Here is a 57,671-nt window from a genome sequence, read left to right as displayed (position 1 = left end):
TTAACGGCGCCGTACCAGAGGAAGCCGAACACCGAGAGCAGCCCCATCATCACGACGGTGGTCGGGGTCGAGATTTTCTCATTAACCCCGAACATGAGCGTGAGCAGGATGAAGGTGAGCATGTCGATGCCCACCCCGATCACCGACGACACCATGCCGCCCATGAGGCCGGTTACGGCAAAAAGGCCGATCTGCACACCGCGCCTGAGCCGGATGTGCTCGGCAGGCTTGTTGTTCACAATCCAGCGGTTGTAGATCAGGAAAAACCCGAATACCCCGGCCACCAGCGAGAAAAAGAGTTTAGGGTAGGGGTTGGGTAAAACGAGAAATGCATCACCCAAAATTAAACCAACCACCCCGCCCGCAAGCCCGAAGCCGATTACGTGCCACAGCACCGGTATTTTGCGCAGATAAATCACCAGGCCGGCCATGGTCATGCCGAACGACTGAATCATGAAGCTGAAGATTTTGGCGTCGTGCGGGGCTACCCCGAAGGCTTTGGTGAAAACGGGAAAGGCAACGGCCCCGCCGCCCTCTGCGGTTGCGCCGGCAATGAAGGAGCCGAACACCATGGTGAGGGTGAGCGGCCAGGTGTCCGCAAACATGGCCCACCAGCCAAGCCGGAACATGGCAAGTACCCAGACCAGCAGAATGACCGCAGCCATGCCCCAGTAGAGGGCAAGTTTTTGTGCGGGCAGCGGCGATGCAGGCGGTGCTGACATGCAGTACGTTTCGTTGTGGGATTGGGCGTTATTGCAGTATGAACTGAGGGATTAACCGACAATCCGTCAGCATCGTTTTAGGCCCGGTGAATCGTTTCGGGTGAACAGGGCCGGCCTCCGGCAAAAGGGGCGTTCCGGCCCGGGGTTTGGGGTGTGCCGGAAACACATCCCCCCTTTAAAAAAAGCCACCCGAAACAACTCCGGATGGCTTTGAGAATGATGCGGCTTAAACCTCAGCCGGCTGACTGCTGCGCGCGTTCGAGTTCGCGGCCGGCAGCAAAGAGCAGGTCTTCGCGGAAGTGCGGGGCCATCAGCTGCACGCCAACGGGAAGGCCGTCGGCGGGGTGCAGGCCTGCGGGCATGCTCATGGCCGGGATGCCGGCGAGGTTTGCAGAAATGGTGTAGATATCGCTGAGGTACATCTGCAGCGGGTCGTCGGTTTTTTCGCCTATGCCGAAAGCCGTTGTGGGCGAGGTGGGCGAAAGAATGACATCGCATGAGCGGAAGGCGTCGAGGAAATCCTGCTGAATGAGGCGGCGGATGCGCTGCGCCTTGCCGTAGTAGGCGTCGTAGTAGCCCGCGCTGAGCACGTAGGTGCCAAGCATGATGCGGCGTTTGACCTCCGGACCGAAGCCTTCGGTGCGGCTTTGCTTGTAGAGCCGGATGAGGGCGCTATCCACAGTGGCCGTATTTCCGCCGTTTTTCTGAAGCTGTTTATTCTCAGCGGCGAGCTCTTCGAGCATTTTGCCGCGGTCGGCACGGTGGCCGTAGCGGATGCCGTCGAAGCGCGCGAGGTTGCTCGAGGCTTCGGCAGTGGCAAGTATGTAGTAGGTGGCCACGGCGTAGGGCGTGTGCGGCAGGCTTATCGGCACCGGCACAGCGCCGGCTGCTTTGAGGGCTTCAACCTGCTGCATCACCAGATTTTTGACCTCCGGATCGAGGCCTTCGCCGAAATATTCTTCGGGCAGCCCCACGCGGATACCCGCCGGCAGTGTTTCGCTGAGGGCGGCGTAATCGGGCACCGGCTGCCGCGATGAGGTCGCATCTTTCGGGTCGTGACCGGCAAGCACGCTGAGCAGCAGCGCAGCGTCTTCGACGCTTTGCGTGAGCGGTCCGATGCAATCGAAGGAAGAGGCGTAAGCGATGAGTCCGTAGCGCGAGATGCGTCCATAGGTGGGTTTGAGGCCCACTACGCCGCAGAGGGATGCCGGCTGACGAACCGAGCCGCCGGTATCGGAGCCGAGTGCGGCATGGCACAAGCCCGCTGCAACAGCTGCGGCGCTGCCGCCCGAGGAGCCGCCCGGCACTTTAGAGCGATCGGCCGGGTTCCGGGTGATGCCAAAGGCCGAGTTCTCGGTAGATGACCCCATTGCGAACTCGTCCATATTCAGGCGGCCGATGAGAATGGCGTCTTCGGCGCGAAGGCGCTCTACAGCCGTTGAATCGTAAACACTCTCGAAATTGGCCAGCATTTTGGAGCCGGACGTGCAGATCCGGCCCTTCTCCACAATGGCTTCCTTAATACCGATAACGGCACCGGCAAGGCGCCCTGCCGTGCCTTCACGCTGCTTTTGGTCAACTTCCCGGGCCTGCTCAAGCGCCTGCGCTGCGGCAACGCTCGTAAAGGCATTCAGCCCGGGGTTTTCGCGCTCAATGAGGTCGAGCTGCCGGCTCACATGTGCTTCAGCAGAGTGATCACCCTTGCTGATGAGCCGCTGTGTGTGCCGGATATCAGTTGGCTGCAAAATAGATGAATTGGGTTTTCACCGCTGCTTAAAGGCTGAGTAGTGCTCCTGATTCAGCCGGCAGGCAGCTTAGTTACCGGTTGAAGTTTTTTCTTTCTGATCGGTGCTGCTGTTGTTGCTGCGGCTATCGCCTTCGCGTGAGCCCTGCTCGATTTCACTCTTGATTTCGTTGGATGCTTTGCGGAACTCATTAATACCCTGACCAAGGCCGCGGGCGAGTTCCGGTATTTTCTTGGCTCCGAAAAGAAGTAAAATGACCATTACAATAACGGCAATTTCAAGTCCGCCAAATGAACCCATGTGTTGTCTCCAAAAAATGTGTGATGGTGGTTTTGAAACAAAGCTTGTTTCAGTCCGGCAATATACGAACTATTGCAATCGGATAACATTTCCAATTAGGGCGCTGTCTGAAACCCTGCTGAAACCACAAGCAGAAAGGCAGGCTTATAAAAATACAGTGCTGCACAGCCCTGAAGGCTTATTTATTCATCTGAATATTTGTGCTGAAATTACTAAAAATGCTTTATATTCGACCGAAATCAAAACCTATGTAACCCGGTCTCTGATCAGCTGATGAATATGAGATCGTTCGTCCTGAAGGCTGCTATCTATCATCGGCAAAGCTTGAAGTTCGCAATCGGCAAAAGACATGGGAACAAGGTTCGTTTTCAGAACCTCAAAAAGCCAAAACCCTGCAAAAACAACACTTTATTTAAAATCATAATTTTATTAAGATTTGCTGTAATCCAATACTTTCAAACGAAAAACCCCGTTTCGGGACTTCAGTACAGCTTACTCTTTTTTTTAACCATATCCCTTTTCACAAACAGCCAATATTAAAACCCTATGATCTGGACAGTTGAATTAGCCGCGACTCTGGAAGAAGCTCCCTGGCCCGCTACCCGCGAAGAGCTTATCGAGTGGGGAGAGCGCAACGGATGTCCGCAGCAGGTTATCGACAACCTGTATGAACTCGACGAAGAAGATGACACCCCTTACGAAAGTATCGAAGAAATCTGGCCTGATTACATCATGAAAGAAGATTTTTTCCATGGTGAAGAAGACGACGGCTTCGATTACGACGACGTCTGATTTCCGGCAGCCTGCTAAAGGCGCTTTAAGCCATTAGCAGGCTGCAATTTAAGACCTTCAAAAACGGCTGTACGGAAACGTGCAGCCGTTTTTGTTTTCGGGAAACAGGCCTTTGCAAACAAAATCTTTGCTGTAGTTTCCCGTATATTTGTACGTCTTACACCTTAATGCTGATAAAATTTCACACTTTTGACTTCCGCCCGTTTCTTGCTGTCTGTATCCGATTGGGTAAATTGGGTTAATAGGGTAAACCCTTCGGGCCTTTTCCGCCTTGTGCTTTTATTTCTGCTTCTTTTTGCCCCATCTGTACACGCCAACGCAGCCAAAATTACACAGGTACAGCCGGATAACAGAAGTGAGCCCGAAGGGCTTGTAAGGTCAGTTCAGTTTAACGGCAACGATGCCATCAGTAATGGTGTGCTTCAGACCGTTGTGCGGACCCGCACCAACCGTGAGATATTCAGCATTCCGGGGGCCACACTCTGGCTTGGCCTCAACCGCATCAGCTCGCGGCTGGGAGAAGCTCCGCGCATGATTAACAGTGCAACCATCGCGCAGGATGTTGAACGGCTCCGCATCTTTTACAACAACAACGGCTACCTCGAAGCAACCATTGAATCAGAAATCCGCGAACTTCGGCGCAATCGCTGGCAGGTAATTTTCAGGATAGATGAGGGCGAGCCCTCTGTGATGCGTACCGTGAGCTTTTCCGGAATCCCGGAGTTTGAAGACGAGCGTACTCTGGAGCGGTTTTTGTCGCGCAGTCAGCTCATTCGCTTCAGCGAGCCGGTTAACGACAGTACTTTTGTTTCAAACCGGATTTACTCTGTTGATCTGATCAGCGAGGAGCGTAACCGCATTCTCAGCATGCTGCACAACAACGGATATGCCTCCGCAAACCGGGATTCCATTGTTGTTCAGGTGAGGCGGGAGCGTGAGGACCCGCTTAATCTGGATCTCGCCTTCCGGGTAAAGCCCGGCTCTGTTTTTTACTTTGGGGATGTGCGTATCAACCTGTCGGCACCACAGTCAACGGCCGGCAACTTTGTATCGGATACGCTCAGCGGGCCGCCGGTAACCTTCGAGCCCTGGCAGATGATCATCAACATTGAACCCGACACCCGCACCCGTTCGCGGCTGATGCAGCAGCGGGTACTTTTCACCCCCGGCGAGCGGTTCAACAACCAGCTGTATATGTCAACCGTGAATCAGTTTCAGACGCTGGGGATGCTCAGCCTGCGGCAGTTCAGCCTCAGTGAAGGCGGCGGGCTGCCCGATTACAGCAGCGAGTTTCTACCCGTTTATTTCGATCTGGAAACCCTGCCCCGGCATCAGCTTCGGGCTGATTTTTTTGGGATGCAGCGTATCGGGCTGGGCCTGGGCGCCGGGCTTCAGTACAGCAACAACAACATTTTCGGCTCTGCAGAGCGCTTCGAGCTTGGGCTCAACACAAGCTACGAGTTTATCGAGGGTAATCAGGAGAACCCGCGTAGTATTGAAACCTTCGTAAATTATAGCTTCCCCCGCTTTGCTTTCCCCTTTGCCGGTTTCAACAACGATACCCGCTTCCTAAACCCCCGCACCCGCTTTCAGCTCAGTTACGGGCAAATCCGGCAGATCAATTTTACCGTTGATGACAATGTGCGCTTCAGTATGCGCTTTCAGGCCAACCACGATCAGACTACAACCAGCTTTTTCGATCTGCTGGAGTTGGAATGGTTCGATGCCAACATCACCCCGGCATTCCGGGAAGTACTCGAAGAAACCACGACCGACCCGCTGTTTCTGCAGCTCATCCTGGAAGACTACCGACCTCAGATCAATTCCCTCACGCGATATACCTTTCGCAACGCGGCCACTCACCCCATCCGGCGCGACCGCGGGTTCTTTCTTGAAACAAGTGTCGAAATCGGGGGCAACCTGCCTCGGCTGCTTGAGGAAACCTTCTTTGAACGCCCTGATTCCCTGCGCGGCACCTTCCCTTCCTTCAGCGGCAGCGGGCGCGACCTCAGCTACAGTCAGTTTGTGAAGGGCTCTCTCGATTACAGGCAATATTACCCCATAGGAAACAACTCCGTTTTTGCCTGGCGCGGCTTTGTGGGGCTTGCCTATCCTTACGGCCTGAGCAGAACCATCCCCCTTAACCGGCGTTTCTTTGCCGGCGGCTCCAACGATATCCGCGGCTGGAACCCGCTCACACTCGGGCCCGGTACCAACGACCGGAACCTGAACCCCATCAACGGGGGCGATATCAAGCTGGCCGGTTATCTTGAGTACAGAAATACCTTTTCCCGAAACTTCCTCAGTACGAACTGGATTTTTGCCGCCTTCACCGATTTCGGAAACGTCTGGACCGGCCCAAGAAACGAAATTGACGAAGGCAAATTCAGCCTGAACACTTTCTGGCGCGAAATAGCCGTAGGTTCCGGAATCGGTCTGCGCCTCGACTGGGAATTCGTGGTTTTCCGCGTTGATTTTGCTTACCGGGTAACCGATCTCGGCAACGAGCCGGGCACCTCATTGCTGGACCGCCGCAATATTCACTTTGGCATCGGGCACTCCTTCTGAGCAGCTCCCTGCGAACCGCTTCACTTACTCCTAAAACCCGCTTACTCAACATCATTGGCTATGCTCAAAAAAAACGGATTCCTCAAAACCATGCGCAATCAGGCCAATATTGTGTTTAATTCGGCCTTTCTCAAAAACCTCTCCCACACGGAAACCTACGAGTTTCTGCAGCTATGCCACCGCCGTGTGTATGCCGACGGGGAAATGATTTACCACATTAAAGATCCCGGAAACGGCTTTTATATTATTGAAAGCGGCTCCGTTGAGCTTTTTGTGGAAAATGAGAAGGGAACTCAAATCGGAAGCTCTTTCCGGCTCACAAGCCCTGACACCTTCGGCAATCTGAGCCTGGCGCACGATATGCGCCGTATGAGCTCGGCGAGGGCAGCGGGTGAAACCGTTGTACTGGGCTTTTTTAATCCTGATTTCAGAGCACTTGAGAAAAGGCACCCGCAAATTGCCATTAAACTTCTGTCTGAGATTAACCGGGTGATGGCACAGCAGCTCGAATCAACCATGCTGGAGCTGGCCAATCATATAGGGGAATTTCAGTCGCTGTATTTTCAGGCTGAAACATTTTATGCCCAAAACAGCGATTCGCCAATAATCTGAGCGGATTCGAAATCATTTTCATCACACACTGAACTCACCAATTTAAGCGAACACATGGCTGTCAAAAAAGGGCACACTGCTGAACTCACCATTGAATCTGCTGCTTTTGAAGGGAAAGGATTTGGCCGGCTGGAAGACCGCGCCTGCTTTGTTAAAAATACCGCACCCGGCGACCATGTGAAGGTGCGCATCATCAAAAAACGGAAATCTTTTTTTGAAGGTCAGCTGATCGAAGTTCTCAAAGAGGGACCGGACCGGGTACAACCGGTGTGCCGGCACGCATCAGTATGCGGAGGCTGTACCTGGCAGCATGTTAGCTATGCCGAGCAGCTGCGCTTCAAACGGCAGCACGTGGAGGATCACCTGCACCGCATCGGCGGGCTCAGGGATGTGATTCCGCTACCCGTGCTTGCCGCGCCGCAACAGCTGCACTACCGCAATAAAATGGAGTACAGCTTCGGCGACCGGCGCTGGCTCACGCGGGAGGAAATCGACAGCGGCATCACCTTCACCGACAAAGATGTGGCCGCAGGCATGCACGCACCCGGCCGCTTCGACCGCATTCTGAACCTGGAAGAGTGCCATCTTCAGGTTCCCGTTTCTTTCGAAATTATGGATTTTGTGAGAAGCTACGCCCTCAAACACGACATCAGCTCCTACAACCCCGTAAAAAAACAGGGTTTTATCCGGCATGTAATGGTTCGCAACGGTCATCATACCGGCGATCTGATGGTCAACCTCGTAACCTTCGCCGACCGTGGCGATATCGTGAAGCCCCTTGCCGAAGCCCTGCTTGCACGCTTTCCGCAAATCACAACCATCGTTAACAATGTGAACGACACCCCTTCACCAAGTTCTGAGGGGCGTTTTGAGAACGTACTGTTCGGGCCCGGATACATCACCGAAAAACTTGGGGCCAACCTCTTCCGGATCGATGCCAACACTTTTTTCCAGACCAACACCCTGCAGGCCGGGCAGCTCTATGAAACCGCCCGGCAATTTGCGGACCTTCGCCCCGACGACCTGCTCTTCGACCTCTACTGCGGCGTCGGCTCCCTAACCCTGTACACCGCCGATGCGGTGAAGCAGGCCGTAGGCATCGAGCTGAGCCCCGTTTCGGTGGAAAATGCCCGGAAAAATGCCGCAGCCAATAACGTTGTAAACTGCGCCTTTGAAACCGGCGATATGAAAGATGTCTTCACCGGAAAATTCATTCAGAAATATGGCAGGCCTGATGTGATTATCACCGATCCGCCGCGGGCGGGTATGCATCCCGATGTGGTAAAAACCCTGTGCGAACTCGCCGTTGACCGCCTCATTTATGTGAGCTGCAACAGCGCAACCATGGCGCGCGACCTGGCAGAACTCAGCCGGGTGTACACTATCGACCGGGTACAACCGGTTGATATGTTCCCGCAGACGTATCATATAGAAACCGTTGCAAGACTCACACGCAGGTTTCAGGCCTGAAATGAGATCAAACAATTAGGCACAAATAGCTTATTTTTGACCTTATACCATACGCATACGCAAGCCTCAGCACATTAAGCCAGCTAAGCACAAACCTGGCGGCTTGATACCCTTACAGGCAGCAGCACAAACCCTGTATTTCAAATCTGCGTTTTATAAAGCTCAACGAAGAAAAACCTTACCATTGAGGATTCAATTTCAGCTATGAAGAAAAACATTGGCGTTATCGGTGCCGGAATCGGGGGATTAAGCACTGCGGCCCGGCTTGCAGCACAGGGGCATAAGGTGAAGCTTTGGGAGCGCACTGAAAGTGCCGGCGGCAAAATGAATCAGATTATAAAAAACGGCTACCGCTTTGATACCGGGCCGAGCCTGCTCACCATGCTTTTCGTAATAGAAAAACTGTTTAAAGACTGCGGGCGCAACGTGAATGATTACCTCAGTTTTGAGCCCATAAACCCGCTATGCCGCTATAACTGGACCGATGGCACCGTGTTCGACTGTTCGGCCAACCTTCAGCAGACCCTGGGGCAAATTGCGGCCTTTGCACCCGAAGACTGCGAAGAATACGTCAAGTTTCTGGGTTACGCCGCCGACCTGTACCAGAAAACAGCGGATACCTTCATCATGAACCCGCTGCAAACCATCAAAGACCTGAAAAATCTGAAAAAATCAGATGTCTTCAAGATTGATGCCTTCCCAACCGTAAGCACGCGTGTTGACCGCTGTTTTAAATCTGAATATCTGCGGCAGGTGTTCAAGCGGTTTGCGACCTACAACGGATCTTCACCCTATCTTGCACCGGCTACCATCAACGTAATCGCCTATGTGGAGCTTTGCCTGGGCGCGTATTATGTGAAGGGCGGCCTCTATAAAATAGCTGAAGCGCTCGAAAGGCTCTGCCTTGAGCTGGGTGTGGAAATCACCTACAATGCGGATATAACCCGCATCACTACTAAAGAAAAAACGGTGTCCGGGCTTGAACTTGCCGACGGCAGTACCCACAAAGCAGATGCTGTTTTCTCTAACTCAGACGCTACCTTCACCTATGCCAAGCTGCTCGATGCAGATGTAATAAAATCAAAGAAGCGCAGCAGGTTTACGGATATCGAACCTTCCTGTTCCGGCTTTGTGATGCTGCTCGGTGTCAGAAAAACCTTCCCGCAGCTCAAACATCACAACATTTTCTTCGGACGGGATTATGAAAAAGAGTTTGCGGAAATCTTCCAGCGGAAAGTGCTTCCTGAAGATCCGACCATCTACATTGCCAACACCTCTTACAGCGATGCCGGGCATGCCCCTGAGGGTTGTTCGAACCTGTTCATCCTTATCAACGCACCCTACCTCACCGACAAAGTAGTATGGACCGAAGAGCTTTCGCGGGATTACGGCGACCTCATCATAAAAAAACTGGAAAAATTCGGGCTGGAAAACCTGCAGGAGTTCATTGAGGTTCGGGAACACATCAGTCCGCAGGAATTTTATGACCGCTACCGCTCAAACCGGGGCAGTATTTACGGTACTTCATCGAACCATCAGTTCTCGGCCTTCATGCGGCCCAGGAACAAATCGCCTTACCTCGACGGGCTGTATCTTGTTGGCGGCTCAACGCACCCCGGGGGCGGCATACCGCTGGCGATGCTCTCGGCCGATCATGCGGTTACGATTTTCAACCGAAATCAAAAGCCCTAAACCGCAGCAGAGCTGCTTTCTAACGGCGGCTCAACCGCGGCGGCTCAGCATTTTGAAATCCTCACCCGTAGGCTGCTGATACACGCGAAGACCAAATTCGGGAAGTATCGAAAGCAGATGATCAAAAATATCGGCCTGAATTGCTTCGTATTCTGCCCAGGCAGTGGTGTTGGTAAACACATAGATCTGCAGCGGCAGGCCATGCCCGGTTGGTTCAAGTTGCCTCACAAGCATCAGCAGGTCTTTTTTTGAGCGGGGATGCCGCTTAAGATACTCGATAACATACGCGCGGAAAGTTCCCACATTTGTAAGCCAGCGCGCGTTGGTGAGCACAGAAGGATTATCGCCCAGGTGCTTTTCGTTGTAGGCCATAATTTCTTCCATCTTCCCTTCGATATAGCTGCCCAAAAGATGGGTCTTGCGCAGCTGCTGAATTTCTTTGTAGTTCAAAAAGCGAATGCTGGAAAGGTCAATGTGAAGGGAGCGCATGATGCGCCGGCCGCCGGCTTCGCTCATACCGCGCCAGTTTCTGAAGCTGTGGTCCAGAAATTTGTGTGTCGGAATTACCGTGAAGGTTTTGTCGAAGTTCTGCACCCTAACGGTATTCAGGGAGATATCAACCACATCGCCGTCGGCACCGAAATTGGGCATTTCAATCCAGTCGCCAATGCGGATCAGATCGTTGTTGGTAAGCTGAACACTTGCCACCAGCGAGAGCAGCGTATCCCGGAATACGAGCAATAAAATGGCCATAATGGCACCAATTCCGCTCAAAAAGTACCAGGGCGACTGATCCGACAGGCTGGCGATAATAAAAATGAGGGCAAATATATACACAATCAGCTTACCCAGCTGAATGTAGGATTTGATGGGCCGCTGATCTGCTTTGGGCATCATGCGGTAAATGGCATGCACCGAGCTGAGCAGGGCATCGATTACACGGGCTGCAACCAAAATCATGAGAGATGCAGTGAGGCGGGTCACAAAGCCTTCAAAGGCCTCATTGAGGCCCGGCACAAAATCGATACCAAGGTACAGAAAGATGAGGGGTACCATCATCAGCGCCCGCTGCGGCAGCTTTGCCTTGATGATTTCAGCGTACCATTCGCTGGCTGTATTTTCGTCCAGCTTGTGAAGCAGCCGGATAACCCACACCCGTATGATGATATGAACCGTTGTTGAAAGCGTAAGCAGTATGGTGAAGGCCGTAATCGTTTCACCTTCAACAGAAGTAAGCCAGCCATGAATGGCCTGGAGGATATCAGTAAGCATGTCGTTTGTTTAGAAGATGGTCTCGTCTGCCTGTTTGAGCAGTTCGAGAATCTGAAAGGCTGTAGTGTCCCAGTTTAACTTTTCGGTTACGCGCCTGCGCCCGTTCTTACCTAATGCGATGCGGGTTTCGGGTGCAGTTATCATCCGCTCAATGGCTGCTGCCAGGGCAGCGGGGTCCTGCTCAGGCACAATCAGCCCGGTATGGCCGTCTTCAACGGCATCGGGTACACCGCCGGAATTACTGCCGATTACCGCAAGCCCGCAGGCACCGGCCTCAAGATACACAATGCCAAAGCCTTCCACATCAGGCAGAATGGTTTTAGGCACCATCACAAAAAGATCGCAGGCACTGTACAGTTCGGGCAATTCATCAAACGGAACGGTTCCGGCAAACTGTACCACATCACCCAGACCGGCATCCCGGCTGTGCCGCTCCAGCTCCTCCCGGGATTCCCCCTTGCCTACCACCACATACCGCAGCTGCGGGTATTTCGGATACAACTGCTTCAGGGCATCGATTGTGGTATCTATGCCTTTTCGGGGCACAATACGGGTGGTGGTGATGAGCACAAAATCGTTATGAGAAAGCCCGTAGCGTTTTCTGGTCTGCATCCGGTTTTCTGCATCTTCTGAAGGCCTGAAGTGCGAAGGATCGGCTCCGTTCGGCATAATCTGCCGCAGCTCCGCAGGGACCCTGTACTGATCCAGAATTCCGTCGGTATAGCGGCTCACAGGCAGCCACAGATCCGGCAGCCGCAAATATTCGGCCCGCACGCGCCTGAACCAGCCCAGCAACGGCTGCGGAACGCCCGGCTCACGAAACAGCTCCCGTGCATGCGCCGCGCAAACAATACGCCCCATATACCCCAATTTCCTGGCTTTTTTAGACGCAGCGAGGGTCGTCCACTGGGTGTGAAAAATGATATCCGGATTAACCGTTTCAAGCAGCCAGGCCACATCCCGCTTCATCTTCCAGCCGAGCCAGGCACTCTGGCACTTAATACGAACCACCTCATAAGGCAGGGCATCATCCACACGCTCACACCCCTTCTGATGCGGTGTAACCACCGTGAGCTTATCAAACTGCTTCACAAAGCGAAGGCAAAGCTCTGTACTGTAGCTGTTAATGCCGCCAAACTGAGGCGGAAAATCTTGTGTAATAAATAAAAGCCGGCTTTCAGAAAGCCGCTTTCTGCCTTTGGTTTTGCCGCCGTGCATACATGCAGTTTATGGTCAACAGTTTGGATTTTCAGCTCCGGCCAAAGTTACGCATATTATCGCGGCTGTACCTTATGCTTTGTTACAAAGCCCTGTTTAATACCTTAATATCCATTCGGGCTATTTTGGGGCTGGGTTTTGTTTCCTGATTGCATGCTTTTATTCACCCGCACCAAACCGCTGCGGCTGTCCATACCGGACGGGTAAAGCCAAAGGGTGCATGCAGTGCGGCACTTGCAGCCACACCTCAGCAAGCAATCACAGATTCACCCGTAAACCGCCTCACAAAAACACCCCAAACCATACATGTCTCACCTTCCGCTTGTAAGCTGTCTTATGGTAACAGCCAACCGCAAAGCGCTGGCTGCACGGTCGGTGCGCTGTTTTGAGCAGCAAACCTACCCCAACAGGGAGCTCGTTGTAATCGACGACGGTGAGGAAGACTACTCGGGGCTTTTCACCAACCTGCCGCCCTCCCAAATTCGCTACATCCGGGATGTGCCCAAAGCCCAGGTACTCGGGCGGCTGCGGAACACAGCCCTCAACGCCGCCCGCGGCGAATACCTCACCCAGTGGGACGACGACGACTGGTACCACCCCGACCGCATCCGAATACAAGCCGGGTACCTTCAGCAGGGCTACGATGCCTGCTGCCTCGGCCAAACCCTGATGCACCTCAGCGACCCGCAGTACCGAAACCTGCCCTACCTCGGCAGCCTGCCCCACGGCGTACCCGGCAGCATCATGCACCGGCGCGATTCCGCTATCCGCTACCCCGAATTCGAAAAAGCAGAAGACACCGTGTATCTCGATTCGTGGATGGAGCGGCGCTACGCCAAACTACCCGACGAATTTTCCTGCCTGTTCATCCGCTGCTTCCACGGCAGCAACACCTGGGAGCGCGAGCACTTCCTGCGGCGCGTACGCAACAGCTTCCCAAAAGCCGTTCGCTACTACTGGTACGCCTGGATTATCCGCGACCTCTCCAAACACCCGGCCTTCCGGCTCACTTCCGGCTGCCGGGATGCCTTCGTACAATACCGCACCCTCTCAGAAGAACTTGGCCTCTTCTGAGCCGTACTCATGCAGCGGCTTATCAGTCAGCAAAATGCCGTCTTCATCCGCATACAAAAACGCTCCCGGCCTGAAAGCAACGCCTGCAAAATCCAGCCTCTGCTGCCGGCTGCCCTCACCCCTCTTCACACTTTTAAACGGATGCGTACCCAAAGCACGCACCCCCACCTTCATGGCATTAATATCAGCCGAGTCGCGGATGCACCCGTAAATCACCACGCCCTCCCAGCCGTTTTCGAGTGCAAGTGCCGCAAGCTGATCGCCCATCAGCGCCACCCTTCGGGAGCCACCGCCATCAACCACAAGCACCTTCCCGCTACCCGGCTGTTCAAGCTCGCGCTTCACCAGCACATTATCCTCAAAAACCTTCACAGTAACCACTTCCCCGCAAAAGCGTGTTTTCAGCCCGAAACTCCGGAATACATCATCAGCAACCTGAACACCTTCCCGGTGCACATCACTGAGGTCAGCGGTCTTAAAATCAACAAAACGCATAGCAGCTAAATTAAAAGTTAAAAAAAAGAATCATGCCAGGGCGCACATCACCCTGCACCACAAAAATAGCAAAGCCACAGCTGCCCTGAAATTATTCATCGCTGTCCCGGCACTTTTTGGGGGTATCGGGGGATGTGCTCACGGGCAGCTCAAAAGGCAGTACACCTGCCGCAGCGCCGTAGCTGCACAGCGCTTCGTTGGGGGCTGCTGTGCTCCGCATGAAGCTACCGGCGGAAGAATATCCGCCTCCGAAGCCTAAACATACAGCCTTGTTTCGGAAACGGGAAGCCGCTGCACGTCGTCGGTGCACCCTTCTTTTTTAAGATTGGCCGGCTGAATCAGGCTTTAAACAGTTTAAACCCAACTTGTGCTGTTTGTCAAAAAACGGCTATTCTGGCTATATTTCGGCATATTTAATGCCTGTGAGCATATCTCAAAAACACTTTAATAATCCTACTGCGCATGACTGTTAAGCAATCTATTGATGCCGCTCAGGTTCACGACGTTTTAGGCCGCCGCATACTGGCTGACGGCTTTGACATGGTTCTTGATCTCGAAAACAGCAAAGGTCCATATCTGTACTGCTCAAAATATGAGCGCAACTACCTGGATTTTTTCACCTTTTTTGCATCCAACCCGCTCGGGATGAATCACCCGATGATGAGTGATCCCGACTTTCTGAACAAAATCACCCGTGTTGCGGTCAACAACCCGTCGAACTCTGATGTGTACACCCGCGAAATGGCTGAGTTTGTAGATACCTTCGATCGTGTGGGTATTCCTTCATACCTTCCGCATGCGTTTTTCGTTGCCGGCGGCGCTCTCGCTGTAGAGAACGCCCTGAAAGTTGCCTTCGACTGGAAGGTTCAGAAAAACCATCAGAAAGGCTACCGCCACGAAAAAGGGCACAAAGTACTGCACTTCGAACAGGCTTTTCACGGGCGTACCGGCTACACCATGTCGCTGACAAACACCGAGCCTAACAAAGTTGCGCGCTTCCCGAAATTCGACTGGCCACGCATCCACAATCCGAAAATGATTTTCCCGATCACTGAGGAAAACACCATGAAAGTGGCAGAAGCTGAAAAGATGGCTCTTGCACAAGCCGAGCGCTGGTTCGAAATTCACAAAGATGACATCGCGGCTATCATTCTGGAGCCGATTCAGGGAGAAGGCGGCGACAATCAGTTCCGCCCGGAATTCCATCAGGCGCTGCGCGACCTGGCTGACCGCCACGAAGCCCTGCTAATCTACGACGAAGTGCAGACCGGCGTTGGCCTCACCGGCAAATTCTGGTGCCACGAACACTACGTGAAGCCCGATATCATCGCCTTTGGCAAGAAAGCACAGGTTTGCGGCATTCTCGCCGGCGAGCGGGTTGATGAAGTGAAGACCAATGTGTTCAAAGTATCTTCCCGCATCAACTCCACCTGGGGCGGAAACCTGGTCGATATGGTGCGTTTCCAACGCTACCTCGAAGTTATTGAAGCCGAAAACCTGGTAGATAACGCAGCCAAAGTTGGCGCCTATCTGCTCGAAAAACTGCACGCATTCACCGCCGAGCACACCTATGTAACCAACGCCCGCGGTAAAGGTCTCATGTGTGCCTTCGACTTCCCCGATCATCACTCCCGCGCGGCCTTCACCAGTGAATGCCACAAAAACGGCCTGCTGATCCTGCAATGCGGCACACACTCCGTACGCTTCCGCCCGCCGCTCACGGTCACAACCGCCCACATTGATGAGGGCATGGAAATCATCACCCGCTCATACAAAGAAGCCGTATCACGCTGCCCGGTCGTTCATATGCGCAACGTGAAAGCCGGTAACGGCAAAGCCTGATTTTCTCATGAGCGGAGGGTTATCACTCCTCGTTGTACCGGGAAATACCCGAACAAAAAAAACCGGTCATTCGACCGGTTTTTTTGTTTTAAGAGGTGTAGCTTTTTTTTCGACGCTTTGCGCGTGCTCTCTTGAATAATTTCTGTAACGGAACACCATCACACCATCTGATGACTATCCGGCTGAATCACAATTTCGTTGAGTACTGAACTGCCCGGCTGCGAGCAGGCGTAATAAACTGCCTTGGCTACTTCACCGGCGGAAAGCATTTTATCGCGCTGTACGCGCATATCGATGAGGTCGCTATCCCAGAAACCGGTATCGATCCCGCCCAGATACATCAGGGTAAATCTTACGTTAGAACGGCGGTGTTCATCAACCAGAGCTTTGGTCATACCGGTTACGGCAAACTTGCTGGCCGAGTACACAGAGGAGCCCTTCATCACCGCTTTACCCAGAATACCGGGGAACATCACTACCTTACCACTTTTGGCCGTTGCCATGTGCCTGAGCACCGACTGAGTTACAAGGAAGGTGCCGTACACATTCACATCGAATACTTCTTTGGCCTTGCGCGGATCAACATCAAGCAGCAGCTGTATGATGCCCATGCCGAAGGCATTGATGAGAATATCAATTTTGCCAAATTCTTTGATTACGTCATCAGTCATCTTAAAAACGGAGGTTGAATCGGTTACATCCACGTCGGTTACGTAGGCATCTCCCCCGCCGTTATTGATTTCAAGGGCAACTTCTTCAGCTTTGGTTCGGTTGCGTGCCGCAAGAATAATCTTTGCTCCGGCCTTGGCAAACAGTTTAGCAGTTGAAGCGCCAACACCGCCGGATCCGCCCACAATCAATACTATCAGGTCTTTCATAAAAAGGATTTATTTGTGATGTTTAGTTCTGCCGGCATAACAGAAGCGACCTCTCAAATGTTCCGACCAAACACAGATTGACAGGTTGCAGACCTGCTTTAAGAGCTGCAAATCAGCTTCCTGTGAACGGGCAGAGTCATTCCGCCGGTTACACGATCATGAAAAACACAATTGAATTTACCGAAGGCGACATTTCCCGCATCATTGAAATGGCCTGGGAAGACCGCACCCCGTTTGAAGCCATTGAGTTTCAGTTCGGGCTCAAAGAAAATGAAGTCCGGGCCCTCATGCGCAGCCACATGAAGCCGTCGAGTTTCAAAATGTGGCGAAAGCGGGTAGGCGGCCGCAGCACCAAACACCGTAAACTAAGGCCTGAAAGCGTAAACCGGTTTAAAGCACCAGGCCAAAAGTAGGCCGAACACAACATCTCCTCAGGTCTTTTTTGGCCCTGCCGCGTTATTCGAAACTATCTACAACAAAGCCGCCCGACCCGCAACAGTGTGCTGGCCGGGCGGCTTTGTTTTATATTCGGGTGATGTTTTTCCGGCCGTGATTCAGATTTTTGGCCTGATCAACCATTTTCACTCATGTCCCCAGGGTGCTGGCGGGGCGTCAACAGCTTGAGTGAGGTCGAAATCAACTCTCCATGACCATTCACCGCCTCGGTGTGTGCCGTACACATAGCGCACACCCGGCTCAATTATGATGCGCCACCCGCGGTAAATACCGGTTTCTTCGGTACGCTCATGAGAGATAAACTCCATCTGATTCGGATCGGCAGCACCGTGTGTTGGACCGCCGTACATGGTAAATGAATCATCGCTGCCGTCGGGCTTGCGGTGATCGTGCCGCAGGTCGATGCCTTCTTCCGTGCGGGTGAATATCCAGGTGCGGGAGCGGTCCCATTCGCCGTCGAGCTTCTCAATATGAAACGGTACGCGAATTACATCTTCCTCGCACTCCCTGAAATGCACCAGAAGCAGCTCGCGGCCGTCCAGCATGGTATCACCTTCGGGTTCAAGGGTAAGACTGCCGGCATAGGCGTTTCCGCACTCAGCCCGCAGGTTATCCATAAACAAATCGTAGGCTGAAACAACTTCGGCTTCGGCCGGCTCTGATTCAGAACCGCAGGCAGTTAGCAGAGCTGTTGCAAGCAGAGCAGCAGCGATAAGGCTGGAAAAAGATAGTTTGAACATTTTTATATAAATTGGTGAAATGATTTGGGTTAGTATCCGCAAGTGTTACTTATCTAAGAAGTTTATAATAAGGGAATCAAAACCAAAATTCAGAGGATTTTCCCAATCAAAAAAACGGCCTGACTTACTTGCGTAAATCAGGCCGTGTGTTTCAATTTGGTAGTAAACAGCTGCCGGTTTTACTGTTTATCCTCTTTCGCAGACCCTTCGGCATCTGCGGCGGCTCGCTCACTGTTTCCTTTTCCATTTGCTAACTGAGCATCAGAAGCTGAGTCAGCTTTCACAGAGGCTTCGCTTTCATCCGTTGTGGTTCCACTTAATTCATCTGAAGCTGCAGGGGCCGGCTCAGATTTTACCGCATCGGCATGAGCATCTGTCTTTGCGGTTTCATCAGCGCCATTTACCTTGGGTTTTTTATCAGCCGTGCTGAACAAATCTTTATACTTGAGGGGGTAGTTTCCGGAAGGCCGGTCACCGAGCATTTCAACAAGATCTTTTGCTCCGAGAATTTCTTTTTCAAGAAGGGTTTCGGCCATGTGGGTGAGCATTTCGCGGTGTTCACGAAGCATGTTTATGGTTCGCTGATAGCATTCCGCAATTATACGGGAAACTTCATTATCGATTAGCTGAGCAGTCGATTCACTGTATCTCTTGTTGAAACCGAACATCCCTCCTTCGTTCTGAGAATCGTAGTAGGAGATATTACCGATTTTATTACTCATCCCGTAAACAGTAACCATAGAGAGGGCCATCTTTGTAACGCGCTCAAGGTCGTTTTGCGCACCGGTCGAGATGCGGCCGAACTCAATTTCCTCGGCAGCACGGCCCGCAAGCAATGCACAAATCCGGTCGTTAAGCTCCTCTGTCGTCATAAGAAAGCGATCTTCCGTGGGGGTTTGCAGCGTGTACCCTAAAGCCGCAAGTCCGCGCGGCACAATGGAAACTTTAAGAACGGGGTCGGTATGCTCCAGATACCAGCCAATAATAGCATGGCCCGCTTCATGATACGCAACAATGCGGCGCTCACGCGGGCTGATGATCTTGTTTTTCTTTTCCAGACCAGCAACAACGCGCTCGATGGCATCCTGAAAATCAACCATTTCAACCTGATCCTTGTTACGGCGGGCGGCAAGCAGGGCTGCTTCGTTACACATGTTGGCCAGCTCGGCACCAGCAAAGCCCGGTGTTTGAGAAGCCAGCATATTAGGATCGATATCGGTGCCGACTTTTATTTTTTTAAGGTGAACTTTCAGAACTGCTTCTCGGCCTTTAAGGTCGGGCCGGTCGATCAGAATCTGACGGTCGAAACGCCCCGGGCGAAGCAGCGCCGAATCGAGAATGTCGGCCCGGTTTGTAGCAGCCATTATGATGACGCCCTTTTCGGTATTGAAGCCATCCATCTCTGAAAGCAGCTGATTGAGGGTGTTTTCACGCTCATCGTTGGAGGCAGCCATGGCATTTTTACCACGGCTGCGACCGATAGCATCAATTTCATCAATAAAAATAATACAAGGTGCTTTTTCTTTTGCCTGCTTGAAAAGATCACGCACACGGGCGGCACCAACCCCCACGAACATTTCCACGAAATCTGAACCGCTGAGGCTGAAAAACGGAACATCAGCTTCGCCGGCAGTTGCTTTTGCCATAAGGGTTTTACCTGTACCCGGAGGGCCTACAAGCAGCACGCCCTTTGGAATATTACCTCCAAGAGTTGAAAATTTCTCCGGATTACGCAGAAATTCCACCACTTCTTCTACTTCTTCTTTAGCCTCTTCAAGGCCGGCTACATCTTTAAAAGTAACTTTATTCTCACTTTGTTTATCGTAAAGTGCCGCCTTATTCTTGCCGATATTCAGCACCTGCTGACCGGGGTTCATCCGTTTGAAAATGAAAATCCAGAAAATAATAATGAGTGCGATGGGAATGAGCCAGATAAACAAACTTCCGAACCAGTTTTCATCAATCCTTGCATCATAGGCTACATTGTGTTCATCAAGCAACGCCCTGATTTCACGGATTTCATCACCCTGTATGATCGTTGCTGTAAACTTGTTACCCGTTTCCTGAGCTGAAGATGCCCATCGCTGATTGCTTTCTTCAGGCTGACGGCCAACATGCCCGGCATCGACAGCTGACTGCCGGTAAAGCCCCTCGATTTTGACCCCGTTCACAATCGTGACCTTTTCTACCCAGCCTTGCTGAACATGGTTTAGAAACTCACTGTAGTCAATTCGGGAGGAAGAATCCTGAGAAAAAGCAAAAATCTGGATAATGATAAGACCTACCAGAATTGCTACATAGATCCAAATCGGAAACCTTGGGGTTTTCGGCTTTTTATCGTCTGCCTGTTTTGGTGTTTTTGAGTTTTGATCTGCCATTCTTTGGATTGAATAAAAAAATAATTTGTCGCTTAAATAAAGCGGGATATATACAAAATCGGGTGTTTTTTGTTGGCTCACCAAACGGTCTTGAGCGGGGTTTGATGTACAGCCTTTAAATATAGGAAATACCTGTACCAAATTCTTTTTAACAGCGCTCTGCCAACGCCCCTGTTTCATGAATAGTGCATTTGAGCAAAAAACATAAAGCATCCATACTGAACAGTTCCGTTTTGGTCTGCATTCCTTAGGCAAGCGGTCAGCTTAGTGTCATCAGGTGGCCTTCAGCGGTTTGCATTTTGATGCCGTGTTCTTTAGGCTCAACCTTTCCGATAACCACGAAATCCCTGAAACGGTCTGCAAAAGTTTTGACCTGACTCTCCGGTAGGGTGAATAAAAGCTCAAAATCCTCCCCACCGTATAAAACAAAGGTATCGATATCCTTCTCGAGTTCATCGGCTGTGTTTCTGGTTTCAGGATGGACAGGCAGCGCTGCCTCAAAAATTTTACAGCCGCATTTCGAACTTTCCATCATTTCAAGCAGGGTACTCACCAGGCTTTTTGAGATATCCGACATCGACGAGGGAACAATCTCAGAAGCTCTGAATGATTCTATACAATCGAAGCGTGCTTCAGGAACCAGCTGTTTCCGAACCACATATTCAAACGGGCTCAGATCGGGTTCAAAAACGGTTTGTTCAGCGGTTTCGAAATGTCTTTTTTCACGCAGCAAAATCATAAGGCCGCAGCTTGCAGCACCCAGATCACCGGTAACACAGATGGCATCACCAGGCCTTGCACCCGAACGGTAAACCGGCACCCCGGCAGTTCCGTACACAGTAACCGCTACTGAGCAGGTATGATGCGATGCACCGAAATCACCGCCGGCCAACCGCACATTGTATGTACTGCAAGCGTGAGCAACGCCCTGATAGAAAAGGGTGAGCATCTCAACTGAAATCTTATTGGTTAGAGATAAGTTCAGGAAAATGAACTCTGGTTTGCCGTTCATCGCAAAAATATCAGAAACTGCCATCGATATCACTTTAAAACCGAGATGGTTCCAGGGTGTGTATGTAAGATCGAAATCCACCCCTTCTGAGTAAATTTCAGAACTGATAAGCGGATGCCCGCCTGATTTGGTATCAAGTACGGCGGCATCATCACCAATGCCAAAAACAAGGCCTTCACCATGCCTGCCGAACTCAGCGGCAATTTTTTCGATCAGACCTTTTCGACCGAGCTTTTCTATAGGGGTAAATGAAGCGGCAGTATTACTCATTAAGCGGTAACTGAAATAATTAATTGTGCAAGAAAGCTATATAACGCAAAAGGCTGCTCAGGTAATGAGCAGCCTTTCACGGAAAAGCAAGTTGAGAAAAAGCTGATAGTGCTGTAAAACCTACATCTCCACAGCGCCTTCAGCCCTTCTGGTAGAATAGTTAATACGAAGCGCATCAGCAAACCTAAGCTGCTGCTTAATATCGCTCACGATTCCCATTTCAGACTCGTAATCGACCCGCAGCGAAACAATAAGGCGGGGCTCATCGGTTCTGCGCTGACGCATCACGTTTTGTATTGCGGTGAGGTCATTTGGATCCACAAGGGCATCATCAACCTGGATTCTTGTGTCGCCGTACTGGCCTCCGGGAAGAATTAGCGGCCCTACGTAAATATAACTGACAAGACGCTTCTCTTCGATTCGTTCAATGTTTTCTGCACGGGTGAGATCCTGACGTACGAGAAGTTCTACTTCGCGAAGTACAGTAACAACCATGAAGAAAATCAGGAGGATGAAGATAATATCCGGCATGGATGTAGTAGGAATCTCCTGACTTGTACTTGCTTGCTTCTTTTTAAAATGTGACATAGTACTTTATAAGTTTAGAGATTAACTACCCGGATCGGGTTCAGCCAGCGAAATGTTCATCGGAAACTCACGCCGAACAGGGTTGGGCTCACCTTCTACCGTACGATAATGAGCGTAATCGCGAAAACCTCTCGATCTTGCTTCCTGATCCCAGATAATGCGGTAAGCACCACGAACTTCATCAAGCATTTCAATGTAGCGTTCGTACTCGGTCTGCCGGTCTGTTTTGATGGATACAACAGCCTGCTGAGGAGAGTCAGAAAGGTTAGGATCAACACCACGGTTAGTAACGAAACGGATAACCCTTTCCTGAACATCGCGGAGGTTAGCACGCTCTTCATTGATAAGAATACCACCCTGAGCGTTCATCAGAATTTTAAGCATATTCCGCTCCCGTACTTCTGGTGGCGGCTGCTCCGGATCCGGAGGCGGCGGTAAAACCAGACCAATACCGGTATCCACATCGATAGTTGTAACTACGAGGAAGAACACCAGCAAAAGAAAGGCAATATCGGCAAGGGAAGAAGATGGGATTTCAGCTCCTTCTCTGCCTCTTTTCTTTTTAAACATAGGAGGGGTCCTTCTGGATTAAAAGTTGGAAATCAGACTGCGGGAACCTGAAACAAGAATACCCAAAAACATCAGCGCTATCATTGCAAGCAGCGTGTTGATTGCTGCAATTCCTACAAAACCGGTAACAAGGTAGGCTATCGCAAAAATGATTACCGGTATGAAGAAAAATACAATAGCTGAGAGCTTATGCTTTTGTGAAAAAATGTTCTTAAGGCCAAAAACGGTGATTCCAAGAATAGAAATACCGAGCAGACCGATTGTAAAAATGAGTGCAATTTGAGAAAATGCTTCCATAAGTCAGTTGTTGGATAAAGTGGAAAGAAGCTTACGCCATTTGACAAATTAGATTTTTAAGGAAGAAGCCGGGGTGTCGGCCCGGCTTCTTTACGCTTAAAAATTCTTTTTATCCGTTGGTTGAATCACCACCGCTAACGGATTTGCCTTTCTCCATGGCAGAAATTGAATCAATCAGTACAATTGAGCTTTCTTCCATTTCAACAACCAAACGGTCGATTTTGGATACACAATAGTTGTATCCTACCTGAAGGATAATTGCACCAATCAGACCGGCAAGTGTTGTAAGAAGAGCGGTTTTGATACCACCGGCTACAATACTCGGGGAGATATCACCAGCGCTTTCGATAGCATCGAAGGCTTCAACCATACCAATAACTGTACCGGTAAATCCGATCATAGGTGCGAGTGCGATAAACAGCGACAACCAAACGAGACCTCTTTCAAGGAAGCTCATCTCGATAGAGCCATAAGAAATGATAGCTTTCTCGGCGGCTTCAAAACCTTCGTCGGCACGTAGCAAACCCGCATTAAATACGGAAGCAACCGGCCCTCTTGTACTTGCACAAAGTTCCTGAGCTGCAGGGATTCCGCCACTGTCAAGAGCTTCCTTTACATCCAGAATGAATTGTCTGGTATTAATGTCAGCACGGTTAAGGGTAACGAGTCTTTCAAGGAAAATAGCCAAACCAAGGATTACACAGATGAGTACGGGCCACATAAAAAGCCCCCCCTCATTGAAATACCTAACTAACTGGCTGAAAGCGCCCTCTGATTGCAGATCAGCGGAAACCTGCATGAGGATAACACTAAAGGAGAAGGTCATATTACAAAACTCCGGTTTATTCTAAGTTGATTATTAAGCGTTGAGTTGGCGAAATTATAGATTATTTATGCTTAAATGTCAAAGCTACATTCCAAAATAATGCACACATTGAGACTTAGCACGTTTAAAATAGGGCTAACGCTGTAGTTTATCAACCGGCAACACTGCTAAATCACCACATAACAGTTATTTCTTGGCAGCTTTCGGAATTACCCCGTTTAGACGGGCTTATTTCCTTGAATAACGTTTTGCTTTTTCAGCTGTTTAATCACTGCGGCTATGGCCGGCATGTTTTTTTGTATTCTCAGAATACGGCGCTCACGCTCACCCTCAGCGTCTGTATAGCCTGTTGCTGCTGCACAGTTCGCCCGTTATAACTTATATTCGCCCTTAAATACTGATTTATCCGGTAGGTGCCCTTCACCGACCATTGCCAGGTAGATCCCGTTCCCGCACCATCTGTTAATTCGAAACTTCCGAGACTGCTTGTTTGCCCTCTGAGGGTGTTCGAACGCCATTCTGCGCGTGCTGTGGTTTGCAGCGATGAACCGGCAAACCAACGCAAATCGGTATAAGCGCGGTTCTGAAAAAGGCGAACAGGTTCTGCCGGCAGCAAATCCTGCTTTCGCCCGAAGCCGTACCCCCCTGTTGCCTGCAGCGAGCGACTGAAGGTGTACCTCAAAAAAGGAGCCGCTTCCACACCTCTGATCTGATACGCACGGCTGCTGAACCGCTCGCTTTTTAAATCTCTTTTTTCATACCTAAATTCTGATCCGAGTTGTACAGCACGGGATACCCGGTATGAAGCATCTGTCGAAAATGTTCGGTTTAAAGTGGTTTCAAGCCCTCCGGTTCGCCTGTTTTTGGTATCGACGCCTGTAAAGCGCAGACGCAGATCAACAGCTCTGTTCCGGCGAAAAAGTTGTAGCTCCTGCTGCCAAAGCAGGCGCCCTTCCACCGTGTTTTTGTCATCAAGAAAAGAACCGAGCTGCAGCAGCAGGATCTCTGCTGTACCACTGCCTTCGTTTTGCTCCCTTATTTCAATCAGCGTGTTTAGAGCAAGCTCTTCCCACCAGCTTCCCGGCAGCAGTGCACCCGGTTCAATTCTGGTTCGCAGGCGGGTATTGACGCTCACCACAGGAATGAGCTCATCACCGGGTATAAATAATCTCAGGAAGGTACCTTCATCCGGGTTTACGGCCGGAAAGAACTCGTCAATCTGCCGCACTCCGTCTCCGTTGAGATCAACCCAAACATAGTTTCCAAGTTCAGGCCCAACCTCTATATAGGTTTCCTGAAGCAAGGGCCTGCTCTCCGTTCCGCCCTCATACTGCCATTGCAGCTGAAACCAGGGTTCAGCAGTGCGGTAATCAGCTCCTGCATTAAACAGTACTGCACTTGCGATAAATCCGGCGGTTTCAAGCTCCGGGTTATCGGCCTGTACCCGCCGTTGGTACAAAAGACCTGCACTCAGCTGTAGCCGGTTAACGGGATCGTACTGTGTTCGTATTTGCCCGGTAAAGGTTTGTGATTCAGCGGCGAAACTGCCCTGCCTGCCTTCTTCATCGGCACGATAACCGGCTGAAATATCGGTACTCAGACCGTTTCCCCAAACCGATTGTAATCCTGGGGTGATTTCGGCAAAACGAAACGAACCCGCAAGCAGTGAATCTGAGCTTGCTGAACGTTGTGTGCGAAGCTCAGCCTCACTTTCAAGGCGTGGGGTGAGGGTAGTGCCGCCGGAACTTACTGTATAGCTGAAACGTCCGCTCTGCCGTAGCCAGCTGCTTCTGATGTCATCCTTGCCATATGATGAGCGTACCGCATCAGCCCGCTGCATCCAGTTTAATCCGCCGGGTTCCGCAAGGTTAAGCCGAAGAAATCCGCGGGTACTGTTCACGTCGCTGCGCTCAAGGTTGCCAAGGCCGGCAGTTAGCGAGGAAAAGCCGGTGAAATCAACTGATATTTCGCTTTCAGCAAGCTTCTCACCGGTTTCAGTACCTGTCGGAATATTCCAGATGCGGTCGAATTCCGCCTCTCTCGTGCGGTCAAAAAAGACGAATTGTTGTGGTGTGTTCCGGTACCGAACGGTTCCTTTCACACGCCCAATGCGGGTTTGTGTCGGCAGGAAATCTATCCCCGCCTGCCAGGCAGCAGCCTGCGTACGAGTGTCATCAGCTGCGAAGCGATTTACGTCAAGCTCGCTAAAAGCCGTTTCGCCGTACAATTCAACTGATTCCGATAGGCCAAACCGGCTTCGAAGAGCCAGCATACGCTGCTGCTGCGGTGCAGGAATCCGCCTGAACGGCTCATAAGAACCGAGGCCGGGGCCAGCCCATTCGTAAACGATACCGTTCAGATTAGTGCCCGTTCGCCGGTAAGAACCGAGCCCGTCTCCCACTCTGCTAAAACGGACCCGCCACACACCCGCAGGATCGCCCGGTGCGGCCCTGAAGACCGTATAAGTGATGCCTGCCTGAACCGTATCAACTCTTGCGTAGGGGATGAAATCGGGGTTTAGCCGAAACCCGACGGAATCAGCACCCGATATAACTGCATTTTCTACATTCCTCCCCGCCTGTTCCAAAATTCGGATTTCCTCATCCGTTAAACCAAATTCGGCATTCAGTTCCCGGCTGTCTGATTCCTGAATGAAGGTTGCACCAACCGAAAGCCTGCCCCCATACAGCTGTTTGAATTCACTTTCAGCGGTGAGCAAAGTCCGGTTATATTCTTGCGTTACGTACTGAAAATCAACAACAAGACGGTGGTTTCCCGAAATTATCCGGCGCCGTGTGAATTCTATTTCACCCAAACCGTAGTCGATGATGTAGTCGTTTTCTTCTCCTCTGCTGAGCAGCTCACCGTTAAGATATACCCGCTCAGTTCCGGCGAGTACGATAATGAACTGTTCTCCCTGCGAACCGGTGAGGCGGTACGGCCCCTGAACCCCTTCTCTACCGGAAAAGCTCATGGTTCTGAAACGCCCTCTTACCACCGATGCACTCGCCTGCCAATCACCCCAATCGCCGGCAGAGACGCGGGTTTCCAGCCCCTGCAGCCGGCGTTCAATCTGAGCAAACGCACTGTTGCGCAGGCTTACATCTACATCACCCAGCTGCACTGAAGCCCGCTCATGCTGCAGGCGGATGAGCACCTGATCAAACTCCCGAAGGTTCTGCGTGCTTCCGTCGGGCTGAATTGGCGTACTTTGATCAGTGAGGATGGCGGTAAGCTCAAGATCGTCGGTAATATTACCGCTGAACTCAAATTGCAGCCCGCTTTCAAGAGATGCATCCTGATTGGTTCCTACGGTAATGCCCCGGGTGATGCTTCCGCTTCGGTTGAGCCGGCCCGGACCGAATAGATCAGGCTGCGTTTCACGTCTGCCGGATACCAGTAAACCAGATATGTCCTGGTTTTCCAGGCCGTTTGCTGAATCAGTATGGGTGTCTGATTCAGCAAGCGGCCTGAGCATTCTTCTGAAATAGCTCATTCTCAGTGAGACCGGCAATCTGCTGTAGGAAATCGATATTTTTGCCGATAATTCATTGTTCTGTAAAAAATATTCGGATATTTCGATTTCACCGCTTGTTGGTATAAACCGCCATGTGGTTGTATCAGCAGGGGTGCCGTCAGCGCTGAGCAGGGTAACGCTTTCGGGCAGAACCCAGCTGTCAAGAAAGAAAGTAAGCGGAATGGCATCGCGTTCAACCAACACTTCACGAACCAAAACCGGGAGCTTCTGTGGTGTTACGCCTTGTGTTTGTGCCGTAACCGTTTCCACTACCCCTGCCCCAAAAAACATAGTTCCAATGATCAACAAACCGGTAAACAAGCCGTGCAAGCCTGAGAGGCAACGACGAATCCGGCTGTATGTATGTGCTGAAGGTTTCAAACAGAACCCGGCGGCTGATGAATGGGCAAAAAGAGGACTGGATGACTCAAAATAAAAAAAGGATACAAGCACGTGGCCTGTATCCTTTAAAAAAACGATAAAACAGCTGTTTGTTGCGCCTTAATCTTCCTTAACAACCCAAAACTTAAGGGTAGCCTTAACTTCGGTGTGAAGGTCGATTGTAGCGGTAAACTCACCGAGGTTTTTAACATCAGAATCGATGGTAATTTTACGGCGGTCAATATTGAAGCCTTTCTCTGTGAGCGCATCGCCAAGCATTTGGTTGGTAACCGTACCGAAGATTTTTCCGTCTTCGCCGGCGGTAACCGAAATGGTGAGGGAGGTTTCAGCAATCTGACGTGCAACCTCTTCAGCCTGAACTTTGGTAGCGTCGGCTTTACGGGCTTTTTGACGAGCTTCTTCCTGTACAGAGCGTATAGCGCCCGGAGTTGCAAGAACAGCGTAGCCCTGAGGAACGAGATAGTTGCGACCGTAACCATCCTTAACCGTTACAATCTCACCGGCTGCTCCTAATTTTTCTACATCTTGTTTCAGAATCAGTTTCATGATACGAAAGTTAAACGGTTCGGATTATCGGAGATTTTCAGCTACGAACGGCATCAGTGCCATTTGGCGTGCACGTTTGATGGCACGGGAGAGCTGCCGCTGGAATTTGGCACTTGTGCCGGTAACACGGCGGGGCAGAATTTTACCCTGATCGTTAACAAAACGCTCGAGCAGTGCTATATCTTTGTAATCGATATATTCGATACCGGACTTGGTAAACTTGCACTCTTTGGTGCGAAGGTTTCCTTTTTTGGGGTGTTGCGGATTTTTAAGCATGAATCCTGTATGGTTTATGATGAATAATATGAGGCTTAGTCGTCAGAACCGCCTTCGGTTTCGTCTTCAACTTCCGGAAACACTTCCGGAACGGCGCCTTTTTTCTGAAGCTCTCTGTGCCGCTTCATTTTATTATCGTACTTAATCGTGATAAAACGTATGATGTTATCATCAATGCGCTCCATCCGTTCAAGCTTCTCAATAAACTCACCGGGACCGGTGAAATACAGGTTTACATAGTATCCGCTGCGCTTACCGTCGATTTCGTAGGCGAGGCGCTGAATACCCCATTCGTTTACTTCTTCAATCTCGCAGCCGTTTTCCTTAAGCATGTTCACATACTTGGCAACGGTAGCCTTAATGTCTTCGTCGTCAATAACCGCATTTACGACAAAGAGGTGCTCATAATAATTTGTTTTCATGATTACCTTCGGGTGTTTATAAAAAAACAGCCACAGGACTTTCCTGTGGCAGGCAGATTTACAATATACGCACTTATGGCTTTAATTTCCATAAGTGCGTATCAATTAATTAAAAATCAGGGGGCTGTTGCTGTGAGCATGCTGTCTGAAAAGTATCCGTAAATCATCTCGGTAACACCGCCGGGAACAACCCCGAAATACAGGGTAAGCAATGCAAGAAACACCAGAGAAAAAGAATATACTTTCTTGGGTTCAATGAGTGAAACACTTTCTTTACCTTCACGGAAGTACAGATAAACCATCACCCGCAGATAATAGTAGGCACTTGCGGCACTCGCGAGAACCCCGACAACTACGAGGGATACCAGCCCTGCTTCAATACCGGCTGAAAAAACAAGGTATTTGGCATTAAATCCGGCAGAAATCGGGATACCAGCCAGTGAAAACAGGAAGATACTCAGCAGCACTCCCATTATAGGCCGCTGATAACCAAGGCCGGCATAACTTTCCACATTATTGAAGTGCACATCGTGATTTTTCTCGTAGTAAGCCACAACTCCGAAAGCGCCCACATTCATAAATGTGTAGGCAAGCAGGTAGAAAAGAACCGCACTGTAGCCGGCAACACTTCCTGCAGCAAGCCCGACAAACAAGTAGCCAACGTGTGCAATACTTGAATAGGCCAGCATACGCTTCACATTATCCTGAACCATTGCTACTGCATTACCGAGAATCATCGTTAGCAATGCAATGATGCTGAATGTTGCTGTAAGTTCAGTTGCAATAAACGGCATTGCACGATCGAGGATCAGAACAAGCGCAACGAATGAGGCTGTTTTTCCGGCCGTTGACATATACGCAGTAATGGTTGTTGGCGAGCCGGTGTAAACATCGGGTGTCCACATGTGAAAGGGCACTGCCGAAACTTTGAACATAAATGCTACAAGCAGTAAGGATACCCCGCCCCAGTAGATAAGGCCCCCATCGGTGTAAGCACCAATTTCAGGCAAAGAAGTAGAACCTGTTGCTCCGTAAAGCAGGGTGATGCCATACAGGAAGAAACCTGTAGAAAAGGCACCCATTACAAAATATTTCAGGGCTGATTCCACGCCAAGACGCTTATCCCGGATTATACCCGCAAGTGCGTACAAACACACAGACATTGTTTCCAGACCCACAAAAACGGTGACCAGATCATTTGCAGTTGCCAGCACAATCATCCCGAAAGTACAGAACATCAACAGCGGATACACTTGAGGGAAGTTATGCTTCACCCCTATGAGGTAATCATGCGTAAGAATAACCGTAAAAAAGGTTCCAAAAACGACAATAAAAGTTCCAAAAGCAGCTGTTCCGCCGGCACCGGCCATATCGCTGAAAATAAGCTCTGGTGCCTGCATCAGCAGATCCCAGGAGGCAACACCCAGGGCAATTCCCAGGAAAACCATTGTTGTGGTATAAATGGTTCTTGAGCGGGCTTTGTACCCGTCAAGCATCATTACTGTTAGCCCCCCGATTGCTACTATGGTAGCGGGAAGAAAGAGTAGTAAATCGTTAATGATTTCCATTAATTCTTACATTTCGAGATTATCGATACGTTTGGCAAGTTCCAGATCTTTCCGGGTAACCTGACCGTCGGCATCGTGTGTTGTAAGCCTGATTTCCACGTTGTTGTACACATTGTAGATCTCAGGATGATGGCCAAGGTCTTCGGCTTCAAAACTAATGCGCACAATAAATGAGACTGCGTCACGAAAGCTGGCAAACTGATAGCTTACAGTGATGGCATTATCTTCAAATTCCCAACCTTCAAGTTCTTCGAGGGCTTCATTGATTTCTTTTTCGGTAAGTGCGGTAGTACTCATGGGTTGGTTTTCTCCTGATTAAATTCTGCGTAATTCGGGGTTATATCATAAAGCCGTTGTGCCCATGCCGGCATATCAGCCGCATGTGAGGCTTCCATGATGGCGGCGCGTTTTTGTTCGGCCTGCTCAAGCAGTACGTTTACCTGATGCTCAGAGTACTGCGTGAAGTGAGTTGGGCGAATGCCTATCCAGATGATGAAAAACATCACAGGTATGAGCAATCCTATTTCACGGGCGTTAAGATCAACCAGCTTTTTGTTTTCTTCTTTCAGCACAGGGCCAAACATTACCCTGCGGAACATCCAAAGCATGTAGATGGCCGCGAGAATAACTCCTGTTGTTGCTACAATTGCAAACCAGATACTGCCGATTGATTCAGAGTTGAAGGCTCCCATCAGAATCAGAAACTCCCCGACAAAACCGTTGAGTCCCGGCAGTCCGATGCTGGCAAAAGTAGCAAGCATGAACATAACTGCGAATACGGGCATAATACTGGTAATACCCCCAAAATCTTCAATCTGACGCGAGTGGCGTCGGTCATAAATCATTCCTACAATCAGGAATAACGCGCCCGTTGAAAGGCCGTGGTTAATCATTTGTATGATGGCGCCTTGTACACCAATGGTATTGAGGGCAAATAGCCCCAGCACCACAAAGCCCAGGTGACTTACAGAGGAATAAGCTACGAGCTTTTTCACATCCTTCTGAACCATCGCTACAAATGCCCCATAAACAATACCAATTACGGCAAGGAATGCAATTGCGGGTGCAAACTCCAGCATAGCATTGGGGAAAAGCGGCAGACAAAAACGGATGAGTCCGTAGGTTCCCATTTTTAGCATAATGGCTGCAAGAACGACCGAACCTGCTGTGGGTGCCTCGGTGTGTGCATAAGGCAGCCATGTGTGGAACGGAAACAGCGGCACCTTAATGAAGAATGCCAGTGCGAAAGCAAGGAACAGCCAGGTTTGCTCAACCAAACCAATCTGATATTCCATGCCTGAGAGCACACGCCAGTCGGTAATAAAAATGCCGTCGTTGATGGCATTGCCGGCATGGTACCCGACGTAAACCAGAGCAACAAGCATAATCAGCGAGCCGACCAATGTGTACAGAAAGAATTTGATGGTTGCATGAATCCGGCCTTTCCCTCCCCAAATACCAATAAGGAAATACATGGGGATCAGGGTCAGCTCAAAAAACACGTAGAAAACGACCAGGTCGAGTGCGGCAAACACACCAAGTGAACCGGTTTGCAAAATAAGCAGCATGGCAAAAAAACCAGGTACGTGCTTTTTCACGGAGGTCCATGATGAGAGTACCACAATCGGACCGAAGAAAGTGGTTAACATAAAGAGCAGCAGGCTCAGCCCGTCAAGACCAACTATATATTTGATGTCCAGCCCGAAAACCAGGTTTCCGGATTCAGTTACATATTGAGCAGCATCAGAAGCTGCAACATCAAAATTAAAAATTAGCGGCAGGGAAATTGCAAAGGTAAGTGTGGTGAAGACAAGAGCGATCCATTTCACCAACTCATCACTTTTCGCAAACAGGATGGCGAGCACACCCAGCAGCGGTAAATAGATAGTTAAATTTAATAGAGTTTCCATGAGTAAGCGGCTTCCTAAAAGATTAACAATCCGATAATGAGTATTACCCCTACCACAAATGCGATGGCGTAGGTGTTAATTACACCTGTTTGAACGAAGCGCAGAAGACTGCCGAAGAACTGTACTATACTGCCAATCGCATTTACAAAACCGTCCAGGATTTTGACATCAAATACAGCAAGTACCCGATCAGCAAGCCTGTTACCCGGGCGGATAATCATTGCTTCGTAAGCCTCATCGAATTTGTATTTATCTTCCCATGTGGCGTAAAGGGAGCCGAAACGCTCACGGATGGCCGCATCAGTAGCCTCTCCCTTATCGTTATCATACATCCTGTAAGCTAAAATAGTGGCGCCAACGGCTACAACAATGGCTATTGCTACCAGCGTCCATTTTACGCCGTAGGGCAGTATAATGGCCGCCCTCACCGTAACACCGCTCAGCCATGCGTAAAGCCAGTTCACAGTTGCATCTGTACTTGTGAACGTAGTGACGAAAAATTCAGGTACACCCATAAAACCGCCAACCAAAGCAAGTGCCGCAAGAATCCATAGCGGAGCTGTCATGCTTGCAGGGCTTTCATGCAGGTATTTGGCTGCATTTTCTGCTCCCTTAAATTTGCCGGGAAGTTTGAAGGTGCCGTGGAAGGTCGTAAGTGTAAGCCGGAACATATAGAATGCGGTAAGAAAAGCAGTCAGTACTGCAAGGCCCCAAAGAGCATAATATACAGCACCAAATTCGCCCAAACCGGCATTAAAGAGATAGGCAAGAATCTCATCTTTAGAGAAAAAGCCTGAAAAAACCGGGATACCTGCAATCGCAAATGTTGAGATCAAAAAGGTTTTATAGGTTGAAGGCATATATTCTTTAAGACCGCCCATATTGCGCATATCCTGCGGGTCGAAATGTACGTGCTTGCCTTCATGTTCGAGCTCGTGTTCAACGTGGTGCATTGCGTGAATAACAGAACCGGAACCGAGGAACAAGCAGGCCTTGAAGAAGGCGTGAGTTACAACGTGGAACATGGCTGCCACAAAACCGCCGGAACCAAGGGCAAGAAACATAAACCCGAGCTGCGAGACTGTTGAGTATGCCAGTACCTTTTTAATATCATACTGCGTGAGTGCAATGGTTGCAGCAACAATAGCGGTAAGACCACCGATAACAGCTACAAGCAGCATAGCTTCAGGGGAAGTCATATAAAGGCCTGAGAACCGGGTAATAAGATATATACCTGATGTAACCATCGTAGCGGCATGGATAAGAGCGGAAACCGGCGTCGGCCCTGCCATAGCGTCAGGCAGCCATACAAACAGCGGAATCTGTGCGCTCTTACCGGTAGCACCTATAAACATCAGCACAGCTACCCAGAAAGCGATATCCCCGTTGAAAAGGTGCAGATTACTGAAAATCACATCAAAATCGAGGCTGCCAACCGTTCTGAAAACCAGGAACATGGCTACCAGAAAGGCGAAGTCACCCACACGGTTGTAGATAAATGCTTTGTTGGCTGCCGTCGCTTTTTCCATATCCTTGTACCAGAAGCCGATCAGCAGGTAGGAACATACGCCTACGCCTTCCCAGCCAAGGAAAAGCAGCAGCAGGTTATTTGCCATAACAAGGTTTAGCATGGCAAAGATGAACAGGTTCAGGTAGGCAAAGAATTTATAAAAACCTTCATCGGTCTTCATGTAACCCATCGAATAGATGTGTATGAGCGTACCTACCCCCGTAACAACAAGTGCCATTAGTATGGAAAGCTGATCCACACGATAGGCAATATCAGAAGTGAAGCTGCCGGCTTCAATCCAGGTAAAAAGCCGAACCACAACTGGTTCAGAACCGGCATTCATTTCGAGGAATATCTGGAAGGCAATGAGAAACGGCACAAAAACCGCAAATGTGGCCAGCCAGCCAATTACGCTTTTCTGTTTTCGGTATCCCTCAGAGCTTAGTCCCAGCAATCCGTTAATCAGAAAGCCGATTAGCGGGATTACTACAATTAGCCAGACAAATTCAGCCATTGGATTAATTAAATAAGTGGTTGTCTGTAATTATATGCTGTATAAAAGATGTTTTTGATGCCCGTATTCTTTTGTTCGCATAAAACCGCCGCTTTCAACGCAGCTTAAAATTTTAGCACTAACCAGAATGAAAAGGCACAAAAAACTCCGCATGTAAGCCATTTGGCTACCAGCGGAGCAAATTGATTTTACTGATATCAGCTGTGATGTTGTTGCGGTAAATGGCAATTACAATAGCCAGGCCTACACATGCTTCAGCTGCAGCCACACAAAGGACAAAGAACACCAGAATCATCCCGTGAACATCGCCCATTGAAGCGCTAAAGGCTACCAGTGAGATATTTACGGCACTAAGCATCAGCTCAACACACATGAATACCACAATGGCGTTTTTACGGATTAGTACGCCTAAAACCCCGATTACAAATAATACGGCGCTAACGCCGAGATACAGTTCCAGACCTATCATTCGATTTCGTCCTCAACGTTAACATTTTTTTGAGCCAGCAGCATAGCACCTACAACAGCAGCTGTGAGCAGTATAGCCGTCGCTTCAAAGGGAAGCAGAAATGTTGTGAACATTTCATCACCGATAGCTTCAACCGTTCCGATAGCCATCAGCTCCTGCTGCGAGAAATCAGGCAATGCACCTGTGAAGTTACCCACAATATAAAGCAGCTGCGCCAGAACAATTACGGTTACCAGTACGGCGAAAATCTGTTTAAAATCGACCTTTGTGACTATCTGTTCATCCTCGTCCATGTTCAGAACCATGATAACAAAGAGAAACAACACCATAATAGCTCCGGCATATACCAGGATCTGAATTACGGCCAAAAACTGCGCGTTCAGCGACAAATAGAAACCTGACACAGATAACATGTGAAGAATCAGAAATAAAGCGCTGTTTACGGTGTTTTTGCTTAGAACCATTGCGAGGGCAGTACCCAGTGCAAATGTGGCAACAAATACAAAAAAGAAGGTTTCCATGTATGAATGTATTCCGTGAATTTTCGAGCGTAAAGGTACCCAAATTTCATTCGGGCTTCAACTCAATTCTTGTTATTGTCGTTTGTACGCCAATATCCTACCTTTTGACTGACCACCGGTTTCTCATTAAAATCAATCATATACTTGTTTTTTAATGGTTTCGGGAAATCAGCGGTGTAACGGTCAGCGGGCAAATATCTCAACAGCTTCCCCCTGAACATCAACTTTACTGATAGTCTCCAAAAATAAAAAAAAGCTTCTCAATAATCACCCCTAATTCGATTCTAAAGAAAACTATGTCCGAAAAAACAGCACAAATTCAGGAGTTAAATAAGCGGATCGCTCAAAGCAGTGCTTTTATTGAAGCTATCCGAAATGAAATGGCAAAAGTTGTTGTCGGGCAGCAGTATATGATAGATCGTTTACTGATCGGGCTGTTGTGTAACGGGCATGTTTTACTCGAAGGTGTGCCGGGGCTGGCCAAAACATTAACGGTGTCTTCGCTTGCAAAAGTAATCGACACCCGCTTTCAGCGCATTCAGTTTACGCCGGATCTGCTGCCGGCTGATCTTGTCGGGACCCTCATCTATAATCAGAAGCTCGGTGACTTCACCGTAAAGAAAGGTCCCGTTTTTGCCAACATTATTCTTGCTGATGAAATCAACCGCTCACCTGCCAAGGTACAAAGCGCACTGCTTGAGTGTATGCAGGAACGCCAGGTTACCATTGGTGAAGAAACGTTTAAGCTTGAAGAACCCTTCCTGGTTCTCGCTACGCAAAACCCTGTGGAACAAGAGGGTACCTACCCGCTTCCTGAAGCCCAAATTGACCGTTTTATGATGAAGCTCAAAGTAGGCTACCCTTCTGAACAGGAGGAAATGCAGATTATGCGCCGCATGTCTGGTATTCAGAAACCTTCTGAACTCCAAAAAGTAATTAGTGCCGAAAAAATTCTGGAAGCCCGCCAAACAGTAAACGACATTTATATTGATGAAAAAGTAGAGCAATATATCATCAATCTTATTTTTGCTACACGCAAGCCGGTGAAGTACGGTGTGCGTGAACTTGAACACATGATTAATTTCGGGGCTTCACCACGCGCATCAATAAACCTGAACCAGGCTTCTAAAGCGCATGCATTTTTAGAACACAGAGGCTATGTTACCCCGGATGATGTCCGTTCGGTTGTTTTGGATGTAATGCGACACAGAATAATTTTAAGTTATGAAGCAGAAGCTGAAGACTTAACTACAGAAGATGTGATCGATAAACTGTTAAACAAAATACAGGTTCCCTAAGGTATTCTTTATAATTAAATATTGGATTTTTTTTTGAATTCATTTATTTTAGAGATGTTTCCTTGGACTTAAATTAATAATACACTATGAAAATCAAAGTTATTCCGCGTTCTAACATTCGTACCAGTAAGAAAAGCTCCTCTAAATTCAGACCACTAATTGAGGCACTTGAAAGTCTTCAGCCAGGCGGTGATGCTATTGAGGTAACGTACGGCAATGATAAAGAGCTAAATTCCATGAGGAATGTTGTGTACACCTTTAACCGTGAAAACGGACAAAAGGTTAAAAGCGGAAAGGATGCTGTGAACAGCAAAATCTTTTTCTTCAAAGACAAATAATGCTTTTTGAAGATAAAGAAGCTCACACAGACAGCTAATCTGTTTTAATACCAGCGCTATCTTCAATTTTGTTTATACAAAAAAGGCCATCACTGATGGCCTTTTTTGTATAACAACGGTTTAATTATGCCTGTATGATTAGCTCATTTCAAGCATACGATCCAGCGACCGTTTCGCCTTAATTCGTATTTCTTCATCAAGCTCAATCTGATACTTATCTTCCCGAAGGCAGATCAGCGTATCTTCAAGAGTGATTTCATTCATATGCGGACAGCGTACACTGCATAAACCCAGCATTTCTTTATCAGGATTCTCTGCCTGTATGTTATCACTCATGCTGCATTCCGTTAGCAACAGAAACCTTTTTGCTTTCGATGCTGAAACGAAATCGACCATCGCAGTTGTAGACCCACTGTAATCCGAAGCTTCAACGACTTCCGGCGGGCACTCCGGGTGTGCCATTACAACGGTATCCGGAAACTGCCGCCGCACTGACTCGATATCAGCAACTGTAAATTGCTCATGCACTTCACATTTGCCATCCCAAACAATCATACTGTCTTTTCCGGCATTTCCGGAAAACGCATCCGAAGGCATGATTACCTTCTTACCCGTTTCTCGGGCAACATTCTTTGCCAGAAACTCATCAGGAAGGCAGATTACGACATCTGAATTAAGCTGATTCACTATATGAACAGCGTTCGCTGAGGTGCAGCAAATATCGGTTTCGGCCTTCACATCTGCATAAGTATTGATGTAGGTAACAACCGGTACGCCGGGGTATTTGGCCTTCAGACGGCGCACATCATCCGCTGTGATGCTCGATGCGAGAGAACAGCCTGCAACCCTGGCAGGCAGCAATACCATGCGGTTCGGATTCAGAATCTTCGCTGTTTCCGCCATAAAACGGACACCACAGAAAACGATACGATCTGCCTGCGATTCGGCAGCAATCCGGCTCAGCCCCAGGGAATCCCCCACATAGTCGGGGATACTGTGGTAGAGTGCGGCTTCCATATAATTGTGACCCAGAATTACCGCATTTTTCTCTTTCTTGATACGGTTTATTTCAAAGGCTATTTCTGCTTTAGCGTACAGCTCCGCTTCGGGAACCATATCACGCAGGCGTTCTTTCATTAACCGATAGGTTTCCTGAACGCTCCCTGCATGTTGTATTGATGTCATAAAGTTTCGTTTGCTGCATTTTGCCCCGAATTTTCAGAGCATATTTTATAAATAGGGGTGTATAATCAAATCATGACCAATATAAAACCGGAAATGATACATTTACCGGCTTGGGTACCGGCTCTGGATCAAAGACTGCAAATAAACATTTTAACTTGTTTCTAAGTCAGAGCTGTAGTCTGTAATGTCTGACAAGAAGATATTTCTGAAATGTGTGCTTTGCAAAAAAAGAGGAACGCCTTACGGGTTCCTCTTTTTTTCAACAAATCAGCAAAAGAATGCTGTTAACAGGATGATTCAGAATTAGTTCTGATCGCCTTTGTCATCAAGCTGCCTTTTCAGATCAGCCAGACCCGACATCTCACCCAGGGTGAGTGCACCGGTTGGCTGTTCGCCGGCTTCTTTTTTCTTCTGCATTTTCTTGAGTTCTTTCTCCGCATCACGGCGGGTTGACTCTTTTTCGCTAAGTGTGATGTTGCGGCTTTGCTCGTCAAACTCAACAATAGCCAGCTTCACTTCGGTATCAGGCTTGAAGTTGTTGCGCATTTCCTGTGGCTCGTCAACTTCACGTTGTGGCAGGAAACCCTCAAGTCTGTTGGGCAGCCGCACAAAAGCACCTTTGTCGGTAAGGCGTGTTACAACACCATCAACTTCCGAACCAAGCTGATACTCGCTGGCAAAGTTAACCCATGGGTTTTCCATGATTTGCTTATGACCGAGAGAGATACGGCGGTTGTCGAAATCAACGGCGAGAATACTTACCTCAATTTCTTCACCTTTGCTTACAACTTCGCTTGGGTGATTCACCTTATCGGTCCAGCTCAGGTCTGAAATGTGAACGAGACCATCGATGCCCGGCTCAAGCTCAACAAACACACCAAAGTTAGTGAGGTTGCGAACAACGCCCTTGTGACGTGAGCTGATCGGGTAACGCTGGGTAATCTCTTTCCACGGATCGTTTTCAAGCTGCTTAACGCCGAGAGAAACTTTGCGCTCGTCAACATTAATGTTGAGAATCACGCACTCAATAACCTGATTTTTCTCGACCAGTTGAGACGGATGCTTAATGTGCTGTGTCCATGACATTTCCGAAATGTGAACCAGACCTTCAACACCTTTTTCGAGCTCGATAAAGGCACCGTAATCAGCGATAGAAACAACTTTACCCTGTACTTTTGTACCTTCGGGATATTTTTTGTTGATCTCTTCCCATGGGTGCGGCTGAAGCTGCTTGAGACCAAGAGAAATACGCTTGCGTTCTTCGTCAAACTCAAGAACAACTACATTCAGGCGCTGATCCAGCTTACAGATTTCAGAAGGATGCTCTACGCGGCCCCAGCTGAGATCAGTGATGTGAAGCAGACCATCTACGCCGCCAAGGTCGATAAATACACCGAAATCGGTGATATTTTTAACGATACCTTCAAGGATCTGACCAGCCTGCATGCTGGAAAGTATTTCCTGACGCTGATCTTCGAGATCAGTTTCTACAAGAGCGCGGTGAGATACAACAACGTTTTCGCTGCTCATGTTAAGCTTAACTACGAGGAATTCCATATTGCGGCCTACGTACGCGTCGAAATCACGTACCGGGCGCACATCAATCTGGGAGCCGGGGAGGAAAGCGTCAATTCCAAACACATCTACTACCATACCGCCTTTAATGCGGCGCTTGATGTGGCCTTCAACAACTTCCTGACTGCCGTGTACCTGCTCAATTTTTTGCCATACACGCAGGGTATTTGCCTTACGGCGGGAAAGCACAAGCTGACCTTCGCGGTCTTCCACCCGATCGAGGAATACTTCGATCTCGTCGCCGGGCTTAACATCTTCAATATTCTTAAATTCGTTTACCGGAACAATACCTTCGGATTTAAAACCAATATCTACGATTACATACTTATCATCGATAGATACGATCCGTCCGGATACGATTTCTTTTTCTGTGATGGAAGTAAGCGTACCTTCGTACATACTCACCATCTTGTTGTAATCTTCATCAGAATAATCTTCTGATGCCTCTTCAAGCTCGTCAAGAGTGTAAACTTTAGTACTGCGCTCCCCTTTGAAGGTTTTAATTTCGCGGGCTGCTTTCACAACAGGCTCTTCACCGGCAGGTTCAGACTGTACTGCTGTTTCTTCAGCAACTACGGTCTCAGGTGCAGCTGTATTCTCAGAAGACTGCTCCCCGGCCTGATTTTCGGTTGTATTTTCAGTTTCTTCCTGAGTTTTGTTGGTTAACTCATCCGACATGTATGGTTATTCCTATAATTTGAAAACCGCAGGTCGCTTTGATCAGCTTTCGCCGATACTGACCCGGGATTAGGGTTTATTGTTTTTTATGATGATATCTCCCGAAAGCACCTTACATCATGAATCGATATTCGGTTTTGGGATGGCCTTAAATATACTGTTTTTCCGGAAAAGATTTAAGGTTGATTCCTAAAGGCTTTTTGGCTTTGTTATGCTTTGTCATTTTGGGCGTTATCGCACCCTACATTTAGTCAACCGTATATAGCAGTATATCAATATACGGGCTTCTGCATACGGGCTTCTGCCTGACTTAGCCAGTTAGCTTTTCATTGATAAGGCCGCTTATAAAAGAAACTTGTTCATCAAAATCCATAGCAGTTGTATCTATCTCCACAGAGCCCTCGGGTCGGGTGAGCGGAGCAATATCCCGGCCTGAGTCCTGCGCATCCCGGTCTGCGAGGTTGCGGCTTATTTCTTCCAGGGAAACTTCCATCCCCTTGCTTTTGAGTTCCTCGTAACGACGTTTTGCGCGCTCACCCAGATCGGCAACCATATAAAACTTTAACGCTGCATCAGGAAATACAACCGAGCCAAGATCCCTGCCATCGGCAATAAAATGATGCTCCTGCACAATACGGCGCATTTCTTCATTAACCTTATCCCTAACAGGCCCCATTGCAGCTACCGCGCTGACATTTGAGGATATAATTGGCTGACGTATTTCATCTCCAACCTTTTCACCGTTAAGCAGAGGCTCTGTTCCGGTTCCTTTTTCATTTACGCTTAGCGTTACCTTATGTACCCCTGCCACATCCAGAAAATAATCCTTATCCATGCCGCCCATCACATACAAAAGGGTCCATGTACGGTACAAGGCCCCTGAATCGAGATAATTCCAACCTATTCGTTCCGCTACTTTTTTTGCTGTCGAGCTCTTACCCGAGCCGGCGGGCCCGTCAATAGTTACTATCATAAAATGCTGTTATTTTCATTGATTAGCCTGTAGTTTCAGTATCAACTACACAGTTTATAATGGTGGCACATGCTGCTGGATGCCCTTTTTGCACAAGCAGGTAACTGATTTACTGCATTTCAGTGCATCGCTCAAATATATTGATATACAACCTAAAAAACTTTATTTTACCTGACTGATTCATTCAGAGACCTTACTGCTTCTTTTTATTCTGTGCATTGAACGCACGTCTGCTTTGTAAGTACCCTGATGTTTCGCCGTCTTTACTTCTACTGAATTAAACTCTTCAATACATACACATGCCACAGCATAAGTCTTCTATCAAGCGCGTCCGTCAGGATAAGAAAAAACGAATTCACAACCGTGCGCTCCGCTCCAAAATGCGTACCCTCTACAAAAAAGTATTTCTTACTGAAGATCCTGCGGAAGCTGAAGTTGCTCTCAAGCAGGCAGTTGCCTACCTCGACCGCATGGCCGTTAAAGGTATTGTGCACCGCAACAATGCCGCAAACAAGAAATCGAATCTTGTTCGCTACGTAAACGCACTTTCCAAATAAACTTACATTTATAATGTCCCGTGCCCTTCTTGTCATCCTTGATGGCTATGGGGTGGCTGCAAACCCTGCTGTCAGTGCCGTTGATCAGGCCAAGACCCCCTTTTTCGATTATCTTAGCCAAAACTTCCCCAAAACAACCTTAACGGCTTCCGGGGAAGCTGTCGGACTTCCTGACGGTCAGTTTGGAAATTCTGAAGTAGGTCATTTAAATATTGGAGCAGGCCGCATTGTATGGCAGGAACTTTCCCGAATTAATAAAGCCATACGGGATGGTGATTTTTTTGAGAATGAAACTCTGCTTAAGGCTGTAGAAAAAGCAAAAGAAAAAGGATACCTCCACGTGATGGGTCTTTTTTCTGACGGCGGAGTTCACAGCCACAACAATCATCTTTTTGCCGTACTTGAACTTTGCAAAAAGCATGAAATCCCTGAAGTTTACGTCCATGCCTTCACCGACGGGCGTGATACACCTCCGCACTCAGGCCTTGAATACGCCCGGGCTTTCACGAAAAAAGCAAAGGAAATTGGCGTCGGAACCCTCGCGAGCATCATAGGCCGTTATTATGCAATGGATCGCGATAACAGATGGGAGCGTGTTGAGCGCTGTTACAAATTGCTGGTTGAGGGTGAGGGTATTCCCTTCGATTCAGCTGAAGATGCATTCAGCAAAAGCTACGCTGAAGGCATTACGGATGAGTTCATAAACCCAGTGCTGCTCGATAAAAGCCCTCAAAGCCGGCTAAAGCCCGGCGACCCGCTGTTGTTTTACAACATTCGCGGCGACCGCGCCCGGGAAATCACACGCGCCCTCACGTTTGAAGATTTTGATGCTTTCAATCGAAAAGCATTCCCCGATCTTCACTACGTAAGCTTCACGCAATACGACGTAACTTTCAGGAATGTGAAAGTAGCCTATCCCCCGCAGGTACTTTCCAATACGCTGGGTGAAGTCGTTTCGAATAACGGCCTGAAACAGCTTCGCATTGCTGAAACTGAAAAATATCCGCACGTTACTTACTTTTTCAACGGCGGACTCGAAGAACCAAATGAAGGCGAAGAACGCATTCTTGTTGCAAGTCCAAAAGTTGCAACCTATGATCTTCAGCCTGAAATGAGTGCACCGGAAGTTGGTGACAAGCTCACCGCTGCTTTAAAAACCGGTAAATTTGATCTTGTAGTACTTAACTTCGCAAACCCTGATATGGTGGGGCACACTGGTGTTTTTGAAGCTGCCGTTGCAGCCGTTGAAGCTGTAGATAAGCAGCTGGAGCGTGTTGTAAATACAGCACACGAAAACGGCTACGCCTGCCTGATTATAGCTGATCACGGTAATGCCGACTGTATGTACGAGGAAGACGGCAGCCCTCATACGGCCCATACAACACAGCCGGTTCCGTGTATCTTAGCCGATACTGCCCGTAAAGAAGTTCAGCTTCGTGAAGGCGGCATCCTCGCTGATGTTGCTCCGACCCTTCTGAAATTAATCGGTATCGATCAGCCGCAAGAAATGACCGGCACCCCCCTGTACTAACTCGTTCAGAACAACAGTATTTATAAAGGACCCCGGGCAGGTATTACACCAGCGCCCGGGGTCTTTTTGTTAGGTAAACCAGAAGCCGCGAGAAAACACAAAGTATTGAGAGCAGGAAAAAACGGCGCCTGATATGCCTTCTGCTGATAAACTTGATTTTGCCTCAGCCCTGCCATACATTAAAAGCTTACGAACTAATGCGCCTGCCATACCGTTATGGTTCCATAATAAAAACAGCCACCAACTTTTAAATATTCCGAATCCGATTATGGAGGGAAACTTTTCCAACAGAGTGCGAGATGTAATTCAGTTCAGCCGCGAAGAAGCACTTCGGCTTGGCCATGATTACATAGGCACTGAGCACCTTATTTTAGGCGTAATTCGCCTTGATGAAGGCGTTGCCGTTCGCATTCTCAAAAACCTCAACTGTGATCTTTCTAAGTTAAAAAAAACCATCGAAGATACCGTTCGGGGTACTGGTGGTGCCATCACCGTCGGGAATATTCCGCTCACCAAACAAGCTGAAAAAGTACTTCGGATTACCTATCTCGAAGCAAAACTCTACAAAAGCGACACAATAGGAACCGAGCATCTGCTGCTGTCCCTGCTTCGCGACGATGAGAATATTGCAGCACAGATTTTGCATCAGTTTAATGTAGGCTACGACGGCGTACGGGAAGAACTGGACCTCATTATTTCAGGCAAACCACGCAACGACGGCAGCTCTGGTACAGGTACCGGCCCGTCGATGACAGCCTCTGACATTCCTCCATCAAAAAGTTATAAACCTTCATCCGGAAGCGGCGACAGTAAGAAAATGGAAAAAACCAAAACTCCCGTATTAGACAATTTCGGCCGTGATCTCACAAAGTTAGCCGAAGAATCCAAACTCGACCCCATAGTTGGCCGGGAAAAAGAAATTGAGCGTGTGGCACAGGTGCTGAGCCGCCGCAAGAAAAATAACCCCGTACTGATCGGCGAACCCGGTGTTGGCAAAACTGCTATCGCTGAAGGTCTGGCTATCCGCATCATAGAACGCAAGGTTTCAAGAGTACTCTACGACAAACGCGTTGTCGCGCTTGATCTTGCGGCACTTGTTGCCGGCACAAAGTACCGCGGTCAGTTTGAAGAACGTATGAAAGCGGTGATGAATGAGCTGGAAAAAGTAAACAACGTTATCTTGTTTATTGATGAGCTCCACACTATCGTTGGCGCCGGCGGAGCTTCAGGCTCTCTCGATGCCTCCAATATGCTGAAACCAGCTCTTGCACGCGGTGATGTGCAGGCCATTGGAGCTACCACACTGAACGAATACCGTCAGTTTATTGAGAAAGATGGCGCACTCGAGCGTCGTTTTCAAAAAATCATGGTAGATCCGACCACTCCTGAGGAAACGATTGTCATCCTGAATCAAATCAAAAACAAGTATGAAAAGCACCATTCTGTAAGATATACTGATGATGCCATCAACTCTTGTGTGAAGCTTACAGACCGGTACGTTACCGACCGTTTCCTGCCCGATAAGGCAATCGATGCCCTCGATGAAGCCGGCGCACGGGTACACCTGGCTAACATCACCGTTCCGCAGCACATTATTGACCTCGAAGAGCAAATTGAAAAAGCTACCGAGGAAAAAAATAAAATGGTTAAAAGCCAGCGCTTTGAAGATGCCGCCCGCCTGCGGGATACCGAGAAAAAGCTGATAGAAGAATTGGAAAACGCACAAAAAGACTGGGAAATAGAGTCCGAAAAAATAGTATTCGACGTAAATGAAGACGACGTAGCTAAAGTTGTAGGTATGATGACCGGCATTCCGGTAAGTAAGATCGCGCAAAGCGAAGGCGTAAAATTGCTCAAGATGCGCGATGAACTCACAAGGAAAGTTATCGGGCAGGATGAAGCCATTGTTAAGCTTTCCAAAGCCATTCAGCGTACACGCGCAGGGCTTAAAGACCCCACACGACCTATCGGCTCATTCATTTTCCTCGGGCCTACCGGCGTGGGTAAAACTGAACTCGCCAAGAGTCTTTCCCGCTATTTATTCGATGTTGATGATGCTCTCATCCGTATAGATATGAGCGAATACATGGAAAAATTCTCCGTGTCGCGGCTTGTTGGTGCACCTCCGGGTTATGTTGGCTACGAAGAAGGCGGCATTCTGACTGAAAAAGTACGCCGCAAACCGTACTCCGTTGTTCTGCTCGATGAAATCGAAAAAGCCCACCCCGATGTCTTCAACCTGCTTCTGCAAGTTCTTGATGACGGTATCTTAACCGATTCCCTCGGCAGAAAAATCGATTTCCGGAATACGATTATAATCATGACGTCCAATATCGGTGCCCGCGATATCAAGAACCTTGGGCGCGGAATCGGCTTCAGCCCTACCGAGTCTGCTTTTGACTATGCGAAGATGAAATCTGTAATTCAGGAAGCACTCCGCAAGGTTTTTAACCCCGAATTCCTGAACCGTGTGGATGATGTAATTGTCTTTAAACCGCTTGAGAAAGAGGATATCTTCAAAATCATCGACAACATGGCTGACCTTCTGTTTAAGCGGATTCGTGATCTGAATTTCAACGTCGAGATAACTAAGGGAGCAAAAGATTTCCTCAGCGACAAAGGCTTTGATCCTAAATACGGCGCACGCCCTCTCAAGCGGGCTATCCAAAAATATGTGGAAGATCCCCTTGCCGAAGAGCTGCTTGCCGCTGAAAAACAGGAAGGAGCAACCATCCGCATTAAGATGAACGCATCCCGCGATAACCTTATGTTTGAATGGAAAAATCCTGAAAGCGAACAAAGCGATCAGGAAACCTCTGATGAGGAAGAAACAAGCCCGAAAGAAGCCTGATTCGCACCCTTCATATACCAATCAGGCATATCAGCAGCCTGAGACAACCCGTAATTCAAAAAGTCTGCTCCCCTTTTCAGGTGGTGCAGACTTTTTTTATCACCCTAACTCAGACAATGCTCCGCAGGTAATTCTCATGAATGCTGTGAGACACATCAATGAGCACAGCTGTCGCTCAGAAAATGTAATATGCTGCCCCGGGCTGCGTTTGTACCCGTTAAGCAAAGCTTCCGGCATTGCCCGTTACGCTGCCTGTACTAATGTTATCCCTAAATTATTTTAGTTATACCCATCTTGACATAACTAAAAAATGGGACTACATTATTTAAACACTAAAACCTTAACGAATAATAAAATAATGGACGAAACACACAGGCGCACCAGCGCACAACAGTTTTATCCAAAACAAGATTTGTTCAGGACCTGCTGCATTTGATGCATCTTTATTAGACTACAGTCAATAGATACTTACATCGAATGCGGCATGTTTTTAAAAAAACATCCAAATTTTGATGTACAATGAATACTTATCCGTTCAAAACAAGCGGAGCTGCTGAAATGTATGATTTCAGCAACCTCTACGAGCTTCGCAACGCCTGTTATAACCTCGATACAGCAAAAATTATTCAGTATGCCAACGCAGCTGACCCTGATGAGGTGATCTCACTGCTCCTTGTTCTCGAAGGTTCAAAGAAAGCTGACTTAATCAACGGATTGTCAGTTGAAACCATTATTGATGTTTCAGAAGATATTCACGTTTCCGAGCTTGCCGATATGCTTGATCAGCTTGATGAGCGTAAACGCAAAAATATCATGAATCAGCTTTCAGATCATACGCTTTACCGACTCGGTTCAATGAAAAACCTTTTTTCAAAACAGAAACCCGAATAATGCGTTCTGAATCCGCCTTTCCGGTTACATAAAAGCCTGCCCGATTCAACATCAGGCAGGCTTTTTTTATCACGTATGGATTTTATCCCACTCAATAATGTGTCTCAGGCCATTTCAGGTTGTGTTTTGGGTTTAATTTCAAGATCGTAATCATCTACGTTAATACGGCGGTTCCCCCCTTCTTTGGAGAAGTAGGAATACACCGCCGGGATTACAAACAAGGTGAGCAGGCTCGCAAAGAGGAGTCCGCCGATGATGGCAATACCCATCGAAACCCGGCTTTCACTGCCAGCGCCAAGGGCAAGCGCAATCGGCAGCACCCCCAGCACGGTAGAAAGGCTCGTCATCAGAATCGGACGGAAACGGGCAGCGGCCGCATCCTGAATGGCCTCCATTACCGACAGGCCGGCTTCCTTCCGCTGATTGGCGAATTCCACAATCAGAATGGCGTTCTTCGTGACCAGACCAATCAGCATAATCATCCCGATTTGGGAGAAGATGTTGATGGTTTGCCCGAAGAAGTAGAGCGACATCAGCGCTCCGCCGATGGCAAGCGGCACAGTAAATAAAATAGTGAACGGATCCCGGAAGCTCTCAAACTGCGCTGCAAGAATCAGATAAATGAGCAGTACCGCCAGCATGAAGGCATACAGCAGGCTGTCGGAGCTTTCCTGAAAATCGCGGGAGGTTCCGGTGAGGGAGGTTGAAAAAGAATCATCCAGCACATTGGCGGCGATACGGTCCATGGCGTTGATGCCGTCGCCGAGCGAATAACCACCTGCCAGACCGGCCGAGACCGTTGCCGAAACAAAGCGGTTGAAGCGGAACAGCTGCGGCGGATTGTTGTCTTCGCTGATGGTGATGAGGTTATCAAGCTGAATGAGCTGACCGCTATCAGAACGCACGTAAATGGATGCGAGATCCCGCGGATCGTTGCGGAAAGCCCGGCCCATCTGCCCGATAACTTCGTACTGCTTACCGTCCATTATAAAATAGTCGAAGCGCTGACCGCTGAAAGCAAGCTGCAGGGTCTCGGCCACATCCCGGATGGAAACGCCCAGCGTGCGTGCCCGCTCCCTGTTGATATCGATGCTCAGCTCCGGCTTGTTGAACTTGAGATCGACATCAACAACAGAAAAGGTCGGGTCGTCGGTGGCCGCATCCATGAAGCGCGGCAGGTACTCGCGCAGCTTTTCGAAGTTGGGCGCCTGAATTACGTACTGCACCGGCAGACCGCCGCGCTGCGCCCGGATCGACTGCTCCTGCGTTACAAAACCGCGGGCAGCGGAGTGATTCCGCAGCAAATCGGTTACGTAATCGGCAACCTCAAACTGTGAGCGGGAGCGCTCGGATGGGTCTTTAAGGGTGACAGTAATAAAAGCCGAGTTCACCGAGCTTGTTGCGCCAAAACCGGGAGAGGTCACCGAGATGATGGCATCGAGCTCGGGGACATCATCCTGCAATGCCGCGACCACTTCATCCACGTAATCATCCATGTACTGAAAGGTGACGCCCTCCGGACCCGTCGCAAAAATGCGCATCCGGCTGCGGTCTTCGAGCGGTGAAAGCTCCTGCTGCAGGTTCAGACCGAAGTAGCCGATCATGCCCGCAGTAGCCAGAATGATGACAAAAGCCGCCCATCTTACCTTCAGAAATGCGCCCAGCGATTTGCGGTAGCCGTTGTTGAGGGCCACATAAAACGGCTCGGTCGCGCGGTGAATCCAGGATTCCCGCTCGCGTTTTTTGAGGATTTTGGAACACAGCATGGGCGAGAGCGACAGCGCCACAAACGACGAAATGATGACCGCCCCGGCCAGCACCAGGCCAAACTCCCGGAACAGGCGGCCCGTGAGGCCCTCCAGAAAGATGACCGGCAGAAATACGGCAACGAGCGCCGTTGTGGTGGAAACAACCGCGAAAAAGATTTCTTTGGAGCCTTTGAGTCCCGCCTCAATGGGATTCATGCCCATTTCGATTTTGGCGTAGATGTTTTCCATCACCACGATTGCATCATCCACCACCAGACCGATGGCCAGCACCAGCCCGAGCATGGTGAGCACGTTGATGGAAAAGCCCATGATGAACATCACAAAAAAGGCCCCGATCAGTGCAATGGGAATTACAATGATGGGGATGAGGGTCGTGCGCCAGTCGCGCAGAAACATAAAGATGATGAGCATCACCAGGCCGAAGGCAATGAAGATGGTCTGCCGCACCTCCGAAATCGAAGCGCGGATATATTCCGTTACGTCGAAGCCGATTGCAACACTCACATCTTCGGGCAGGTCGCGCTGAATCACCTCCAGCCGGTTATAAAATTCGTCGGCTATGGCGATGTTGTTGGCGCCGGGCTGCGGCACGAGCACGACCCCGACCATCGGGATGCCGTCGCGTTTCAGGATGGTGCGTTCATTTTGGGGACCCAGCATCGCAAGGCCCACATCCCGGAAGCGGACAATATCATCGCCGTTCTGCCGGATAATCATGTTGTTGAACTCTTCGGGCGTGCTCAGCCGGCTCATCGTCCGCACCGTAAGCTCGGTGCTTGCCCCTTCGATGCGCCCGGAAGGCAGCTCTACATTCTGTGAAGCCAGCGCATTGCGGATATCGATGGGCGAAAGTCCGTAGGCGGCCAGGCGCGAAGGCTCCATCCAAAGGCGCATGGAGTAGCGTTTCTGCCCCCAAATGTTGACCTCACTCACCCCCGGAATGGTTTCGAAACGCTCTTTAAACTCGGTGATGGCGAACTCTGTGAGCTCCATCATATCCCGTAAATCACTGCGCACGTTCAGGAAAACGATGGGGCTGCTGTCCGCATCCGCCTTTGATACGATAGGGTTATCCACGTCGGGCGGCAGGCGCCGGACGGACCTCGACACGCGGTCGCGCACATCGTTGGCGGCCGCTTCCATGTCGATGCCCAGCTCGAACTCCACGGTGATGGTGCTGCGGCCCTCCCGCGAAACGGAAGTCATGGTGCGGATACCCGCAATTCCGTTGATGGATTCCTCGAGCGGCTCAGTAATCTGCGACTCAACAATATCGGCATTGGCACCGGTGTAGTTGGTCGTAACCGTTACAACGGGCGGATCAACGGCCGGATATTCCCTCACGCCGAGATAATTGTACCCGATAACCCCGAACAGGATAATGGTAATGGCCATAACGGAGGCCAGAACGGGCCTCCGGATACTCAGTGATGATAAACTACTCATAAGATGCTGTTACCTTTGGGGTTATTACTGTGCTGAACTGCGGATTTCTGCAATGCGGACATCCATTCCGGGTCTTAACTGAAGCATACCCGTTGTAAGCAGGGTGTCGCCCGAAACAACGCCATCGGTGATGTGAACCCGCTGATCAGTGCGGATTCCGATTTCGACACTGCGCCGTTCTGCTTTGCCGTTGCGGTACAGATATACGCTCTGCCCCCCCATTTCCGGGATGATGGCTTCAGAGGGCGCCATCAGGGCTGCATCAATGGCGCGAAGTGCGAGGTTTACCTCTACAAATGCACCGGGCAGCAGCACATTGTCGTCGTTATTGGCGATACCGCGCAGCCTCAAGGTGCGTGTGTTAGGTTCGATGCGCGGCTGAATGGCGTACACCTCGCCGTTGTAAGTGTTTTCCGATCCCTGCCGGTTAAACCGGAACGACTGCCCTTGTGTAATCATGCCGGAGAAGCGCTCCGGCACCGAAAAATCCACTTTTACCCGGTTCACTTTTTGGATCTCGGTGATGTAGGTTGCCGGGGTGATGTAGCTGCCGGGGCTGATGGCCCGAAGCCCGATGATGCCGTCGAAGGGGGCGCGAATTTCCGTTTGGGCGATGCGCGCATTGATGAGGTCGATATCGGCCTTCACCACATTCAGCTCGTTGAGGGCTACATCGTATTCCTGCTGCGCAGTAGCGTTACGCTCAATAAGAGAAGCCATGCGCCGCTCTCTGATTTCGGCAAGGTTGCGCCGGTACTCGGCACGGCGAAGCTCGGCCTGAAGGTCTGCATCGTTGATTTTCACCAGCAGCCGGCCTGCTTCAACCAGCTCCCCTTCCGTGAAAAAAATACCGGTTACACGGCCCGCTACCTCCGACTGCAGCGAAACACTCTCATCGGCCACAACGGTACCGGTTGAGCTGATGCGGTTTTCAAAAGTCTGGGGCTCCATCACCATTGCCCTCACTGCCAGCCGCCGGTCGTTTTGCTCAGGCGCAGTCTGTGCATTAATTACGCCTGAGGCCTTCTCGCCACCGCCTGAAAAACGCGGGAAAATTAATGTGAATGCAACTACCGCCACTACAACTGCCGCAACAGCACCAACTGTTAGTCTGTTCATAGAATACCTTCTTCAAGTTCAATAAAATCAAATACTAAAAACGATACAAACTTTTAGCATTTCTGATATTTGGCCAAACAATGAAGATGCTCAGATTGTTAAACAATCATTGTTAAAAAATGTGGATCGGGCTGGCTATCTGCTAACATCAGAAAGCATGCTTGTAATAAGTTGCAGGGCTTACGCTCCAGTCTGCTCATTTTCTTTGTCTCCGTGCTCGCTGTTCGCTTTGCCCCGGGGCGGACGGTAGGGCTGAAACGGAATCTGCAGCAGGTTCGAAAGGCGCTCAGTCTCGTGCGGCTCGGTGTGGGTGTCGATGCCGTAGCGCAGGGTACTGATGTCCTCAACTTTTACATAGGTGCCGAAGATGCGGTCCCAAATGGCGAAGATGTTGCCGTAGTTGGTGTCGGTGAGGGGCTGCTCGAAGTGATGATGCACCTTGTGCATGTTCGGGGTAATGAACACCCAGCTCAGCCAGTAATCGAGGCGGCGCGGCATGCTGATGTTCGCATGGGTGATGTGCGCAAACAGCACCGACAGGCTCTGATACAGCATCACAATGCCGATGGAGGCGCCCGCGATCAGCACCGCGAGGATGGTGAACAAAATCCGGAAAACGGTCTCGCCGGGATGATGTCGCAGGCCTGTGGTTACATCAACCGTGGTATCACTGTGATGAATTACGTGGAATTTCCACATCCAGCGGACCTTGTGCTGCAGCCAGTGAATGAAGTATGCCCCGATGAAATCCAGAATCATAAGCCCGAGCAGCACGTGCAGCCACAGCGGGAGGTCGAACAGAAACAGCAGGCCGAATTCATTGGAGGTTGCCCAAACCGATGCAGCGAACAGCACGCCCGCCAGGCCGAAGCCGATAATGGCCGTAAAAACCGTGAAGGTGAGGTTCAGCCCCGCGTGCTTCACCTTTTTGTAATCGAACTCGAAAAGCGGGATTACGCCCTCCATCACCCAAAAAATAAAAATCCCCCCGATGAGCAGTCCCGTGCGGTAGCTCGTGGGGATATCCTCAAAAAACAGCAGAACCGACTCCAGCGACATACCCCTCTCCTTTCCTTTTTTATGATGAGGTAACTATTTAATGTGAAGGGTCCGTAGCCTGTTCCCGCTTTTGAGTCGAATCAGATAGGTGAGGCGGCGGACTTTTGCGAAAGTATCAAATTGGCGGGGAAGCTGCAACGGCGCTTTTTGCGGGCGGGCTCTGTTTGCGGGGGGAAGAAAGTCCTCAGCCGGTTACGGAAATAATGTGGTCGCACAGGTCGAGCTCGCGGCTTTCGTTGCTTGCGATGATGACCGTTCGCCCGCTTTCCCGGCCCTGCCCGGCAACCGACTGAATGAGGCTGAAGCCGGCGGTGTCGAGGTTGGTGCCGGGCTCATCGAGCAGCAGGAAGGGCGTTTTTTTGATGAGGGCCGAAACCAGCCGCACCCGCTGCTGCTGACCCGAGCTCAGCTGTCCGTACCAGGTCTCGGTTTTGGCCTGCAGGCCGGTTTCGCCGAGCAGCCCGCGGATTTCTGCATCCGTTGCGTGGCAGCCGGAAAGCTCGCAAACCAGCCGGATGTTTTCGGTGCAGCTGAGTTCGTTGTACATGCGGATATAGGGCGCCGAGAAAGCCAGGTGCCGGTACAGCTCCTGTGCCTTGAGGTCGGCGCCGTTCAGCTGCCACCCGATTTTGCCCGCATCAGGGCGGATGAGGCCCGAAAGGCACTTCATGAGTGTGGATTTGCCGCTGCCGTTGGGGCCGGCTATGCCGTAAACACCGGGCCCGATTTCTGCCTCAATGCGGCGAAAAATCACGGATTGCCCGTATTTTTTTGATATTTTGCTAAGCGTAATAAGTTGCATGGCCCAAGGTAGCAAACAAGGCCGCTCATGTACAAGCCTGAGTTTCTGTGCAGCACAACTTCCTGATTTGAACCACCAACCCGAACGCCTAAGCCAGCAGTAACCCGAATGGATCAGCTTGTTCAGCAGATAACCGCGCGGCTGTGCCGCAAACTCAACGAAGAGCAACCTTATTATACGCCGGCGGATTTGGCGGAAGCCGGCTTTCCCGATTTTCTGATTTCGCGCATACGGCTGGAGCTCGAGCGTAACCTCCGGGAAAGCATCGTGCCCCCCGAATCGGACTGGGCTTCGATGTCCGCTCCGGATGTACGGCAGGCCTGGGGGCTTTTTCTCGACGCCATCAACAGCGAGGTGCGCCTGCCGAAGAGCTTTGCCCGCGGCGTGGTGGAGTCAGCCGTGGCCGACCTCATCGATCTGCTGTCCGGGCCCCGTGCCCATTTCCCGGAATACCTGTTCGGAAATGAGGACAGCCTGAGTGCCGCAGAAGTAAACAGCCGCATGCGGCTGATGGTGGTTTATCCGCACCTGGGGCTGTTTTTACCGCGCTACATGAAAAAACGCGGCCTCAGCTCGGTGAGCGCTGCGCAGTACGGCCGGCTGCTCACCCAGCTCGATGAGCGCGTGTGCCGCGGCTACAGCCCGCTGAACTGGGTGCAGCTGCTCGAGCCGCTTTTTGTGCTGTGCGGTGGCGAAGTGGAGGGCGAACTGCTCGCCCGCTTCTTCCGGGAGAAGGGCTTGGGCGAACATGCCCGCCGCCTGCGCGACCTGCCCGACCCGCTCGATACCCAACAGCTCGTAGAACTGCTCTCACGCCCGGTTTACAACTACGACGAGCCTGATCCGGCATCCGAAAAAACATCGCCCACAAAGCCAGCAGCAGTGGAGGCAAGTCAGCCGGAGGGCTCCGGGCTCAAGAACGAGCATTCATCAGCTGAGCCGAAGCCTTCAAAGAAGGCCGCAGCTACCGGCAGCATTGCCGCTGCAGCCTTTGCCGCCTCAGCTTCCGCTTCCCGGCAGACGCCCCAAACAGCTGAGGAGACAGCGGCAACGGAGCAGGACCTGCACCCCGGCCCGGAGGCGACAGACGATCACGAGGGCGGGGCATCAGCCGGTGAAGAGGTGGCATCCGGGGAGTTTACCCAAAAAAATAAAAGCACGCCGGCTAATAAGATGCCGGAACCAGAGGGCACGGAACCCACCGGCGAAGACACCGAAGAGGTACCGCTGTACCGGCGTTTTGCGGCCGCTGGCGAACAGGAAGATGACGGGCATACAAGCGCGTTACCGGCACACGAGGAGGAGGCGGAAGCGGAAGCAGAAACAGAAGATGAGGCGGACGAAAACGAGGTACATCAGTTGCCCCGATTCAGCAGTTTTGAGCGGGATGATGATGATGAAGATGATGATGATGAAGTTCAGCTCACAGAAGATGCAGAAGAGCAGGAAGACGACAGCGATGAGCCTTTCATACCGCTTTGGCAGCGGCTGAGTATCGATAATGAAACCGAAGAAACGGACAGACAAAACGCTCCTGCCCCCGACAATGCGCGCCTTGAGGAGCTCTTTGCATTTCTGCTGGATGATGAGAAACGCTTCATGAAAGAAATTTTTGAAGGCGACCGAATTGCTTATGTGAATGCGCTCGAACGCATTTCGGGCTTCGACAACTGGCGCGAAGCCGGCAAGTACCTCACCAACGATATCTTCCGCCGATACGAGATTGATATGTACAAGGATGTATCGATTGATTTCACCGACCGCCTGCATAAGTATTTTAAAAATTACGCCTGACGAACGGAATATTCTGATATTCTAATCTGATATTCCTATTTTAAATATGGCTTTTACAAGGCAGCCAACTGCTCTGTTTTTTTTGCGGCATCAGGCCCGGAAAAGCGCTTTGCAACACAAAGCCTGCTGGCGTTAAGCCTTGCCTGGAAGCCGGTGTAATGCGCCGGCAAACGTTCATTTATTTATCACCCCGGGCCGGCCTGGCCCGGGAATTTTCTTATCAATACTATTTCCTTCTTTATTATTCAGAACGTGACTTATGGAAACAAACAAAAAATTTGAAAAGCTCACGCAGCTTCGGAAGGAAGCGCAGCTGGGCGGCGGCAAAGAACGCATCGAAAAACAACATAAATCCGGCAAACTTACGGCTTACGAACGTGTTGATCTGCTGCTGGATAAGGGCAGTTTTGAAGAAATCGGAGCATTTGTGCGGCACCGCTGCCGCGATTTCGGCCTGGATAAGCAAAGCATTCCCGGCGACGGGGTGGTTACGGGTTTCGGAAAAATAAACGGCCGGCCCGTGTATGTTTTCTCGCAGGATTTCACCGTTTTCGGCGGTTCACTTTCTGAAACACATGCCGAAAAAATCTGCCGGATTATGGACCTTGCCGTTAAAAACGGCGTGCCGGTAATCGGGCTCAACGACTCCGGCGGTGCCCGTATTCAGGAAGGCGTTGCCTCGCTGGGCGGCTACGCGGAAGTGTTCTGGCGCAACAGCATGGCCTCGGGCGTAGTGCCTCAAATTTCGGCAATAATGGGCCCCTGTGCCGGAGGTGCCGTGTACAGCCCGGCCATTACCGACTTCATTTTTATGGTGAAAAACACAAGCTTCATGTTCGTAACCGGCCCTAACGTGGTAAAAACCGTTACGCATGAAGAAGTTACTTCCGAAGATCTGGGCGGTGCTTCGGCACACAGCACGAAATCGGGCGTGGCGCACTTTGCAACCGATAACGACGCCGACTGCCTCGCGCGCATCCGCATGCTCATGAGCTACCTGCCGCAGAACTGCGAGGAAAAAGCCCCGCTTCAGCCGGCCCGCGACCCTGACCCCAAATTTGCCGAAAAGCTCGACAGCATTGTGCCTGATAACCCGAACAAACCGTACGACATTAAAGACGTAGTTCGCGGCGTGGTAGATGCCGACACCTTCTACGAAGTGCATGAAAATTATGCAGATAACATCGTGGTTGGCTTTGCGCGCCTCGGCGGCCGCAGCGTGGGCGTAGTGGGCAATCAGCCGCTCTCGCTTGCAGGCTGTCTCGATAACGATGCCTCGGTTAAAGGTGCGCGCTTTGTGCGTTTCTGCGATGCCTTCAACATCCCGCTCGTGGTGTTCGAAGATGTGCCGGGCTTCCTGCCGGGCACCGATCAGGAGTGGGGCGGCATCATCAAGCATGGCGCGAAACTGCTGTACGCATTTTGCGAGGCAACCGTGCCGAAAATGACCGTTATCACCCGCAAAGCCTACGGCGGTGCCTACGATGTAATGAACTCCAAGCACATCCGGGCCGACTACAACGTGGCCTGGCCTTCAGCCGAAATCGCGGTTATGGGCACAAAAGGCGCGGTCGAAATCATCTTCCGGCGCGAAATCAAGAACGCCGCCGACCCCGAAGCCACCCAAAAACGCCTCGAGGAAGAATACGAAGAAACCTTCGCCAACCCCTACCGCGCTGCCGGCCGGGGCTACATCGACGACGTAATTTTCCCCAACGAAACCCGCAAAAAACTGCTCCGTGCCTTTGATCTCATTCAGACCAAAGCCGACCGCGTACCCCGCAAAAAGCACGACAACCTGCCGCTGTAACTTCCGGCAGCACTTTTTTTACAAAAAATCCAGTTCGGGGCATCCCCGGGCCGGATTTTTTTTTTGTGGAAACTCCGTGAACATCAAGGTCTTTCGTCCAGGCGCACAGCCCCCAAACCTACGGATAAGCCCGTGCTTTTGGGGTTGAGCGAACCCAAGCAACTCAGCCTCACACATGCCGACCGCAAAACATAATCCGGATGAAAATCCGCGATATACCGCCGCGCTCTGCATCATCCGCACGTCATCAAACCCGCATAAGTGTGGCAGGAACTCTTTATTTTGGAGCTCGCATCAGTCTTAGTTTTTAACACAAAAGCCGCAGGAAGCGGACTATGGATTTATTTGAAGAGAAAGCGGAAGCAGGCGGCAAACGCCCTAACCGGCCGGCAGCCGAAAACAGGGGCGCAGCCCCGCTGGCTACCCGCATGCGGCCGGTTTCCCTGGAGGAATTTGTAGGGCAGCGGCACGTGCTCTCCGAAGGCATGCTGCTGAACCGCATGATCCGCACCGGCACCATCGG

Annotated in this window: 47 protein-coding genes and 2 pseudogenes (1 of these 49 running past the window's edge); 17 read left to right on the top strand and 32 right to left on the bottom strand. The window is 50.1% G+C overall.

Translation table 11 applies throughout. From position 1 onward, the window contains the following. The 3 genes from LAT75_RS03535 to LAT75_RS03525 all read right to left on the bottom strand — a co-directional run. A protein-coding gene (locus LAT75_RS03535; protein ID WP_291481243.1) for a sulfite exporter TauE/SafE family protein crosses the window boundary here: on the bottom strand, positions 1 to 722 show its 5' portion. 274 nt of this gene lie to the left of the window's left edge; the window shows 722 of its 996 coding nt (coding positions 1–722); it begins with the start codon at positions 720 to 722; the stop codon falls past the left edge of the window. Between the two features lie 233 nt (positions 723 to 955). After that, the gene (gene gatA / locus LAT75_RS03530; protein ID WP_291481242.1) at positions 956 to 2,467 is read right to left on the bottom strand and encodes an Asp-tRNA(Asn)/Glu-tRNA(Gln) amidotransferase subunit GatA; all 1,512 of its coding nucleotides are present in this window, start codon (positions 2,465 to 2,467) and stop codon (positions 956 to 958) included. A 69-nt stretch (positions 2,468 to 2,536) separates the two neighbouring features. Next, the gene (locus tag LAT75_RS03525; RefSeq protein ID WP_291481241.1) at positions 2,537 to 2,767 is read right to left on the bottom strand and encodes a twin-arginine translocase TatA/TatE family subunit; all 231 of its coding nucleotides are present in this window, start codon (positions 2,765 to 2,767) and stop codon (positions 2,537 to 2,539) included. A gap of 546 nt (positions 2,768 to 3,313) precedes the next feature. On the opposite strand from LAT75_RS03525, the gene LAT75_RS03520 reads away from it, so the two are divergent. The 5 genes from LAT75_RS03520 (at position 3,314) to crtI (ending at position 9,901) form a co-directional block, all read left to right on the top strand. Further along, entirely contained in the window at positions 3,314 to 3,559 is a 246-nt protein-coding gene (locus LAT75_RS03520; protein WP_291481240.1) for a DUF2795 domain-containing protein, read from the top strand. A gap of 273 nt (positions 3,560 to 3,832) precedes the next feature. Beyond that, the gene (locus LAT75_RS03515) at positions 3,833 to 6,127 is read left to right on the top strand and encodes a BamA/TamA family outer membrane protein (RefSeq protein WP_291481239.1); all 2,295 of its coding nucleotides are present in this window, start codon (positions 3,833 to 3,835) and stop codon (positions 6,125 to 6,127) included. Between the two features lie 60 nt (positions 6,128 to 6,187). Next, the gene (locus LAT75_RS03510; RefSeq protein ID WP_291481238.1) at positions 6,188 to 6,739 is read left to right on the top strand and encodes a cyclic nucleotide-binding domain-containing protein; all 552 of its coding nucleotides are present in this window, start codon (positions 6,188 to 6,190) and stop codon (positions 6,737 to 6,739) included. Positions 6,740 to 6,793: 54 nt separating this feature from the next. Next, the gene (rlmD, locus tag LAT75_RS03505; RefSeq protein WP_291481237.1) at positions 6,794 to 8,209 is read left to right on the top strand and encodes a 23S rRNA (uracil(1939)-C(5))-methyltransferase RlmD; all 1,416 of its coding nucleotides are present in this window, start codon (positions 6,794 to 6,796) and stop codon (positions 8,207 to 8,209) included. A gap of 204 nt (positions 8,210 to 8,413) precedes the next feature. Continuing rightward, complete coding sequence (gene crtI / locus LAT75_RS03500; RefSeq protein WP_291481236.1) at positions 8,414 to 9,901, top strand: phytoene desaturase family protein; 1,488 nt, start codon at positions 8,414 to 8,416, stop codon at positions 9,899 to 9,901. A gap of 30 nt (positions 9,902 to 9,931) precedes the next feature. On the opposite strand, the gene LAT75_RS03495 is transcribed toward crtI, so the two are convergent. Continuing rightward, entirely contained in the window at positions 9,932 to 11,173 is a 1,242-nt protein-coding gene (locus LAT75_RS03495) for a mechanosensitive ion channel domain-containing protein (RefSeq protein WP_291481235.1), read from the bottom strand. A 9-nt stretch (positions 11,174 to 11,182) separates the two neighbouring features. Then, positions 11,183 to 12,391 (bottom strand): glycosyltransferase family 4 protein, encoded by a 1,209-nt coding sequence (locus LAT75_RS03490; RefSeq protein ID WP_291481234.1) that lies wholly within the window; start codon positions 12,389 to 12,391, stop codon positions 11,183 to 11,185. Positions 12,392 to 12,697: 306 nt separating this feature from the next. Between LAT75_RS03490 and LAT75_RS03485 the strand changes: the two genes are divergently transcribed. Beyond that, positions 12,698 to 13,465, top strand: a complete 768-nt coding sequence (locus LAT75_RS03485) for a glycosyltransferase family 2 protein (protein WP_291481233.1) — start codon at positions 12,698 to 12,700, stop codon at positions 13,463 to 13,465. Here LAT75_RS03485 and rraA read toward each other — a convergent pair. Together rraA and LAT75_RS03475 are read right to left on the bottom strand one after the other, a co-directional pair. After that, positions 13,442 to 13,960, bottom strand: coding sequence for a ribonuclease E activity regulator RraA (gene rraA, locus LAT75_RS03480; RefSeq protein ID WP_291481232.1), 519 nt, complete (start codon positions 13,958 to 13,960; stop codon positions 13,442 to 13,444). The genes LAT75_RS03485 and rraA overlap by 24 nt on opposite strands. Positions 13,961 to 14,051: 91 nt before the next feature. Further along, complete coding sequence (locus tag LAT75_RS03475; protein ID WP_291481231.1) at positions 14,052 to 14,270, bottom strand: hypothetical protein; 219 nt, start codon at positions 14,268 to 14,270, stop codon at positions 14,052 to 14,054. Positions 14,271 to 14,422: 152 nt separating this feature from the next. Here LAT75_RS03475 and lat point away from each other — a divergent pair, with 152 nt between their 5' ends. After that, complete coding sequence (gene lat / locus LAT75_RS03470; RefSeq protein WP_291481230.1) at positions 14,423 to 15,802, top strand: L-lysine 6-transaminase; 1,380 nt, start codon at positions 14,423 to 14,425, stop codon at positions 15,800 to 15,802. A 158-nt stretch (positions 15,803 to 15,960) separates the two neighbouring features. On the opposite strand, the gene LAT75_RS03465 is transcribed toward lat, so the two are convergent. Beyond that, complete coding sequence (locus tag LAT75_RS03465) at positions 15,961 to 16,680, bottom strand: SDR family oxidoreductase (RefSeq protein WP_291481229.1); 720 nt, start codon at positions 16,678 to 16,680, stop codon at positions 15,961 to 15,963. A gap of 158 nt (positions 16,681 to 16,838) precedes the next feature. Here LAT75_RS03465 and LAT75_RS03460 point away from each other — a divergent pair, with 158 nt between their 5' ends. Continuing rightward, complete coding sequence (locus LAT75_RS03460) at positions 16,839 to 17,093, top strand: TIGR03643 family protein (RefSeq protein ID WP_291481228.1); 255 nt, start codon at positions 16,839 to 16,841, stop codon at positions 17,091 to 17,093. A gap of 168 nt (positions 17,094 to 17,261) precedes the next feature. Here LAT75_RS03460 and LAT75_RS03455 read toward each other — a convergent pair whose 3' ends face one another. From LAT75_RS03455 to LAT75_RS03375, 17 genes and pseudogenes are all read right to left on the bottom strand, one after another. After that, on the bottom strand, positions 17,262 to 17,876 hold the full coding sequence (locus LAT75_RS03455) for a hypothetical protein (RefSeq protein WP_291481227.1): 615 nt from the start codon (positions 17,874 to 17,876) through the stop codon (positions 17,262 to 17,264). A 449-nt stretch (positions 17,877 to 18,325) separates the two neighbouring features. Further along, a pseudogene (gene ftsH / locus LAT75_RS03450) lies at positions 18,326 to 20,254 on the bottom strand (ATP-dependent zinc metalloprotease FtsH); the annotation flags it as partial. Positions 20,255 to 20,513: 259 nt separating this feature from the next. After that, positions 20,514 to 21,536 (bottom strand): thiamine-phosphate kinase, encoded by a 1,023-nt coding sequence (gene thiL, locus LAT75_RS03445; protein WP_291481225.1) that lies wholly within the window; start codon positions 21,534 to 21,536, stop codon positions 20,514 to 20,516. A 120-nt stretch (positions 21,537 to 21,656) separates the two neighbouring features. After that, positions 21,657 to 22,124: a biopolymer transporter ExbD gene (locus LAT75_RS03440; protein ID WP_291481224.1), complete on the bottom strand. Its 468-nt coding sequence runs from the start codon at positions 22,122 to 22,124 to the stop codon at positions 21,657 to 21,659. A 21-nt stretch (positions 22,125 to 22,145) separates the two neighbouring features. Next, positions 22,146 to 22,694: a biopolymer transporter ExbD gene (locus tag LAT75_RS03435; protein ID WP_291481223.1), complete on the bottom strand. Its 549-nt coding sequence runs from the start codon at positions 22,692 to 22,694 to the stop codon at positions 22,146 to 22,148. Positions 22,695 to 22,712: 18 nt separating this feature from the next. After that, positions 22,713 to 22,991 carry a hypothetical protein gene (locus LAT75_RS03430; RefSeq protein ID WP_291481222.1) on the bottom strand — a complete coding sequence of 93 codons (279 nt, stop codon included), beginning with the start codon at positions 22,989 to 22,991 and terminating at the stop codon, positions 22,713 to 22,715. A 109-nt stretch (positions 22,992 to 23,100) separates the two neighbouring features. After that, positions 23,101 to 23,817 (bottom strand): MotA/TolQ/ExbB proton channel family protein, encoded by a 717-nt coding sequence (locus LAT75_RS03425; protein WP_291481221.1) that lies wholly within the window; start codon positions 23,815 to 23,817, stop codon positions 23,101 to 23,103. A 304-nt stretch (positions 23,818 to 24,121) separates the two neighbouring features. Further along, entirely contained in the window at positions 24,122 to 27,625 is a 3,504-nt protein-coding gene (locus LAT75_RS03420) for a hypothetical protein (RefSeq protein ID WP_291481220.1), read from the bottom strand. A gap of 210 nt (positions 27,626 to 27,835) precedes the next feature. Then, positions 27,836 to 28,282, bottom strand: coding sequence for a 50S ribosomal protein L9 (rplI, locus tag LAT75_RS03415; protein ID WP_291481219.1), 447 nt, complete (start codon positions 28,280 to 28,282; stop codon positions 27,836 to 27,838). A gap of 24 nt (positions 28,283 to 28,306) precedes the next feature. Then, positions 28,307 to 28,558, bottom strand: coding sequence for a 30S ribosomal protein S18 (gene rpsR, locus LAT75_RS03410; RefSeq protein WP_114985060.1), 252 nt, complete (start codon positions 28,556 to 28,558; stop codon positions 28,307 to 28,309). Positions 28,559 to 28,593: 35 nt separating this feature from the next. Beyond that, positions 28,594 to 28,980 carry a 30S ribosomal protein S6 gene (gene rpsF, locus LAT75_RS03405; protein ID WP_291481218.1) on the bottom strand — a complete coding sequence of 129 codons (387 nt, stop codon included), beginning with the start codon at positions 28,978 to 28,980 and terminating at the stop codon, positions 28,594 to 28,596. A 116-nt stretch (positions 28,981 to 29,096) separates the two neighbouring features. Next, a complete protein-coding gene (locus LAT75_RS03400; protein WP_291481217.1) occupies positions 29,097 to 30,548 on the bottom strand; it encodes an NADH-quinone oxidoreductase subunit N in 1,452 nt (483 codons plus the stop codon). Positions 30,549 to 30,554: 6 nt separating this feature from the next. Continuing rightward, positions 30,555 to 30,845 (bottom strand): 4a-hydroxytetrahydrobiopterin dehydratase, encoded by a 291-nt coding sequence (locus tag LAT75_RS03395; protein ID WP_291481216.1) that lies wholly within the window; start codon positions 30,843 to 30,845, stop codon positions 30,555 to 30,557. Continuing rightward, the gene (locus LAT75_RS03390; protein ID WP_291481215.1) at positions 30,842 to 32,458 is read right to left on the bottom strand and encodes an NADH-quinone oxidoreductase subunit M; all 1,617 of its coding nucleotides are present in this window, start codon (positions 32,456 to 32,458) and stop codon (positions 30,842 to 30,844) included. The genes LAT75_RS03395 and LAT75_RS03390 overlap by 4 nt, the downstream gene beginning before the upstream one ends. Positions 32,459 to 32,472: 14 nt before the next feature. Beyond that, positions 32,473 to 34,482, bottom strand: coding sequence for an NADH-quinone oxidoreductase subunit L (nuoL, locus tag LAT75_RS03385; RefSeq protein WP_291481214.1), 2,010 nt, complete (start codon positions 34,480 to 34,482; stop codon positions 32,473 to 32,475). 166 nt (positions 34,483 to 34,648) lie between these two features. After that, entirely contained in the window at positions 34,649 to 34,951 is a 303-nt protein-coding gene (nuoK, locus tag LAT75_RS03380) for an NADH-quinone oxidoreductase subunit NuoK (protein ID WP_114985066.1), read from the bottom strand. After that, positions 34,948 to 35,472: an NADH-quinone oxidoreductase subunit J gene (locus tag LAT75_RS03375; RefSeq protein WP_291481213.1), complete on the bottom strand. Its 525-nt coding sequence runs from the start codon at positions 35,470 to 35,472 to the stop codon at positions 34,948 to 34,950. Before LAT75_RS03375 ends, nuoK begins: the two co-directional genes overlap by 4 nt. 296 nt (positions 35,473 to 35,768) lie before the next feature. Here LAT75_RS03375 and LAT75_RS03370 point away from each other — a divergent pair, with 296 nt between their 5' ends. Further along, on the top strand, positions 35,769 to 36,770 hold the full coding sequence (locus tag LAT75_RS03370) for a MoxR family ATPase (protein ID WP_291481212.1): 1,002 nt from the start codon (positions 35,769 to 35,771) through the stop codon (positions 36,768 to 36,770). A gap of 86 nt (positions 36,771 to 36,856) precedes the next feature. Further along, positions 36,857 to 37,108, top strand: a complete 252-nt coding sequence (locus LAT75_RS03365) for a hypothetical protein (protein ID WP_291481211.1) — start codon at positions 36,857 to 36,859, stop codon at positions 37,106 to 37,108. A gap of 138 nt (positions 37,109 to 37,246) precedes the next feature. On the opposite strand, the gene nadA is transcribed toward LAT75_RS03365, so the two are convergent. The 3 genes from nadA to cmk all read right to left on the bottom strand — a co-directional run bounded on the left by nadA (position 37,247) and on the right by cmk (position 41,519). Further along, entirely contained in the window at positions 37,247 to 38,293 is a 1,047-nt protein-coding gene (gene nadA / locus LAT75_RS03360) for a quinolinate synthase NadA (protein WP_291481210.1), read from the bottom strand. A gap of 303 nt (positions 38,294 to 38,596) precedes the next feature. Beyond that, positions 38,597 to 40,546 (bottom strand): 30S ribosomal protein S1, encoded by a 1,950-nt coding sequence (gene rpsA, locus LAT75_RS03355; RefSeq protein ID WP_291481209.1) that lies wholly within the window; start codon positions 40,544 to 40,546, stop codon positions 38,597 to 38,599. A 310-nt stretch (positions 40,547 to 40,856) separates the two neighbouring features. Beyond that, positions 40,857 to 41,519, bottom strand: a complete 663-nt coding sequence (gene cmk / locus LAT75_RS03350) for a (d)CMP kinase (RefSeq protein ID WP_291481208.1) — start codon at positions 41,517 to 41,519, stop codon at positions 40,857 to 40,859. Positions 41,520 to 41,818: 299 nt separating this feature from the next. Between cmk and rpsT the strand changes: the two genes are divergently transcribed. The 4 genes from rpsT to LAT75_RS03330 all read left to right on the top strand — a co-directional run bounded on the left by rpsT (position 41,819) and on the right by LAT75_RS03330 (position 47,349). Then, a complete protein-coding gene (gene rpsT / locus LAT75_RS03345; protein WP_291481207.1) occupies positions 41,819 to 42,076 on the top strand; it encodes a 30S ribosomal protein S20 in 258 nt (85 codons plus the stop codon). Positions 42,077 to 42,089: 13 nt separating this feature from the next. Further along, the gene (gene gpmI, locus LAT75_RS03340) at positions 42,090 to 43,607 is read left to right on the top strand and encodes a 2,3-bisphosphoglycerate-independent phosphoglycerate mutase (RefSeq protein ID WP_291481206.1); all 1,518 of its coding nucleotides are present in this window, start codon (positions 42,090 to 42,092) and stop codon (positions 43,605 to 43,607) included. A gap of 268 nt (positions 43,608 to 43,875) precedes the next feature. After that, entirely contained in the window at positions 43,876 to 46,458 is a 2,583-nt protein-coding gene (locus LAT75_RS03335; RefSeq protein ID WP_291481205.1) for an ATP-dependent Clp protease ATP-binding subunit, read from the top strand. A 519-nt stretch (positions 46,459 to 46,977) separates the two neighbouring features. Further along, positions 46,978 to 47,349 carry a hypothetical protein gene (locus LAT75_RS03330; RefSeq protein WP_291481204.1) on the top strand — a complete coding sequence of 124 codons (372 nt, stop codon included), beginning with the start codon at positions 46,978 to 46,980 and terminating at the stop codon, positions 47,347 to 47,349. Between the two features lie 104 nt (positions 47,350 to 47,453). Here the strand turns inward: LAT75_RS03330 and LAT75_RS03325 are convergent, their stop codons facing one another. The 4 genes from LAT75_RS03325 to LAT75_RS03310 all read right to left on the bottom strand — a co-directional run bounded on the left by LAT75_RS03325 (position 47,454) and on the right by LAT75_RS03310 (position 53,496). After that, entirely contained in the window at positions 47,454 to 50,564 is a 3,111-nt protein-coding gene (locus tag LAT75_RS03325; protein WP_291481203.1) for an efflux RND transporter permease subunit, read from the bottom strand. Positions 50,565 to 50,588: 24 nt separating this feature from the next. Continuing rightward, the gene (locus LAT75_RS03320) at positions 50,589 to 51,683 is read right to left on the bottom strand and encodes an efflux RND transporter periplasmic adaptor subunit (RefSeq protein ID WP_291481202.1); all 1,095 of its coding nucleotides are present in this window, start codon (positions 51,681 to 51,683) and stop codon (positions 50,589 to 50,591) included. 180 nt (positions 51,684 to 51,863) lie between these two features. Beyond that, entirely contained in the window at positions 51,864 to 52,742 is an 879-nt protein-coding gene (locus tag LAT75_RS03315) for a sterol desaturase family protein (RefSeq protein WP_291481201.1), read from the bottom strand. A 184-nt stretch (positions 52,743 to 52,926) separates the two neighbouring features. After that, positions 52,927 to 53,496, bottom strand: a complete 570-nt coding sequence (locus LAT75_RS03310; protein ID WP_291481200.1) for an ATP-binding cassette domain-containing protein — start codon at positions 53,494 to 53,496, stop codon at positions 52,927 to 52,929. A 156-nt stretch (positions 53,497 to 53,652) separates the two neighbouring features. Here LAT75_RS03310 and LAT75_RS03305 point away from each other — a divergent pair, with 156 nt between their 5' ends. From LAT75_RS03305 to LAT75_RS03295, 3 genes and pseudogenes are all read left to right on the top strand, one after another. Then, entirely contained in the window at positions 53,653 to 55,338 is a 1,686-nt protein-coding gene (locus LAT75_RS03305; RefSeq protein ID WP_291481199.1) for a hypothetical protein, read from the top strand. Between the two features lie 259 nt (positions 55,339 to 55,597). Next, a complete protein-coding gene (locus tag LAT75_RS03300; protein ID WP_291481198.1) occupies positions 55,598 to 57,148 on the top strand; it encodes an acyl-CoA carboxylase subunit beta in 1,551 nt (516 codons plus the stop codon). 335 nt (positions 57,149 to 57,483) lie between these two features. Then, positions 57,484 to 57,671 (top strand): annotated as a pseudogene (locus tag LAT75_RS03295) (replication-associated recombination protein A); the annotation flags it as partial.

It is taken from the genome of Cyclonatronum sp., from assembly GCF_022565315.1.
GTDB lineage: Bacteria > Bacteroidota > Rhodothermia > Balneolales > Cyclonatronaceae > Cyclonatronum.
This window is presented reverse-complemented; position numbering and strand designations above follow the sequence as displayed.

Bases quoted from the DNA above. Each gene is read 5' to 3' on its own strand.
- thiL (WP_291481225.1), bottom strand. From the start codon at position 21,536: ATGAGTAATACTGCCGCTTCATTTACCCCTATAGAAAAGCTCGGTCGA.
- LAT75_RS03320 (WP_291481202.1), bottom strand. From the start codon at position 51,683: ATGAACAGACTAACAGTTGGTGCTGTTGCGGCAGTTGTAGTGGCGGTA.
- LAT75_RS03430 (WP_291481222.1), bottom strand. From the start codon at position 22,991: ATGGAAGCATTTTCTCAAATTGCACTCATTTTTACAATCGGTCTGCTC.
- rpsF (WP_291481218.1), bottom strand. From the start codon at position 28,980: ATGAAAACAAATTATTATGAGCACCTCTTTGTCGTAAATGCGGTTATT.
- LAT75_RS03425 (WP_291481221.1), bottom strand. From the start codon at position 23,817: ATGACCTTCTCCTTTAGTGTTATCCTCATGCAGGTTTCCGCTGATCTG.
- LAT75_RS03525 (WP_291481241.1), bottom strand. From the start codon at position 2,767: ATGGGTTCATTTGGCGGACTTGAAATTGCCGTTATTGTAATGGTCATT.
- LAT75_RS03485 (WP_291481233.1), top strand. From the start codon at position 12,698: ATGTCTCACCTTCCGCTTGTAAGCTGTCTTATGGTAACAGCCAACCGC.
- cmk (WP_291481208.1), bottom strand. From the start codon at position 41,519: ATGATAGTAACTATTGACGGGCCCGCCGGCTCGGGTAAGAGCTCGACA.
- LAT75_RS03395 (WP_291481216.1), bottom strand. From the start codon at position 30,845: ATGAGTACTACCGCACTTACCGAAAAAGAAATCAATGAAGCCCTCGAA.
- LAT75_RS03490 (WP_291481234.1), bottom strand. From the start codon at position 12,391: ATGCACGGCGGCAAAACCAAAGGCAGAAAGCGGCTTTCTGAAAGCCGG.
- LAT75_RS03365 (WP_291481211.1), top strand. From the start codon at position 36,857: ATGAAAATCAAAGTTATTCCGCGTTCTAACATTCGTACCAGTAAGAAA.
- lat (WP_291481230.1), top strand. From the start codon at position 14,423: ATGACTGTTAAGCAATCTATTGATGCCGCTCAGGTTCACGACGTTTTA.
- LAT75_RS03325 (WP_291481203.1), bottom strand. From the start codon at position 50,564: ATGAGTAGTTTATCATCACTGAGTATCCGGAGGCCCGTTCTGGCCTCC.
- LAT75_RS03420 (WP_291481220.1), bottom strand. From the start codon at position 27,625: ATGTTTTTTGGGGCAGGGGTAGTGGAAACGGTTACGGCACAAACACAA.
- LAT75_RS03305 (WP_291481199.1), top strand. From the start codon at position 53,653: ATGGATCAGCTTGTTCAGCAGATAACCGCGCGGCTGTGCCGCAAACTC.
- LAT75_RS03465 (WP_291481229.1), bottom strand. From the start codon at position 16,680: ATGAAAGACCTGATAGTATTGATTGTGGGCGGATCCGGCGGTGTTGGC.
- rlmD (WP_291481237.1), top strand. From the start codon at position 6,794: ATGGCTGTCAAAAAAGGGCACACTGCTGAACTCACCATTGAATCTGCT.
- rplI (WP_291481219.1), bottom strand. From the start codon at position 28,282: ATGAAACTGATTCTGAAACAAGATGTAGAAAAATTAGGAGCAGCCGGT.
- LAT75_RS03435 (WP_291481223.1), bottom strand. From the start codon at position 22,694: ATGTTTAAAAAGAAAAGAGGCAGAGAAGGAGCTGAAATCCCATCTTCT.
- nadA (WP_291481210.1), bottom strand. From the start codon at position 38,293: ATGACATCAATACAACATGCAGGGAGCGTTCAGGAAACCTATCGGTTA.
- LAT75_RS03370 (WP_291481212.1), top strand. From the start codon at position 35,769: ATGTCCGAAAAAACAGCACAAATTCAGGAGTTAAATAAGCGGATCGCT.
- rraA (WP_291481232.1), bottom strand. From the start codon at position 13,960: ATGCGTTTTGTTGATTTTAAGACCGCTGACCTCAGTGATGTGCACCGG.
- LAT75_RS03375 (WP_291481213.1), bottom strand. From the start codon at position 35,472: ATGGAAACCTTCTTTTTTGTATTTGTTGCCACATTTGCACTGGGTACT.
- LAT75_RS03400 (WP_291481217.1), bottom strand. From the start codon at position 30,548: ATGGAAATCATTAACGATTTACTACTCTTTCTTCCCGCTACCATAGTA.
- LAT75_RS03440 (WP_291481224.1), bottom strand. From the start codon at position 22,124: ATGTCACATTTTAAAAAGAAGCAAGCAAGTACAAGTCAGGAGATTCCT.
- LAT75_RS03315 (WP_291481201.1), bottom strand. From the start codon at position 52,742: ATGTCGCTGGAGTCGGTTCTGCTGTTTTTTGAGGATATCCCCACGAGC.
- LAT75_RS03520 (WP_291481240.1), top strand. From the start codon at position 3,314: ATGATCTGGACAGTTGAATTAGCCGCGACTCTGGAAGAAGCTCCCTGG.
- crtI (WP_291481236.1), top strand. From the start codon at position 8,414: ATGAAGAAAAACATTGGCGTTATCGGTGCCGGAATCGGGGGATTAAGC.
- LAT75_RS03495 (WP_291481235.1), bottom strand. From the start codon at position 11,173: ATGCTTACTGATATCCTCCAGGCCATTCATGGCTGGCTTACTTCTGTT.
- LAT75_RS03390 (WP_291481215.1), bottom strand. From the start codon at position 32,458: ATGGAAACTCTATTAAATTTAACTATCTATTTACCGCTGCTGGGTGTG.
- rpsA (WP_291481209.1), bottom strand. From the start codon at position 40,546: ATGTCGGATGAGTTAACCAACAAAACTCAGGAAGAAACTGAAAATACA.
- gpmI (WP_291481206.1), top strand. From the start codon at position 42,090: ATGTCCCGTGCCCTTCTTGTCATCCTTGATGGCTATGGGGTGGCTGCA.
- nuoK (WP_114985066.1), bottom strand. From the start codon at position 34,951: ATGATAGGTCTGGAACTGTATCTCGGCGTTAGCGCCGTATTATTTGTA.
- LAT75_RS03330 (WP_291481204.1), top strand. From the start codon at position 46,978: ATGAATACTTATCCGTTCAAAACAAGCGGAGCTGCTGAAATGTATGAT.
- LAT75_RS03455 (WP_291481227.1), bottom strand. From the start codon at position 17,876: ATGTTCAAACTATCTTTTTCCAGCCTTATCGCTGCTGCTCTGCTTGCA.
- LAT75_RS03460 (WP_291481228.1), top strand. From the start codon at position 16,839: ATGAAAAACACAATTGAATTTACCGAAGGCGACATTTCCCGCATCATT.
- rpsT (WP_291481207.1), top strand. From the start codon at position 41,819: ATGCCACAGCATAAGTCTTCTATCAAGCGCGTCCGTCAGGATAAGAAA.
- LAT75_RS03300 (WP_291481198.1), top strand. From the start codon at position 55,598: ATGGAAACAAACAAAAAATTTGAAAAGCTCACGCAGCTTCGGAAGGAA.
- nuoL (WP_291481214.1), bottom strand. From the start codon at position 34,482: ATGGCTGAATTTGTCTGGCTAATTGTAGTAATCCCGCTAATCGGCTTT.
- LAT75_RS03510 (WP_291481238.1), top strand. From the start codon at position 6,188: ATGCTCAAAAAAAACGGATTCCTCAAAACCATGCGCAATCAGGCCAAT.
- LAT75_RS03335 (WP_291481205.1), top strand. From the start codon at position 43,876: ATGGAGGGAAACTTTTCCAACAGAGTGCGAGATGTAATTCAGTTCAGC.
- rpsR (WP_114985060.1), bottom strand. From the start codon at position 28,558: ATGCTTAAAAATCCGCAACACCCCAAAAAAGGAAACCTTCGCACCAAA.